Genomic DNA, 57,671 nt, shown 5'->3' with positions numbered 1-57,671 from the left:
CGGCATCGTCTAAGGGGCCGATCGGTATCGGGTCTCGTACTCCGCACGTTCCTTGTCGAGCCGAGACTGCTTGTGTTTGTCGAGGAGCTGCGGATCGAGGCCGTGGCTGACGAGGCGGTGACGCAGGTAGATGTTCTTCAGGGCGAACAGGAAGTAGACGAACGGCAGGAACAGCAGCAGGACCATGCTGATCCGGATGAGCCACGGTCCGGGGATGAACAACAGGGCCGCGAGAATGGGGACGAGGGGAACCAGGCAGCGGATCGCGTACCGGCGGGTGGCGCCGGGCCCCGTGATGTCGTTGACGACCCAGCCGTGGAGGCTTGATGGCAGGGTTCGGCCGACGAGGTAGCCGAGACGCTGGCGTGTCGTCGGTGTGGTGGTGGGTTGGGTCTCTGGCATCGGTCAGTCCTCTGTGCTGGTGGAGGCGTAGCGGCTTTCGGGCAGGACGAGCGTTCGGGCATGGCTGATCGCTCGCGGGGTGGTGTCGAATACGTGCCGGTCCTCGCTGTCCTTGGTGGTGAACACACCGAGGACCTCGAGCGGGCGCAGATGCTCTGGTTTGGCGCCTGAGATCAGCACAGCGATGTGGCGGTGTTCGAGTTTGGTGATGGCGTCCTTGAGGACGATGGCGCCGGTCGCGTCAAGGGCGGTGACCCGTGACATGCGCAGGATCACGACCTTCACGTCCGAGACCTCGGCGAGCTCGAGGAGGAAGCGGTGCGCGGCGGCGAAGAACAATGCGCCCTCGATGCGGTAGGCGACGATGTGTTCGCGGAGGAGTTCGTGTTCCTCGGCTAGGTGATCGTCGTGCTCGAGGGGGACCTGTTCGATCCGCGCGGACTTGGCGACCGCCCGCAGGGCGAGGATCGCGGCGAACCCGACGCCGACGGCGACCGCGGTGACCAGGTCGAACACGACGGTGACGAGGAACGTTGCGACCATCACGACGGTGTCGGCGCGGGTGGCGCGGGCGATGGCGAGGATGGAGGCGGTCTCGACCATCCGGACGGTGGTGGCCAGCAATACTCCCGCGAGCGCGGCGAGGGGGATCTCGGCAACCAGCCCGGCGGCCAGGTACACGATCGCGGCGAGGATGAGCGCGTGGGTCAGGGCCGCGAGTCGGGTGCGGGCGCCGGAGCGGACATTGACGGCGGTCCGGGCAATCGCGCCGGTGGCGGGGACTCCTCCGAACAGGGGTGCGGCGATGTTCGCCAGGCCTTGCCCGAACAGTTCCCGGTCGGGATTGTGGCGCGTGCCGACGCCCATCGAATCGGCGGCCGTCGCCGACAGGAGCGATTCGAGTGCCGCCAACGCTGCGACAGCGAGGGCCGGCGCGATCAGGGAGGTGAGATCACCAAGGTGGAGAAAGCTCAGCGTCGGCGCGGAGAACCCGGACGGAATGGCGCCGATTCGCGCAATGTCCAAGCCGAACAGCTGCGCAACGGCGGTTGCTCCGGCGACCGCGACGAGGGAGAACGGGACCCTCGGGAAGTAGCGTCCGCCGATGAGGATCGCCACGGCCACCACCAGCGCGATCGACGGTGTCAGGATCGACGGGTCCGCCACGAATTTGCGAGCCGCGTCGAACGCGGACTGCCACACCTTCTCGCCTTCCGCGCCGGAGATCCCCAGTGCGGCCGGGATCTGCTGGAGGGCAATGACGACGGCGATGCCGGCGGTGAACCCCTCGATCACCGGGGCGGGCATGTACCGCACGGCCCGGCCGACGCCCGCGAACGCCAGCCCGACCAGGACCACTCCCGCGACCAACCCGACCGCCAGGACCCCGGTCGGCCCGTACTGGGCGACAATCGGCACCAGGACCACCGTCATCGCCCCGGTCGGGCCCGACACCTGGAAGCGGGAACCGCCGAACACCGCCGCGACCGCTCCGGCGATGACCGCAGTCGTCAGGCCCGCGGCGGCGCCGAGGCCGGTGCTCACTCCGAAGCCCAAGGCCAAGGGCAGCGCCACCAGCGCGACGATCAGGCCGGCGAGCAGATCCGCACCGGGTGCCCGGAGTGCGGGTTTCCACTCGCTCCATCTGGGCAGGAGTTCGGCGACCGACCGTAAGGCCCCGGCCATACGGGCTCCGGCGGGGCCGGTCGTTTTCGCGGGCCCGGTCGGGACTTCGAGTTCAGACATGTGCAGTTCCTCAGTGTGCCGTGAATCTCTCAAGCAATTCACTTCCACAGGCAGGGCCTGCTGAGGGGGAATCAGGCCCTGCCGGCGGAAGCGGCGACCCGGCGCGAGGAGGGCGATCCCTCTCCTCGCGCCGGGTCCGGGGAGGCACGGAACGCGGGTGGATCGACGTGATGCGCTCCATGCCTGGATCGTGTGCCGCGGCCGTCAGGCCTTGCCGCGGCGGGTGCGGACACGCACGCGGCGGAAGTCGGCGTCTCGTGTTGTGGCAGGTTTGCCAGGAAGCGGATCGGCGAGAGAAGGCGCACTCAGTCGGAGTTTGAGGGCGCCGAGTTCTTCGCGCAGGACATCGGGCAGGGTGTTGCCGCCGATGGTGGCGTACCACTCGTCGATCAGCCGTGTTTCGGCGATCCACTCGACCGGGTCGACCTTCAGTGCGGCAGCGATCTTGGTGCGGTCGAACTTCATTCCCGCCAGGTCGAGTGCATCGAGAGTTGGCACGTAGCCGATTGGCGTCGCGTCGGCCACGCCTTCGCCGTCGATCCGCGACAGTGCCCATTTGAGGATCCGGGAGTTCTCCCCGAATCCTGGCCACAGGAACTGGTCGTTGTCGCCGCGTCGGAACCAGTTGACGTAGAAGATCTTCGGCAACTTGGCCGGATCCGCCTTCGCTCCGATCTCGAGCCAGTGCGCGAAATAGTCGCCGACGTGATATCCCAGGAACGGCAGCATCGCCATCGGATCTCGTCGTACGACGCCGACCTGACCGGTCGCGGCGGCCGTCGTCTCGGAGGACAGGGTCGAGGCAAGGAAGACCCCGTGCTGCCAGCTCAGCGATTCGGCAACCAGAGGGACGGTGGTGGCGCGGCGGCCGCCGAAGAAGATCGCCGAGATCGGCACCCCGGCCGGGTCGTTCCATTCGGGGGCCACGGTGGGACACTGCGCGATCGGGGTGCAGTACCGCGAGTTCGGGTGCGCTGCACGCTCACCCGAGTTCGGGGTCCAGTCTCGGCGTTTCCAGTCGGTCAGGTGGGCCGGCGGCCGATCTGTCATACCTTCCCACCAGACGTCGCCGTCGTCGGTCAGCGCGACATTGGTGAAGATCGAGTTGCCCCGCTCGATGGTTGCCATGGCATGCGGGTTCGTGTGGATGCCGGTGCCGGGGGCGACGCCGAAGAACCCCGCTTCGGGGTTGACCGCGTAGAGCCGGCCGTCGTCACCGAAGCGCATCCAGGCGATGTCGTCACCGACGGTTTCCGCGGTCCATCCGTCGAGGGTGGGCTCGAGCATCGCGAGGTTGGTCTTGCCGCACGAGGACGGGAAGGCCGCCGCGATGTAGTGCGTCTTCTTCTCTGGAGAAGTGAGCTTGAGGATGAGCATGTGCTCGGCCAGCCAGCCCTCGTCCTTGGCCATCTTCGAGGCGATGCGCAGCGAGTAGCACTTCTTGCCGAGCAGGGCATTGCCGCCATAGCCGGATCCGTAGCTCCAGATCGTCCGCTCCTCCGGGAAGTGGGAGATGTACTTGGTGCCATCGCACGGCCAGGCGGAGTCGGCCTGGCCCGGGTAGAGCGGGGCGCCGACTGAGTGCAAGCACCTGACGAAGTCGACTCCGGTGGTGAGCTTGTCCCACACCGCGGCTCCGGAGCGGGTCATGATCTGCATGGACACGGCGACGTACTCCGAGTCGGTGACCTGGACGCCGAACTTCGGTTCGGCCGCGTCGATGGGGCCCATGCAGAACGCGATGACGTACATCGTGCGACCGGACATCGCACCGCGGTAGTGCTCGGTCATCACCGTCTTCATGTCGACGGGGTCCATCCAGTTGTTCGTCGGCCCGGCATCGGCCTCGAAGCGGGAGCAGATGAACGTACGATCTTCGACGCGCGCGACGTCTTCGGGGTCCGAGGCGCACCAGAAGGAGTTCGGCTTGCCCTCGAGGCGGACGAAGGTTCCCTTGTCGACCAGTTGTGTCGTCAGGCGATCCCATTCGCCGGCAGATCCGTCGCACCACACCACGGCGTCGGGCCCGGTGAGGTCGGCGACCTCCGCGACCCAGGACACGATCTCATCGTGCATTGTCGGAGCGGCCCCGATGCCGGTTGCGGGTGTGGTCACGGTGTTCTCCTCGCGAAAGTCGTCGAATGTGGTGCGGATGAAGCTGTGTGCACTGCTATTGGTGCCGGCTGCGGTCGGTGAGATGGGCGAAGATGCGCCCGACCTGGCGAGTGATCGCGCGGATGACCAGACCGTCGTCCGGCGCGGGCAGCGCCTGCCCGGCCGGCGTGGTCAGTGCCAGTGCCCGCGCGGTGGCGGCGAGCACCTCCGAGGTCACCTCCCTCGCGTCGTGCCCGCACATGGCGCTGATCAGACCCGGCACAACCAGCTGCCCCACCGAGTACGGGTCCGTCGGGTACGGCACGGTGCGGCCCGGTGCGTCGGTGTCCGCGGCTGTTCCGGCGAGGTCGATCAGAACGTCGTTTCGCTCCATCAATCGACGCAGCGGGAAGGCGTGCGCGTCGCCGCCGTGCCAGTTGGCAATCTGCCCGATCCCGGACTTCATCAAGGTGGGGCCTAGCAGGGGTGCGCACTCGGGACCATTGACCACCACCCTCCCCGAACGAGGCGCGGCGCCGCGTCGACGAAGGAGGGAGATCGTGGTCGCCGCAAGCCCGGCGGTGACCACGTCGAGTTCGGTGATGATCAAGGGCCCTCCGCGCGCCGCCACTTCACCCTTGACCTGCGAGGACTCCCGGGCGGCGAGGCCGGTCACGAACGCAACCGACACGGGTGGTGCGAGTGCGCCAATCTGCGCTGCGATGACCCTCGCGTCGCCCGTGGTCATGGGCAGCCGCAACACGCGAATCGGTGTGTGCGTACGGATCAGGCCCGCGTACTGCTCCATCGATGTCCACGGCGAGCGCGGCGGGACGGCCCGAGAACGACGGTTCTGAGCCTCTGCAACTGTCACCACGGCAACGTTGAGCCCCAATAGCTGCAGGTCCGCGTGGCCGGAGCGTCCACGCGTGTCGTCGTCCTCGTCAGTCACCCTCGTTGTCCGTTCGTGCAAGGTATGCATTTAAGAAATTCTGCAATTAGAGGTTGGCACGGATCCACGTCCAAGCTTGCTTGTCAGCTGGCGGAGTCGCTGGCCAATGCGGCCGACTCTGGTAGGTCCTCCAACAGCTCAGCCTGGCCTGCAACGACACCGGTGAGGATCCCTCTGGCGATCGCCAACAGATCCGCGACTTTCGGTGAGGTCAGCGCATAGGTGACCGACAGGCCTTCACGCCTGGCGGTGACGAGTCCGGCGCGTCGCAAAATCGACAGCTGCTGCGACAGATTCGCGGGCTCGATCCCGACCTCGGGCAGCATCTCCGAGACGGCGTGATCGCGCTCGCTCAACAATTCCAGAACCCGGATGCGCGCCGGGTGACCCAGTGTCTTGAAGAAGTCCGCTTTCATCTGATAGAGCGGTTGGCGCGAGTTTGCGACCATGGCGCCTCCTGCTGTTATCCGTTGGGCGGTGAGCCCACGACATCGTGCCTCGCCGGCATCATTCCACAATCCGAACGCTACTTGCGAATCTTAGCAATTTAGCGAGGTCGACTGATATGAAGAACAAGTTCTAGTTTGGGTTCTTCTTTGAGAGGTAGTTCACCGTGGGCACACCAGTAATCGTCGAGGCAGTCCGTACCCCGATCGGCAAGCGAGGGGGTTGGCTGTCCGGCCTGCACGCGGCGGAGACCCTGGGCTCGGTTCAGGTCGGACTGCTCGAGCGGGCGGGCATCGACCCCCTCCTCGTCGAGCAGGCCATCGGCGGCTGCGTCACCCAGGCCGGTGCACAGTCCAACAACGTCACCCGGGTCGCCTGGCTGGCCGCGGGTCTGCCGTGGCAGACCGGCGCCACCACCATCGACTGCCAGTGCGGCTCCGCACAGCAGGCCAACCACCTGATCGCCGGGCTGATCGCCACCGGCGCCATCGACATCGGCGTCGCCTGCGGCGTCGAGCAGATGAGCCAGGTCCCGCTCGGCGCCAACGTCGGCACCGAGGCAGGCCCGCGCCGGCCGGCGTCCTGGGACATCGACATGCCCAACCAGTTCGAGGCCGCCGAGCGGATCGCCAAGCGTCGCGGCATCACCCGCGCGGACATCGAGGCGCTCGGCGTCCGCTCGCAGGCCCTGGCCAAGCAGGCCTGGGCCGAGGGACGCTTCGACCGCGAGGTGCTGCCCGTGACCGCCCCCGTCATCGGCGAAGACAAGCTGCCGACCGCCGAGACCACAGTGGTTTCCCGGGACCAGGGCCTGCGCGACACCACGCTCGAGTCGCTCGCCAAGCTCAAGCCGGTCATCGAGGGCGGCATCCACACCGCCGGCACCGCCTCGCAGATCTCCGACGGCGCCGCCGCAGTGCTGCTGATGGACTCCGACCGCGCCCTCGCCCTCGGCCTCAAGCCCCGCGCCCGGATCGTCTCCCAGGTGCTCGTCGGCGCCGAGCCCGAATTCCACCTCGACGGCCCCGTCCAGGCCACCGCCAAGGTCCTCGAGAAGGCAGGCATGAAGATCGGCGACCTCGACCTGTTCGAGGTCAACGAGGCCTTCGCGTCCGTCGCACTGTCCTGGGCTCGGGTGCACGGCCCCGACATGGACAAGGTCAACGTCAACGGCGGCGCCCTCGCCCTCGGCCACCCCGTCGGCAGCACCGGATCCCGCCTCATCACCACCGCACTGCACGAACTCGAGCGGACGGACAAGTCCACCGCACTGATCACCATGTGCGCCGGCGGCGCGCTGGCCACCGGCACCATCATCGAGCGGATCTGACCTCGTGGTGTCGGCCGTCGGATGGGTCCGCCGGCCGACACCAGGTCACAATGTGGACCGCCTCGTCGACTGTCGGGCGGCGCACGATTCGGCCTGAGTTCATTCGCGTGGTCGGTCGCCGATCCGGGCGTGTTCCAGCAGGATTCGGCGCTCGGCCATGCCGACCGTGCGGCGGGTCTGCTCGACGGTGTCCGGTGTGACCGACACCGAGTTGATGCCCCTCCGGACGAGGTGCTCGGCCAGTGCGGGCGCGCTCGACACCGCTTGACCGCAGAGCGACGTCGTCATCCCCACCGCTCGGGCGCGATCCAGGATGAGATCGATCGTCGCCAGGACCGCCGGATCCATCGTGTCGAACAGGTCTTCGCAGATGTCCGAGTCCCGGTCGACGCCGAGGACCAACTGGGTGAGGTCGTTGGTTCCGATCGACAGGCCGTCGATCCCGAGACGGGCATACTCGTCCAGCCAGTACGCGACCGAGGGAACCTCGGCCATGATCCAGCGGAGCATGCTCCGGTCTCGCCCCAGCGGGTGAGCGTCGACCAGTTCGAGGCACCGGGCGAGCTCCCACCGAGTGCGGACGAACGGGATCATCAGGTGCACGTTGTCGAACCGCTGGCGTACCCGGTGCAGCACGTCGAGATCGAGGGCGAACAGTTCCGGCTCACGGACATACCGGAAACAACCCCGGTACCCGATCATCGGGTTCTCCTCGACCGGCTCGCATTCGCCGCCGTCGAGATTGGCGAACTCGTTGCTCCGCAGATCGATCGCGCGGTAGATGACGGGCCGAGGCGAGAAGGCCTCCGCGATCCGGCCCACGCCCTCGGCCATGGACTCGACGTAGTCATCCCTGTGCCCCTCCTCCATCAACTTGCTCGGGTGCTTCCCGCCCAGCGCCTCGGTGATCATGAATTCGGCTCTGAGCAGGCCCACTCCGTCAACGGCAAGTGCGGCCGCGGCTTCCGCGGTGTCGGGGGACGCGAGGTTGACATATATCGCGGTGGCGGTCTGTCCCGCTCGGCTGCCACCTGTTCTGGTGGAGGGCGTCGCAGGCGCCGCAACGGCGCGGTCGTGGACGTCGGCTCCGGCAACCACGACGCCCTTGCTGCCGTCGACCGTGACGACCTGCCCATCGGTCAGGACCGTCGTCGCATTGTGCGCACCTACCACGACCGGCAGGCCGAGTTCTCGGCCCACGATTGCGGCGTGGCACGTGATGCCCCCTCGATCGGTGACGATCGCGGCCGCGCGCCGCAGAATCGGAATCCAATCCGGTCTCGTCATCGGGGCCACCAAGACGTCGCCGGAGCGGAGACGATCGCCGTCCTTCGGAGACGTCAGCACACAGACCCGGCCGCTCGCGGACCCTGGTCCTGCCCCGAGGCCGCTCGCCAGGACGTCGACGGGGGCCGCCTCGCTGGGCTGTGTCGGTTGGACCGATGTCTCCAATGTCGTTATCGGCCTGGTCTGCACCACCCACAGGTCATCACCGGCAATGGCGAACTCGAGATCCTGCGGTGCGCCGTAACTCTTCTCGATGGTCGTGGCCAGCTCGGCGATCCGGCTCAGCATCCCCTCGTCTAGCACCCGATGCCGCTGTGCCGCCGGCGCGATCTCTTCCTGACTCTCGCCGGCGGAATCGCCTCGGATCTGAAACGTTTGGGTGCCCAGATGCATCTCGACGAGCGTGCCGGAGTCCTTGTCCATCGTGTAGGTATCCGGTTCGACCTGTCCACCGACCACCACCTCGCCGAGACCGCGCGCGGCTTCGATGACGATCCGCTCGCGCGAGCCGGTCCGGGGATCCGCCGTGAAGACGACCCCGGAACGGTCCGAGGACACCATCGTCTGCACCACGACGGCGACCGACGGCTCCTCACCGTAGCCGCGTGCGGCCCGGTAGCTCAGGGCCCGTTCGGACCACAGCGACGCCCAACACCGCCGCACCGCATCGAGCACCGCATCGTCGCCGCTGACATTGGTGAAGCTGTCGTGGATTCCCGCGAACGACGTGTCCGCCGCATCTTCGGCGGGGGCAGACGACCGAACCGCGACCCGAATGCCGTCGCCGAGGCGGTGATACGCACCCGCGATCCCGTCTCGCACATCATCCGGTATCGGCGCGGCCAGAACGATTCCCCGCAGCCGCTCGGCCTGGTCGCTCAACGGCCCAGCCCCGGCGTCCGGAACCCGGTGTGCGTACAGCTCAGACCGGACACCGCCCTGCCCCATTGTCTCGAGGTAGGCGTCGGTGGTGACTACGAATCCGGTCGGCACCGCCAGCCTCAACCGGGTCAGCTCACCGAGGTTGGCGGCCTTCCCGCCCACTGTTGCGGCGTCGGTGAGTCCGACCTCGTCGAGTCCGAGTACGTACTTCGATGTCGTCGCACCTTGGTCAGGCATGGCTCGCCTCCTAGTGGCCGCTGACACTCAGCAAACGCCAGTGCAGGGGCCGAATCCAGGGCATTTAGTCCCTGAATGGCAAATCGACGTCGGCGTGGCGCGCGGGTGCGGGAAGGAGAGACTCGACCGCGCGCTCGATTGCCCGGGCCAGGTCGCCGAGGTCGGCAGTGGTGTCGTAGTCGCCGGTGAGTCCGAAGGCGAGGCGGTCGTGGTAGCTGAGAATCGCGATGCCGATACGCAGGCGCACCGCGATGGGCACGTAGGGGAAGACGTCGAGGATCCTCCGTCCCAACACATGTCGTTCGTCGCGTGGTCCGGGAATGTTCGTGGCTACGGCCACGACACTGCGCTGCGGGTAGCGAAGGGCCAGTCGAACGGCCCAGGCCATCGGCATGAACGGCCCGAACTGCGCCAGGGACGTGAACGCTTTACCCCCTTCCGCCTCGCCCTGGTTCTTGTGCGCCGCGAGCCGTTCGTGCACCGCGACAAGGCGTTCGACGTCGTCCTCGATGTCGACGGGAAGGAACGGCAGCATCAGCGAGACCTGGTTGTGCGTCGAGTCACGGTCGCGTCCTGAGCGCACCGACACGGGTACGAGTGTTCGCGCCGCGTGGGCGTCGGGCTGCTCGCCTCGTTGCAGAAGGACTGTGCGTAGCCCGCTCGCGATTGCCGACAGGGCGACGTCGTTGACGGTGACGTCGTAGGCGTCGCAGATCTCGCGGACATCCGCCAGCCTGGCTCGGGCCCCGCAGTACCGACGCTGCCGGCCGATCGGCCCGCTCAGAGAGGTAGCGGACGAGGTGGTCACCATTCCCGTCAGTAGCCGTGCGAGTCCTTCGACAGCTCCGGCGGCCACCGCTGCCATTCGCTGTGGAGCGGTCACGACGGTGGACAGAAGCCGAAGCTGACGGCGCGGAGACATCAGGGACTCCACGAGTCCCGCAGCCCGCACCCGCGGCGGCGCCGGTCCGGGCTCCGGGGTGACTCGCGGGTCCGGCTCGTCACACATGGCATCGAACAGCTTCGTCCCGGTGATGCCGTCTGCCAGACAGTGATGCAGCTTGGCGAGGATTGCCCACCTGCCGTCGGCGAGGCCCTCGACAACCCAGCACTCCCAGAGTGGATGGTCGCGGTCCAACCGGTGTGCCATCACCCGTCCGACGAAGCCGAACAGTTCGTCGTCCCCTCCGGGCTCGGGGAGCGCGACGCGTCGCAGGTGTCGGTCGAGGTCGAAGCTCGGGTCGTCTGCCCACGACGGGGCGCCCACATCCATGGGGGCGGTGTGCAGTTTCTGCTCCGCGTGCGGAAGGTTCAGCAGACGGACGGCGACGGCCTCGCGGAACTCGTCCTGGTCGGGAGCCGGGCCTTCGATGATCGAGAGTGCCCCGATGTTGAGGCTCGCGTGTCGATCGGAATCCTCTGTCTCGAGAAAGCCCGCGTCGAGGAAGCTGAGGTTGTCGGATGCCATCTGTCTCACCTCGGCTTCGGGCGGTCGTCATCCTGAAACATCAGGTGGTCGGGGCCGGTGACCGACCACCAGGGCTGGTTGTTGTGTATCGACGGTGCCCTACAGGCGAGTGCGACGGCCGATTCGACTGTCCGTCGGTTCGGGATCGTCGGGATCGTCAAGTGTCCCATCGCGGCGGTCTCATTCCCGATCACGATGCCTCCGGACTGTGTCCGGCACCGGTGGCTCCTCGTAGAGGGCGGCACCGGCAGTCACACCCGCCCCCGCCGCGACGATCAGCGTGCGGGTGCCGGCCGCCATGCGGTGACGGCCGTGGTCGAGCGCGCCCACCAACGCGGCCGTGTGCATGCGAACGTCTTCGGCCACGCTGATCCGGGTCTCGGGAACACCCAGTCGGGTCGCGAGCGCTGCTCGGTAGCCAGGGCGGGCCGGTGCGGCCACGATCGTGTCGACTTCGTCGAGGCCGCGGGAGGCGCGCGCCAGGCACGAGGTCACGGCCGCAGCGGACGCGGACGCATAGCGTTCGTCCAGGGAATCGGACTGGCTGATGTGGAGGACGTTCCGGTTGTCACCTTGAGCGACCGTGGCTCGGAACGACTCGCCGTCGTCGGGCTCGTTCACCCAGGTCACCGAACCCAGCCCGTAGCCACCGCCACGCCAGCTGCACAACATCGCTCCCCCGGTGGCGGAGAACGGAAAGTGTTCGCTCATGCCATGACCGGGATCGGCGTCACTGGCCACGACGAGCGCGCATCGGATCGCATGCGAGCGCAGGAATCCATCGACGATCTGCAGGCCTGTCAGCATTCCGCAGGTGCCGTTCGCGACGTCGAACGAGAACGTGCCGTGGGAATCGGTGTGCGGGTCCTCGGGGTGCGCGCCGATGTCTTCCTGGATCATCGCGGCGAGTGCGGGCTCACCGAGGTTCCGATCCCGGTACAAGCCCGTGTTGACGAGCAGATCGAGATCGTTCGCACTGCGCCCGGCACCCTCCAGGCAGGACTTCGCCGCGGCCACGGCAAGATGCAGGGCGCTGTGCCGTGATCGCCACCGACCGTGCACGATCTCCAGTCGATCAATGACGGTGCCCATAACCTGCCACCAACTCCTCGTCGATTTCCACCAGGACGATTCCGATCTCCAGGCCGGACGCGAGGGCGATCAGTGCAACCGTCTCCCCCGGTCGGATTCGGCCAGCCTCGAGCTCTTCTACCAGTGCGACGGTGTGGCTCGTGGAGGCCGTGTTCCCGTATTTGTCGACGGTGATGACGGCGTCGTGCCGGGGTGAGTCGCCGAACGATGCCATCACTTCGGCCATCCCCTTACGGATCGCTCGAGCAGAAGTCTGATGTGTGATCACGTGGTCGATGTCGTGAATGGACAGGCCGAGGGTGTCGAGGACCTCGTGCAGCAGAAGGGGGGTGTCTGCGATGGCAGCCTTCTGGATCCCCCGCGAGTTGGTGAACATGCGGGCGCCGGGATCGTCACCCTTCGGGTACGCGAGGCACAGCCGGCTGTAGTCGGCCACCGTCGTGAACCCGGCCAGCCGGATCCCGGCAGACCCGGCAGGGGCACGCTCGAGAAGCAGAGCAGCGCCTGCGTCGCCCAGGGTCAGCGACGCCAACTCCTTGCTCATGATGTTGTGGATGTGTTGGGCCGCGTTCTGGCCGAGCTGGGAGATGTACTCCCCACTGACGATCAGGGCCCGTTCGATCAGTCCCTGCCGAATCCAGTTGTTCGCCACGGTGACACCGGTCAACATCCCGGCGCAGGCGTTCGCGAGGTCGAAAGTCATCGCTGTCACGGCGCCGAGGGCACGGGCGACGGCGCTGCTCATGGTCGGTTCGAGCCACTGGGTCAATCCGTCACGGAACTTGGTGATACTGCAGCTGATCACGACGTCGATCGATTCCGCGGTCCGCCCGGAATGCCGCAGCGCATCCTGCGCAGCAGTTGTCGCGAGTGTGTAGGAGTCTTCGTCTCCGACCGAGATCCGGCGTTCGTGGATGCCGGTCAGTCGTTCGAGGTCGATGTGCGTCGTATGGCGGGTGGCCGCCATCAGGTCGTCGGTTGTCAGCCGCGTCGCCGGCAGATGCCGTCCGGCACCGGCCACCCGGGTGTGGAAGGGCAACCGACCATCTGGGTTCTCGGTCTCCATCACGAGCCAATGCTTGACCATCGAACTGCCACCTCCGCCCATCTACGATCTCGCAGCGCTGGCGTGCGGACCAGAGTATTTCGGCCTCTCTTCGGGTTTCTCACAGCCGTGCCCGGCAGCGACGCCGGTTTGTCTGTCGATGCCTCAGCGGGAATCCCCCGGGGGTATCTCAGCGTTGTATAGACAGATAGGGGACGTGTGAGGGCGGCCCCCGAACAGCGAGAAGCGGACGCCATGAGGCACGCACACGAAAGGTCGGACGACAACGAATCCGGACGCCCGGACTCGCGTGGCGGGCTGCATACGCCGACAGCGATGGCGGTGGCCCCGACCTTCGCGCCGTTGGCGGACCAGTTCTTCGGGCTGTTCAACCGGACGTCGGACGGTGGTGGCGCACTGGCGGTGTACCTGCACGGCGAACCGGTCGTCGATATCTGGTCTGGCTGGTCCACCCCCACCACGCGCTGGCGGTCCAGCACCGTCTCTGTGTCGTTCTCGACAGGGAAAGGCGTCGCGAGCACCGTCCTTCACCGCCTCGCCGACCGCGGGCTGATCGGCTACGACGCCGCAGTCGCCGAGTACTGGCCTGAATTCGCGAGCGCGGGAAAGGACTCCATCACGGTGCGCGAACTACTGAGCCACCGCGCCGGACTCCATCGTGTGCGTGGCCTGGTACCGGGACGCTTGGCGCTCCTGGATCACGACGGGGTGGTGACCGCGCTGGCAGCGGCAGTCCCCGACCGACGGCGCGGTGTCATGCCCGGCTATCACGCGGTGACCTTTGGATCGCTCGTCGCCGAACTGGCCACCCGGGTCACCGGAATGTCGTTCACCGACTTGGTCCGAACCGAGATCGCCGACCCCCTCGGCATCCCCGAGTTCTGGTTCCAGGTGCCAGATGAAGAGCGCCGACGCATCGCGAAAACCTTTCCGCGAATCACTCCATTCGGGATCCCCTGGGATGTGGCGTCCCTCCTCCTGTCGCGGACCCCGGGGCTGCACAACCTCGCCGCCGCAGGCATGCCGGAAGGGTTCGACGAACTCGTCAGGAACCCGGCAATCCACGACCACGTCATGCCCGGCTGGAACGGGGTCTTCAGCGCCCGTGGCCTGGCTCGCATGTACGGGGCGATCGCTAACCAAGGCATGGTGGACGGCACCCGATTCCTGAGCGAGGACGGCCTCGGTCAGATCGGCGAGGTGCAGACAACGGCCAGGGACTACGTGCTCGGAATCCGGATGAACTGGCGGCTCGGTTATCACGCCGCGTTCGTCGCGAGCCGAACACAGTCGCCCTACGCCTTCGGTCACTACGGCCTCGGCGGCTCTGGGGCCTTCGCCGACCCGGACACGGGTCTGTCGGTGGCGTTCGTGACCAACCGGATGGGCAACACCCTCACCCCCCTCGCCGACCTGCGGTTGGCGAAACTGGGTGCGGAGGCCGAGTCGATCGCGCGGCGACTGTAGGCAGGACTCCTGGTCGCGCTTCACATCCGGTGCGGTGTCGGGCGATCGCCTGCTCGAGTTCGGCAACGCGGCGCTGTTCGTGACGGCGATCGGGGCCTCGGCGTGACCTGGCCCGATCCGAGTCCGCTGACCAACTGGTGGGCGCGCGTCTTGTTCGGCGACTGTCGACGTCCGTCGTGATTGCCCCGTGCCGTGCGAGCCGATCGACGAGAGAAGTTCGGCCACAGGGCTTTGTGCTTTGCTGGGGCTGTGTCGTTGAAGGCGTGTGTCCGTGACAGGGTGCCCCGCGATCCGTTGCGGGACCTCGGTCCCGACGTCATCGAGGCCGCCATGACAGCCGTGCTTTCCTGTGGTCCGCGTGGACTTGCGGCGACGACGTTTACCGACAGGCCTGAATCCCCTGTACCTCGACTGCGACGCGCACCCAGCGGCGCTTGCCCCACGGACTGAACGATGGAGATTGCCCTGCTCCTGGCGATCGCGACGACATTCGCGTTCGACCTCACCAACGGCTTCCACGACTCGGCAAACTCGATCGCCGCGCTCGTCGCCACCCGGGCCGCCCGCCCCGGACACGCACTGATGCTCGCCGCGGCCGGGAACTTCGCGGGACCGCTGCTCGTCGGAACGGCCGTAGCCGACACAGTCGGCGGGGTCGTCGAGTTGCCCGCAGATACAACGATCACGGCGGTCGGCGCCGCGGTCACGGCGGCGATCGCGTGGAACCTGCTGACGTGGCGGCTGGGGCTGCCGTCGAGTTCGTCGCACGCTCTCGTCGGTGGACTGGTCGGCGCGTCTCTGGTCGCCGCGGGCACAAGCGGTGTCCACTGGGGCGGGTTCACCGACGGGCACCCCACGGGCATCGTGGGGATTCTCGTCGGCCTTGCAATCTCCCCCGCCTTGGGTGCGCTCGCGTGTGCACTTCTCGGGGCGCTCGCGTGGAGGCTCATGCGACGGGCCCGGCATCGCACACTCGACCCGGTTCGCAAGGGAGAATGGGTCACGGCCGCCACCCTCGCGTTCAGCCACGGAGCCAACGACGCGCAGAAGTCCATGGGCGTGATCACACTCCTTCTGGTCGCGGGCGGGCAGCTCACAGAATTCACGGTGCCGTTGTGGGTCAAGCTTGCCGCCGCGACGAGCCTGACCGCCGGTACCGCATTCGGAGGCTGGCGGATCGTACGGACCGTGGGCCGCGGCGTGTACCGGATGACTCCGCTCGATGGACTGGTCAGTCAGGGCGGCGCCAGCAGTGTGATCCTCGGGGCGGCGCTGGTCGGCGCACCGGTGAGCACCACGCACGTCGTCGCGGCCGGCGTGGTAGGTGTGGGGGCACAGCATCGCAAGCAGCACGTCCACTGGAAGGTGGTCAAGGAGATGGGCTCGGCATGGATCGTCACGCTACCGGTGACCGCACTGCTCGGGGCGGCGCTCTTCCCGGTGTGGGAGGCGATCTGATGCGCTGGCCCCGCCTACCGACATCCTGGTTCCTGCCACGTTCGTTCGACGTGCTGAGCAAGTTGCATGCGCAGCTCGCGATCGTGGAGCAGGGCATGCAGGTCCTCCAACGGTGGGGACACGGGGAGGCCGCGACCCGCGATGCCGTCACGGAGCTCCGGGTCATCGCCGCGGCCGAGCATGCCGCACGTCGCGATCTCAACATCGCGGTCCGCGACAGTTTCAGTACTCCGCTCGAGGCGGAAGACCTGTTCGAACTAGGGGAACGTCTCGGCGAGGTCACCGAGGCCGGGTATGCGCTGATCCGGGAGTCGGAGTTGTCGTGCTCAGGGCCGACATGCACCGAACCGGACCCGTGCCTGGTCGCGCTACTCGACACACTCGCCGCGGCGGCTGTCCCCCTTGCGGAGGGACTTCGAGCACTGCCGGGTGGCGCCGCAGCGATTTACGCAGATCGCGCGATTGAGGCATTGTCGCCCGCAGAGCACGCGTACCGCGCCGCGATCGCCGACCTCGAGCATGAGCCCGACCTCCGGACGGAGGCGCGCCGGCGGGAGCTGTATCGCCGGGCCGAACACTTGCATGACGCGATCCTTCGGGTGTCGCGGCGCACCTGGTACGCGGTGTACAAAGCTCAGTGAGGAAAGCCGCTCCGCTCCCAAGGACGAGGCCATCGCTCATGCGGGACCGGAGATCGTCGCGCCTGCCGGGAGGGTGTGGACCGTGTCGTGGATCGCGACCCGGACCGGTGCTGCGGCACTCTGATTCGTGGAGACCGTCACGGCGGTGTGGTCGCACCGTATGTGCATCCAGTGGTCGCGGTAATGGATGTCGAATGCGAGGGCACGCAACTCGGTCGGCAGCTGGGGGTGTAGCCACAGCACGCCCTCCCGTACGTCGATGCCGGAATAGCAGCGCTGCAGGATGTCGATGCTGCCCGCCATCGCGCCAAGGTGTATCCCCTTTCGCGTGCTCGCGACCGGCCGCTCACCGAGATCGCAGGCGAGCGCCTCGCCCAGCATCTGCCATGACTGTCGGCGGTTCCTCCGCGACAGCACCCAGGAGTGCACGATTCTGCTCAGCGTCGATCCGTGCGTCGTGCGTTGGAGGTAGTAGTCGACTGTCGCGGGAATCACCGCGGGATCGAAGGCGTAGCCGAGTGTTTCGATCAGCGATGTGAGCTCCTCGGCACTGAACAGATAGAGCAGCATGAGGACGTCGGCCTGTTTGGACACCTGGTATCGACTCGTCGAATCTCCCTCCGCTTCGAGGATCAGGTCGAGCCTTCCGATATCCCGGTACCGCCTGCGGTAGTCGTCCAGCGGCAGCTCCGTGAGCCGGCCATATCCCTCGAACTGACTCAGCACGCCAGTGTCGAGGAACTCGAGACGCAGCCGCCGCGCCATGTGGTCCCAGAGCCGGAGCTCGTCGCCATCGACACCCAGCTTGTCCCAAGTGCGACGGTCGGCGTCCGGACCCAGGATCCGATGGGCGTCGAGAGCGCGGGCGAGCGACCACGCCAGCATCACATTGATGTAGGCGCTGTTGTCGATGCCGCTACCCGGACTGTCCGGATATCCGTCGTGGAACTCGTCCGGGCCCATCACCCCGCGTACGTCGTAGCGGTCGGCCTCGGCATCGTATGTCGCGAGGCTCGCCCAGAATCGCGCGTTCTCCACGAGGAGCTCCGCGCCGAAGGCGGTGAGGAAGCCGAGATCGCCCGTGGTCTCCCAGTAGTGCCACACGTTGTAGACGATCGCGAGGTTGATGTGGAACTGCCGTCGCGAGTTGTCGGGCACCCATCGGCCGGAGATCGGGTTCAGCAGTGCCAACGGCGTCTCCTCGCGGCCGTCGCTGCCACTCTGCCAGGGGAAAAGTGCACCCGCATATCCGAGTGCCCTGGCGTGTTGCCGAGCGACCGGTAGTCGCCGGAAGCGGTAGAGCAGCAGTGCGCGCGTGAGTTCGGGAAGTCGCAGTGTGAGGAATGGAAAAACGAACAGTTCGTCCCAGAAGATGTGGCCACGGTAGGCCTCGCCGTGCAACCCTCTCGCCGGAACGCCCACATCCAGGTCTGCCGTGTGTGGCGACAGGGTCTGCAGAACGTGAAACACGTCGACATTTGCCGCCTGCTTGGTCCCGTGATCCGCGTCCGGCGTCATCTCACATCGTGCCCAGAGGTTGCTCCAGGCGGCAGCGCTGGCGGTGAGCAGTTCGTCGAAGGAACCGGCCGAGGCAACCGCCTGCACCGCGGCCGCGAGCGGTTCCGAGATCGCCCTGTCCTTCGACGTGTAGACGGCTACTGCCTTGTACACGGTGACTTTCGCCGCGCGACCCGCGGCGAAGGACTGCTCGAGATGGATCCCGTGGTGCGAGGCATCGATTCGTTGGTTCTCCGTGCCGGAGTTCTCGTCGTTCATCGACGACGTGGTTCTGCACGCTACTACCACCCGCACACGCGACTGTGAGGTGTGAGCGCTGAGCCACATGATGTTCGGGGGTTCGACGCCCGACTCGACCGACTCCAGGTGGCGGCCGTTGAGGGGGCGGTACTCCGCGACATTGGTGTTCTCGATATCGCCGTCGAGGCCCGACCGCACCGTGAGTCTTCCGGACCAGTTCTCGGCCACGATGGTCGTTTCCAATGCCGCGAGGTGGGGCGTCGCCATGGATACGAGGCGCCGCTGCCGTATCCGGGTTCGTCTGCCGTCCGGATCCCGATACACCGTCTCGCGCATGAGCAGTCCCCGCCGCAGATCGAGACCGATGTGGTGATGGTCCATTGCGGTGTGCTCCGGCGTCAGCCAGGGGCCGTCGTCGATTCGGAAGGCCACCGGTAGCCAGTTGGGAACGTTGACGATGCTCTCGTCCTCGCGTTCGATGCGCCCGATCCTCGACGTCACGCGGTTGTAGCATCCGGCAACGTATGTGCCCGGGTAGTGCACCGCATCGGCCCTCGCCTCGGGCAATGCTCCCCTGGTCGCGAGAAATCCGTTGCCCAGTGCGAAAAGTGACTCTCGTGCACCCTGAACGGCCGGTTCGAAACCGACGTGCTCGAGAAACCACGCCGGCGAGGTGGTGTGCGCGCACAGTTCGCACGACGAGTCGGGGGACGAGCCCGCACGCACCGTTCCTCCTATGCTCCAGTCGAGTTCGTCGAGTCCTTCCACGACAATCTGCGCACCACTGCCCGCCAAGGCCGAGGCCCTTTCCGGTGGAGCGATTCCGATGACCAATCCGAAGCCACCTTTGTGGGCGGCGGTGACACCGGACTCGGCGTCCTCGATCACGACCGTTCGGTTGGGGTCCGTCTCCAACCTCCTCGCGGCTTCCAGGAACAGTGCGGGATCGGGCTTCCCGGGCAACTGCAGACGTGCGGCATCGATTCCGTCGACCCGGACGTCCACCTCGTCGAGCAGGCCTGCCCGGGACAGAACCTGCGCGGCGTTTCGACTGGCGCTGACAACGGCGACGCCGACACCCACGCTGTGGAGGCTGTGCAGGAGTTCGACTGCCGGTGCGAAGGTGCGCACGCCCTCGGTCCGGAGCAGGTCGTGGAACAACTGGTCCTTGCGCTCGGCCAGGGACCGTACGCACAGCGGGTTGGCCGCGTCGGGATCCGGTTCGTCGGGGAGGGAGATCGACCGGGCGGCGAGGAATGAACGGACACCGTCGGAGCGGCCCTTTCCGTCGACGTACGCCCGATAGTCCGCGGCCTCGAACGGCGGTTGTGCTGGGTGATTCCGTGCGAGGAACTCGTCGAAGGCCGATTTCCACGCCCGTTGGTGGAGGGTTGCGGTGTCGGTGAGGACCCCGTCGAGGTCGAACAACACCGCCCGATAGGTGTGCCCGGCGATGAGCACGCCCGAATCGGGTTCGGTTCGCCACTCAGATGTCATACCTCCACCTGGGGGTCGGCAGGCTACTCGGGCGCGCGGACGATCATGAGCGGGCAGTCGACCAGGTGCAGCAGGGCCCTGCTGGTCGATCCCAGCAGCATCCCCTTGAACCCGCCCCGCCCGCGACTGCCGACCACCAACAGTTGCGCGTCGTTTGAGATGGCAGCCAGTTCCCGGACGGGTTTGTCCTGCACGACGACTCGGCGAATGCCCACCTCGGGAAACTGTTCCTTCCAGCCTGCCATCCGTTCGGCGAGCGCCACGTGTTCCTGGGCTTCGACGGCGGACCAGTTGACCGGGAGGCAAGTCTCCCGGTCGCCGAAGGTGGTCGACGACAGGTCTACGTCGGTCCAGGCGTGGACTGCGGTGACGTCGGCCTGCCGCAAAGACGCCTCCTCCATCGCGGCCGCGATCGCGGGCTCGCTCGTTGGTGTTCCGTCGACACCAACGATCACCGGTCCATCCAGCACCGGCTTTCCTGGCTCCGGAAGACCTTTGACGACGACAACTGGACACGGGGCGTGGGCCGCAACCGCCGAACTGACTGATCCCACGATTCCGCCGGTGAGTTCCCCGAGCCCACGCGAGCCGACGACGAGCATCCGTGCGTCCTGCGCAAGGTCGAGCAGCAGGGGTGCCGGGCGGCCGCCGAGCAGTGCGGTCTGTACCGTCACCTCACCGAGGCGCTCGCTCTCGGAGTGCGCGATGTCCGTGGCATCGCGAAGAAGTCGTCCCCCCGCGACCTCCTGCTCCCCGATGTAGATTTCCGCCGAGGACGCCGATCTGAAGACGTCGAACGGCTTCGCATAGATGGCAACGAGCCACAGTGGGCTGTGCCGTAGCGCCGCGTCCACTGCGGCCCACCGCACCGCGTTGTAAGACCCGGCCGAACCATCGACCCCGACCAGGATGGGTGTTGCCGTGGTCATCGAGCGACCTCCTCCATTGTGCGCGCCGGTCTACCTCGGATCTCAGGCCCGCACGATCAACAGGGGACACGAGACCGAGTGCAGTAGCGCCCGACTGGTCGAGCCCAGGAGCATGCTTGCGAAGCCGCCGCGTCCCCGGCTGCCCACGACGACGAGCTGAGCGCGCCGGGAGTATTCGAGCAACGACTTGACCGGCTCCTGCCTGACGACGATCGAGTGCACATGCACGTCTGGATAGTCATCGGCATATCCGGCAAGGCTTTCCGACAGGGCCGCGGCCTCACGGGACTGGATCGGCTCCCAGTCCAGTCCATCGTCAGAGAACCGTGGCGGCAGGGTGAGGTCCGACCAGGCGTGGACAGCAATGAGGTCGGCCTTGCGCAGAGACGCCTCGAGGTAGGCCTCTGCGATTGCGGGTTCGCTGTTGCGGGTGCCGTCCACACCGACGACGACCGGTCGGCGCGTGACCCCTTCCGGCTCCGCCAGCGCCTTGACCACCGCTACCGGACACCGGGCGTGCCCGACGACGGCGGAGCTGACCGAGCCGAGGAGTCCACCGGTGAACTCGCCGAGACCTCGAGATCCTACGACCAGCATGCTCGCGGTCTCGGACTGCGAGAGGAGCGTGGCGGTGGCGGGCCCGGTAAACAGTTCGGTGTCGATGCTCAGGCCCTCCCCGGCGGCGAGCCTGGCGTGCGCGGCCGCGGCGCTCAGTCTCTCCTTCGCCGCCGTTTCCTGTTCGTTGTAGAACTCGGGCGGCATTCCGATCGGCACCGCGTAGGAGCCCGGGACGTACATCGTCGTGACGATCTTCAGTGGTGCACCACGTGCGACGGCGCACTCGGCCGCCCACCACGCCGCGTCGGTGGCTGACTGCGAGCCGTCGACTCCGACCACGACAGGTGAATGGGCTTTCATGTCCCCTCCTCGGGTTCGCATGCGACGCACTGCGTGGCGCTCTCCCTCATCGTTCTCGCCTGGCGCGGCGCTCGACAAGGGTCTTTGGTCATTGCCGGTCACGGCGCGCTCGTTGTCCGTGACCGGCGCCGGGATTGATGACCATCGGCCCTACGGACACCACGGGACCCTGACGAGACTCGTACTCAGAAGGCATCGCCGACACATCTCGCCCACCTCGACCGGCACGGAGGCAACAGTGAACACGACCGTTCCTGACGCGAACGTGATCCAGATTGCCGTCGACCTGGCCTGTCGCGCGCCATCTCTGCACAACAGCCAGCCTTGGCGCTGGCACTATTCGAGCGGTCGATTGGACCTCTTCGGCGACCGCTCGCGCCTGCTCGGTGAAGCCGACCCCTCGGGCCGTCAGCTCGCGATCAGTTGTGGCGCCGCCCTACATCACCTCGAGATCGCGATGACCTCGCTACGGTGGCGAAGTGAGGTGACGATACTCCCCCGGCGGGAGCCGCCCGGGCCCCTCGCGTCGCTTCTGTTTCACCGTGACGCGCACCCGCAATCCCACGATTTCGACCTGCTCACGGCCATCCGGCGCCGGCGCAGCGACCGACGGCCCTTCGCTCCTCCCCCGCCTGCATTCCTCGGCCAGTTGGATCGCTACCAGGATCTCGCGGCGCAGTACGGCGTAGACCTCGACGCGCTCGGACCACAGGAAAGGAGCGCCCTGGCAGCGGCGACCCAGGCAAGTGCCGCGGCCAGGCGGTACGAAGCCGGATACCAAGCCGAACTCCACTGGTGGGCGGGGCACGATCGGCCGGACGAGGGAATTCCGTCGGGCGCCCTGGCCACCGCCTCCGAGAGCGCCGATGTCGCGGCCGGACGCCCCTTCCCGACGCCGATGAGGAGCGAATCGACGCAGTCACGAGGGTCCGATGAGTCGAGCGTGCTTCTGCTCAGCACACACTCCGACACGAAAGCCGAATGGCTTGCCAGCGGAAGGGCATTCTCCGCCATTGTTCTCGATGCCACCGTGCGTCAGCTGGCGACCTGCCCCCTGACCCACCTCACCGAGGTGAGGCAGAGCCGCGAACTCATCCGGGGCCTGGTGTCGGGAGTGGGTACGCCTCAGATCCTGATCCGCGTCGGCACGGGGGGCGCACCCGCTTCCGTCCCAGAAACCCCACGTCGCCCCCTGATCGAAGTTCTCAGCATCGATTGATCGACGTATCCGATGCAATCAGGTCGATGCACCGTACTCGGGGGGCCTGATCTCGATGTGTACTGCCGACCCTTCCCGCCGTCGAGTTGTCGGCAACCCGGACTCCGCGATCACACGGAGCATCGTCTGGTTCACCGCGAGTACCTCGGCGATGAATGTTCGGACGCCGTTTCGCTCCGCGAGGCACGTCAGCCGTGCCAGCAGTTCGGATCCCACACCGTGCTGCTGATGGCCGTGTTCGACCGCCATGGCGAGTTCGGCTGTCGAGGGATCATCCAGGATCACATAGTTCGCCGCGCCGATCAGCACGCCGGACTCGAACGCACCGAGACCGCAGTGGGCCGGATCGTGCCGCGTTGCCTGCTCGGCCACCGAGTTCAGTCGTCCGGGCCGAGTGGTGAAGAACCGTAGATACGAGTCGTGGTCGTCCAGCGATTCGTACAGTGCCTGGACCTCGGACGCATCGTGCGGCCCCAACTCCCTGATCGTGACCGAGGACGCACACCGCGCAGGCGATGGACTGGGGCGCGGGTCCGGCATGGTGACTCCCTCACGGTTCGAAGATCAGACTAGTTCGCTGTCCGTTCGGGGAAAGAGACCTTTGTCGTCGGATTCGGTGACCTTTCGACCGGTCCGCGCACCATCCGTTGTCGTACGGTGGAGGAACGTCGCCGCTGGCGGGAGGTACCGCATGATCACCGTGTTTCTGGTGGACGACCATGAGGTCGTGCGCAAGGGGTTGTGCGACCTCTTGGAGGTGGACCCCGACCTGAAGGTGGTGGGTGAGGCCGCCACCTACGCGCAGGCACACAGCTTGATTCCCACGGTCCGCCCCGACGTCGCTGTGCTCGACGTGCGCCTGCCCGATGGCAATGGAATCGAGCTGTGCCGGGAGCTCATGTGCTTGATGCCCGAGTTGCGCTGCCTGATCCTCACCTCGTACACGGATGAGGAGGCGATGCTGGACGCGGTGCTGGCGGGCGCGCATGGGTATGTCATCAAGGACATCAGGGGAATGGAACTGGCGAAGGCCGTTCACGACGTCGGAACGGGCCGGTCGCTGCTCGACACGCGCGCAGCCGAGGCGTTGATGTCGAGGCTGCGGTCGATGCACGAGGACCCCAATCCCCTGCCGAGCCTGACCGATCAGGAACAGGTGTTGTTGTCCTTGATCGGCGAGGGTTTGACCAATCGGCAGATCGCCGCGCGCATGTTCCTCGCCGAGAAGACCGTGAAGAACTACGTCTCCCGATTGCTGACCAAACTGGGCATCGAACGGCGTACCCAAGCCGCCGTACTGGCCGCGAAGATGACGCCTCGGCACGGGTGATCGGGCTGAGTACGCCTATTCGCCCCGGTCAAGTGGAAGAATCGGCCAGGTGACGCCTGGCGAACCCGGCACCGGCGACGGACAGGGCCCTCCGAGGCTGTCCGCCCTCTCCCAACTGCGGCTGCGAGAACTTCTGACCGAAGTTCAGGACCGCATCGAGCAGATCGTCGATGCGCGGGATCACATCGATGCACTGATGAATGCCATGCTCGCTGTCGCGTCGGGGCTGGACCTCGAGGAAACCCTCCGTTCCATCGTGCATGCGGCGATCGGCCTCGTGGATGCCGGCTACGGCGCCCTCGGTGTCCGCGGATCGGACGATGACCTCGTCGCCTTCATCTACGAAGGCATCGACGAGGCGACCCACACACTCATCGGTGACCTACCCCGCGGGCGCGGAGTGCTGGGGTTGCTGGTCCAGGAGCCCAAACCCATTCGGCTCGACGACCTCACGGCTCACCCCAGCTCCGTTGGCTTCCCGGAGCACCACCCGCCCATGAGGACCTTCCTTGGCGTGCCGATTCAGATCAGGGGGGAAGTATTCGGCAATCTGTACCTCACCGAAAAGTCGGGCGGGCAGGTCTTCACCGCGGACGACGAGGTCATCGTCGAAGCACTCGCCGCGGCAGCGGGAATCGCGATCGACAATGCGCGTCTGTACCAGGAATCGCGAATCAAACAGTCCTGGCTCGAGGCCACCAGGGAGATCGCAACCCAGCTGCTCGCCGGCGGCGCGCCCGTAGACGTTCTCCAGACGGTTGCGGATCGAGCACGAACGCTCACCGCCTCCGACAGCGTCCTCCTGGCGGTTCCCGACGATCCGGACCTGCCCGCCGACGAGGTCGATAGGCTCGTGGTCAGTGTCTCCAACGGCGCGCTCTCCGATGCAGTCGTCGGTACGAAGATCCCACTCAAGGGATCGAGTTCTGGTGAGGCATTCAGGACTCGTCAGCCGTTCCTGGTCGACAGACTCGCCTTCGACCCGGGGTTCGAGGACTCCGAGCAGGTCGGACCGGCAATGGTGCTTCCCCTGCGCGCGCAGGATTCGGTCGCCGGGGTGCTCGTCGTCCTGCGCGCCGAGGGGCGGGAGCAGTTTGATCCCGAGCAACTCTCGTTGATGGCCGCGTACGCAGACCAGGCGGCGGTCGCACTCCAGCTGGCGAACACGCAGCGGCGGATGCGCGAGCTCGATGTCGTTGCCGACCGGGATCGAATCGCCCGCGACTTGCACGACCATGTCATACAACGCCTCTTCGCGGTCGGACTGTCCCTGCAGAGCACTCACCAACGGGCCAAGTCGACGGAGGTACAGCGGCGACTGTCGAACTCCATCGACGACCTCCAGGAGATCGTGCAGGACATCCGGACGGCCATCTTCGATCTGCATTCTGGAGACGAGGGGGCGGGCAGGCTCCGACGACGACTGCACGAGGTGATCGCCGAGACGACCGCAGATGCCGGACTGCGCATCACGATTCATATGTCCGGGCCTTTGTCGGTGGTCGACCCGAACCTTGCCGATCATGCGGAGGCCGTCCTACGGGAAGCCCTGAGCAATGTGGTCAGGCACGCCTCCGCGACCGCGGTCACCATCTCGGTGAGCGTCCTCGACGATCTCACCATCGAGGTGACGGACGACGGGATCGGTATCTCGGCCGACGCTCGCCGCAGCGGCCTCAACAATCTGGCGTCTCGGGCGATCGACAGCAACGGATCGATCACCGTCGAGAGGGGGGGGTCCGGAGGGACGACTCTGCTGTGGTCGGCGCCGCTCCCGAATCTCTGACCAACGCCCCTGGGGACAACAGCGGAACGTCTTTCCCCGGGAACAGTGTGTCGACCACTGCGCGAGCGACGATCGGTGCGGCACGCGCGACGTCGGGTGACAAACCCGGGCCGTGTGCCATGTCAGCGACCTCCACGCCGATGATCACCAACCTGTCCGGCATACGACCGATCGCATGTCCCAGTGCGATCGCTGCGCCCAGATCGAATCCGTGGGTGCCAGTGGCGGCGGTGGTGTCAAGATCAGCCGGATCCAGGACGTGGACCCGACCGGGCTGCGGAAACTCCATCCTCACCGCGTCGAGCACCACGGCGACAGCGGCGCCGCTCCACGACTCGATCAACTCAACCGGATCGCCCTGTGAGATCAGGACCTGAGCGGGGAGCCCGCCACTGCGGAGCGCACGTGCCACTGCCGGGCCAACACCGTCGTCGCGGCGGAACTCGTCGCCCAGAGCGATGAGTACCGCCGTCATCGTCGGGCGATCGTGAGATCGAGGAAATGTGTTGCGCAGGAGATGCACGGGTCGTGGTTGCGGATAATCCGCTCGCACAGGGATGTCAGTTCAGCATCGTCGAGATCGAGGTGCCGCTCGATGACGCCGGCGAGCTCGTGTTCGATCGCGGATTGATTCTGCGAGGTGGGCGGGACGATCACCGCACGTTGAATCACGCCGCTGTCGTCGAGATCGTACCGGTGGTACAGCAGGCCGCGTGGGGCCTCACTGACCCCGTGGCCTGCCGCTGCCCGCGGACGCATGTCACGGGCCGGCTGTGTCGGCCGCTCGTAGGAATCGATCAGCCGGAGTGCCTCGTCGACGGCATAGACGACCTCGACGGCTCGGACGACGATGCTGCGGAATGGATTTCGGCACTGATCACCCAGTCCCGCCGCGGCGGCGGCCTGGCGTGCGGTTACCGACAAATGCGCGTTGTTGAGTGAATACCGTGCGAGTGGTCCGGCCAGAAAGCGCTGTCCGTCCAGCCGCGCGTGCAGCGCAGTGGAGTGGGGTACCTGATGTTCGATGACGTGGTCGGGGAAATCGGTGGCAGGGAACTCGGTGCCGGTCGAGGTGTGCACGGTGCCGGACTCGATGGCGTAGCGGTCGGGCTGATTCAAGGCGATCATCTCGTACGGGAGTTCGTGGTCGGGGAAACCGAATCGGCCGACCCACGCGACCGTGTCCAATGCGTCGTCGAGTGCGTATCGCAGTTGTTCTCGCAGGGGTGTGAGCTCATCGCGGGTGGGCGTTCGGTAGAAGCCGCCGACCCGCACGTTGACCGGGTGGATCGGACGACCGCCGAGCAGCTCGAGGATCGCGTTACCGGCCTTCTTCAGGGCCAATCCCCGCTCCAGATGTGCGCGCTCGGTGCGTGCGAGCGCGATCGAGTCGGCGACGCCGAGGAAGTCCGGGGCATGCAGGAAGAAGATGTGCAGCACGTGGCTGGCGATCCACTCCCCGCAGTAGAGCAGTCGGCGCAGCCGGACAACTGCGTCGTCGGGTGGGGCGTTGCAAGCGTCTTCGATGGCGTTGCACGCACTGACTTGATATGCGACCGGACAGATTCCGCATACCCGTGAGGTGATGTCCGGCGGCTCTCGAAAGTCGCGGCCGCGCAGGAAGGACTCGAAGAATCGGGGTGGTTCGTAGATGCTCAGCTCGGCGCGTTCGACGCGGCCGTCTCGGACCGAGATGCGTAGCCTGCCCTCGCCTTCGACGCGAGCCAGGGCACGTACGATCAGGCGTCTGTCCTCGTCACCCATGAACCGTCCCCTGCTCGTCGGTGTCGCGGTGGGTGAAGGATATGAACTCGGGTGCGGCGACGTTGAACGTGGCCAGCACCCTGTGGATGGCCGCGTCGTCCATGCCGCAGATGCGCAGCCAGGTGGCCATCGAGGCGAGATTCGGCCCTTTCATCGGTCCGAAGCACCCGTAGCAGCCGCGGTTGTGCGCCGGGCACAGCGCGCCACAGCCGGCGTGGGTGACGGGGCCAAGGCACGGTGTCCCGTCCGCCACCATGACGCAGGTCAGGCCGCGCCGTTTACATTCGTTGCAGACGCTGGTGTTGGGAGTGTCGGGTCGTCGACCTGCGAGAAATGCGGTGAGCACCTCGAGTAGCTGGCGCCGGTCTATGGGGCAGCCGCGTAGCTCGTGGTCGACCTGCACATGAGCAGCGATCGGAGTGGACGTCGCGAGGGTGTCGATGTACTCGGGTGAGGCGTAGACACTTTCCGTGAACTCCTTGATGTCGGCGAAATTGCGCAGCGCCTGGATCCCACCGGCCGTCGCGCACGCCCCGATCGTCACCAGAAACCTCGACTGTTCCCGGATTCGATGGATGCGTTCGATGTCCTCAGCGGTAGTGATCGAACCCTCGACGAGTGAGAGGTCATAGGGTCCGTCCACGGTCGCGCTCGAGAACTCGAGGAAGTAACCGATGGTCATCTTTTCGGACAGTGCGAGGAGTTCGTCCTCGCAATCGAGCAGTGAGAGCTGACATCCGTCACACGAGGCGAACTTCCATACCGCCAGAATCGGTTTCGTCATCACAGCTCCCGAACATGGAGTAATGGCCCTGCGGTCGCGTAGTCGACGACGGGGCCGTCGCGGCAGAGGAGGAGTTCCCCGAGTTGGCAGTGACCGCACAACGCGATGCCGCACTGCATGTTCCGCTCGAGCGATACGCGGACATCCTCAGCGGCGACCCCGTTGCCGATCAGTACCCGTGCTGCGAATCGCATCATCGGTTCCGGCCCACACAAAAGGGCGGTTGTCCGTCCCGGGTCGAGAGAGAGCCGTCCGACCGGTTCGGTCACGAACCCGACCGAACCGTCCCAGTCGCCGGTCGGCTGGTCGACGGTGATCTCCAGATCGATGGCCCCCGAAGCGCCCCACGCGTCCAGTTCTCTGCGAAAGAGGAACTCATCGGGACTACGCGCACCGACCACCAGGACCACCCGGCGATATGCCTCACGTCCAGCAAGGATTGCCAGCAGAGCGGATCGCACCGCCGCCAACCCGACGCCCCCGGCCACGATCACCACGTCGCGGCCCGCGCACGAACCGAGATCCCATCCGGTGCCGAATGGCCCGCGAACGCCGAGCGCCGACCCCACGGGTGCGTCGTGAATTGCGCGACTGACGGCGCCGACGGCACGGACGGTGTGCTGCAGTTCGGGGGCCGCCGGGTCTCCGCTGATGGAGATCGCGACCTCACCGACTCCCGGGACGGCCAGCATCATGAACTGCCCCGGATCGAAGGTGGGCAGTGCCGCTCTGACCGGAACGAGAGTGAGAGTCACGGAGTCGTGGGTCTCGGTCGTTCTGTCGCCCACCCGATACCGGGTGGGCACCATCGGATCCGACGCGGGGGCCATGTCGTCACCGCGCCGCTGGGTTCGTTTGTCGCGGTATAGAATCCGGCTCGCCGTACAGGTCCAGCAGTCGCGCCCGGGTGGCCTGCAGGCGATCGACGAGGGCGCCGGACAACGCGCGTACAACGGCGTAGCCGAACGCCGGATCGGCGGAACTCGACTCGTGGAGAATCGCGGCATCGATCTCACGTGCCCGCGCCTCCGACAGCGCGGTAGCGGTGAAATGCCACCGGTGCGGTGCGGTCAGCCATGACCAGCCCAGCACGTCGCCGGCGCCGAGCGTTTGTATCGGAACGTCACCGCGTCCGGGGACGTAAGTGTGGAGCATGACCCTGCCGTCCTGCACCAGCCAGAGGCGACGAGCGAGGTCACCCTCACGGAACACGTGCTCGCCTGCGGCGAACTGGACAAGCCGTGACAACCCCAGCAGGGTCTGCAGGTGTTCCGGATCCAGCCCGGCAAGTCGCGGGTTCGGTTCAGATGCGGGATGATTCATCCCGATCCTTCGGTAGGGTCCGGGCCGATTGTCGGGAGGGCGCCGGTGAGACGTGCGGCCTCTTCGGTGATGTCGATGCCGACCGGACACCAGTCGATGCACCGTCCGCATCCCACACACCCGGACGAGCCGAACTGGTCGTACCAGGTGCCGAGTTTATGGGAGATCCACTGCCGGTAGCGGCTTTGTCCGGACTCCCGGACGTCGCCGCCGTGCAGGTGCGAGTACTCCGGTTCGAAGCACGAGGCCCAGCGCTGCCAGCGTTCGGCATGCGTTCCGGACAGGTCCGTGACGTCCTCGACAGTGGTGCAGAAGCACGTGGGGCACACCATCGTGCAATTGCCACATGTCAGGCATCGGGAAGCCACGTCGTCCCACACCTCGGCATCACGGGCGGTGCGCAACAGCTCCCGCAGGTCGACGTCCGGCATGTGCCGGCCCATGTGCTCTGCTGCTGCGCAGACGGCCTGCGCGGCGCGCTCGACTTCCTCAGATGCGGCGGTACCGTGCGGTACCCGGGCCAGCACGTCGGCTCCACGACTGGTCCCAACATCGACCAGATAGCGTGGCCCGCCGTCGCCGAGGCGTTCGGTCAACCGCAGGTCATACTCGCCGTGGGCGCCGGGCCCGGTACCCATGGATGCGCAGAAGCACACCCCGCCCGGCTCGGTGCAGTCGACAGCAACAATGAACAACCGCGAGAACAATGCGGCGGTGCGGCCGTCGGCGGGGGTTCCCTCGCACAGCACTTTCCGGAGGACGCGGATCGCGGCGAGGTCGCAGCCCCGAACGCCGAGGAACGCGTATGCCACCTCCTCGTCCGGAGGGGTTTCGAAATCACCGTCGCCATCGGTCGACCACAGTTGGCGACGCGGAGGATGCAGGTACTGCTTCCAGGACTGCGGTCCTGACGAATGCCCGAAGACGGCTGCGTCATCCCGCCGGTGCACGCGGTACAGCCCGGGCGCGGTAGTCACTCCCCACCCGTCCGGTAGACGATCGCCGGACTCGAGTTCGCGCAGGACGATGGCGTTGTCGTCAAGGGTCGGCCCTATTACCCGGTAGCCGTCGTGGCGCAGCACCGCGATCAGGCGGTCGAGACCGCGGCGCTCGAGTACTGCTTCGCCCTCCGCGGGGTCGGACCCTGGTGTCTCGGGATGTGCGATGTCTTCCACAGGCCCCTCCTCGCGCTCTGAGCGGGGACGCGTGGTACATCACTCGATCTCCGCCGTTGGTCGGGCTCGCCGGTGTGTTTTCCCAGTATCGATGGTCGGTGGACGACGGTCAATCGCCTGGTTGGCCCGAGCCGGGCGAGTCCCGCGACAGGTCCCGAGCGATCTCCCCTGCCCAGCCGTCGATCTCAGCCCAGTCCCGAAAGTCGCCTGCGGGGAGCAGTCGGCGCCCGGCGGGGAGCCGCCGGATGGTCCGTTCGACGACGGTCAGTCGTCCAGGGTCCAGGACACCTTTGAAGGCGCGATGGTCGCGTGCGTGCGCCGTCTTGCGAAGGTCCTCCACCTCGGCGAACTCGGCCTCATCGACCTTCTCGTGGCCATCCGGTTCAGTGGTCTCGGTGCCGAGCGGGCCGCTGCTGAACAGCCACACGGGGCGGGTGGCGAGTTCCTCGGAGTGGTTCCGCACGAAGCTGGTCAGCGGCTTGAGCCAGTGTCCGTAATACAGGGCGGAACCGAGGACGAACGCCTCGTAGCCGGTGAGATCACCGACGGCGTCGACCGGGTGGGTTTCGGCGGCCCGGCCGGAGGCCGACAGAGTCGACGCGACACGTTCGGCGATCTCGGCCGTTGCGCCGTGCTTGCTGGCATAGACGACCAGAACTGTCATGACGATTCCCCGTCGTAGTGTGCGAATGCGTTGACCACGTCACCATCACACCTCGTTGGGTCCAGCCCGCGATAGTGACCAAGGTCCACTATGTCGTGGGCTGGTCATGGGAAGTCGACGACCTTCTTCGCTCACGACCGGACGATCATGAGCGGGCAGTCCGCGGTGTGCAGCAGCACTGTGCTGGTCGAGCCGATCAGCATGCCCGCGAAGCCGCCCCGGCCGTGGCTGCCGACCACCAGCAGTTCCGCGCCTGCCGCCCGGTCCCGCAGTTCCGCGGCCGATCTCCCGCGCACGACGGTCCGCGTCACCGAGGTCGCCGGGTAGCGCTCTGACCAAACCGGCGAGGCTCTCGGCGAGAGCCGCCTGTTCGGCCGCCTCGACCTCGTCCCACGGCAGGTCGAGCTGGTCGTCGAACGCCCTGGACAAGGTGAACGGCGACCAGGTGTGGACCGCGTCCAGGCCGGTCGCGCGCAGTGAGGCCTCCTCGAACGCCGTCTCGAGAGCCGGCAGGCTGTTCTCGGTTCCGTCCACCCCGACGACGACATCGCCGGTCCCGGAGGTCTGCCCTGAATGGCCACGGATGATGACAACGGGGCTGTGGGCGTGTGCGGCGAGCGCGACGGCGACCGACCCCGCGAGCGCCGCGGTGATCTGGCCCAATCCGCGGCTTCCGACGACGACCATCCGGGCGGACTTCGACGCTTCGAGCAGGGCCGGTCGCGCCGGCCCATCGAGCACGCTGGTGGTGATCTCGGTCGTGGACGTCGCGGTGCGTGTGGTGCGGGCGATCGCGGCGGCCTCGTCGAGGTGGGCGTGGACCGCGCGATCCCGGTCGGCGAAATAGCTCGGTGGTGGACGGATCCCATCCCCGTATGGGCTGGAGTCGCCGAGAGCGGAGACGATGTGCAGCGCGCACCCGTGGAGTTGGGCTTCCCTGGCGGCCCAGCTGACGGCCGCGTATGCGCCAGTGGATCCGTCGATTCCGACGACGACCGGGGCGTTCAGTTCGACAGCGTCCACAGTAGGACCTCCACAACCGCGAGTTCCCCCATCATCGCCCCGACAGACGAAGCCGAGTAGGGCCGGAGGTCCTCGCCCCTTGTTCTGGCGGGCACGACGGCAACGGACCCAAGTACGTGGCCTTTGCGCCTCAAATGAGCTCTCTGGTGGTCAGGTGTGACCTCCGAGGCGGGCGGCGAGCGCGGGACCGATCACGGACAACGACGATGGTTCGATCATCTCGTTGTGCCCGCAGTCCACGGGGCACTCGTCGATGCCACCGGTGACGAGCGGCTGCCACTCCTGCGCCGAGCGATCGGTGCCCCCACCCTGCCCGCGCTGCGCCGGGAACACCAGGAGGTCACCGTCGAACACACCGGGCACGAAGCGGTGCACCAGCAGCCGCGAGTTCGCGTATCCGTCGTTGATCCGCTCGAGGTGCGCCGCCGTGATCCCCGAACTGCCGAGGAACTCGCCCAGCATGCGCGCAGCGGAGTCGTAGGTCAGATCCCGATGCCGCTCGGGCGCACCGACGTCCAGCCCGAGACCACGCAGCAGGTCCGCGACCTCGAGCCGTCCGAGCAGGGGGTCCGAGCCGTCGTCGGGGTAACTGTCCATGACCGCCAGGGTCGAGACGGACTCACCCCGACTCTGCAGTTCGACAGCCATCGCGTGCGCGAGGACGCCGCCGAGGGACCAACCGAGCAGGTCGTACGGCCCCTCGGGGGCGATCGCGCGCATCTCGTCGACGTACCGCCGTGCGAGCTCCTCGATCGATCCGTACCCCGGACCGCCGGTGATCGCGGGCAGTTGCAGTCCGAACACGGGTCGATCGGCGGGCAGGTATCGGACCAGCCCGGCGTATCCCCACGACAACCCGATTCCGGGATGGACGCAGAACAGCGGGCGGCCGGTTCCGCTGCCGCGCAGCGGGATCACGACCCGGAGGGCGTCCTCGACGCTCACGCCCTGGAGAGCGTCCTCGGCACCGATCCGGCCTGCCATCCCGGCCGGTGTCGGATCCAGGAAGAGCATCTGCAACGAGACCTCCCGTCCGAGCCGCTCACGGAGCTCGGCGACCACGCGGGTCGCCAACAGCGAGTTGCCACCGTGGTCGAAGAAGCTGTCGTCGGCGCCGATCCGTTCCACCCCCAGTACCGACGCGAATGCGTCTGCGGCCGCCGACTCCACCGGACCGGCAGGTTCTCGGAACGCGGCCGAGGTGAACGTCGGCATCGGCAGCGCGTCCCGGTCGAGTTTGCCCGTCGGGGTGGACGGGATCCGGTCGAGCACCATGACCGAGGCCGGCACCATGTGGCTCGGAAGTCGCTGCGCCGCGGCGCGGCGGAGCTCGTCGGGCACGAGATGCGAGTCCCCGGTCGCGCGTACATACGAGCACAGCAGCGTGTCGCCCGCCGGTCCGGTGCGCGCGATCGTCACCGCGAACCCGACGCCCGGCTGCGCGGTGAGCACGGCGTCGATCTCGGCGGGTTCGATGCGGAAGCCGCGGACCTTGATCTGGAAGTCGCTGCGGCCGATGTACTCGAGCGTGCCGTCGGTCCGTCGACGGACCAGGTCGCCGGTGCGGTAGATCCTCTCACCGGGCCGGCCGAACGGGTCGGCGACGAAGCGGTCGGCGGTCAACGCGGGCCGACGGTGGTAGCCGCGGGCGAGGGCCGACCCCGCGACGTACAGCTCCCCCACCACACCGGGTGCCACCGGGTGCAGGCGCTTGTCGAGCACCAGCTCGGACACGCCGCGGATCGGTCCACCGAATGTGATCGGGGCACCTGCGGCCATCGGGTCGCTGATGTTCGACATGATCGTGGTCTCGGTGGGGCCGTATGCGTTGAGCATCGTGCGGTCCGGAGCCCACCGCGCCACCAGTTCCTGGGCGCATGGTTCACCGGCGACGACGAGGACCCGGAGCGCGTCGAGCCCGCCGGAATCCACCGACTCCAGCGCGGTCGGGGTGACGAATCCGTGTGTGACGCGACCTATCTCGAGGGCCGCGGCCAGCTCCGCGCCCCCGCGCACGTGCGGTGGGACGATCACCATGGTCGCGCCCGCGCTCAGCGCCATCACGATCTCGAACACCGATGCGTCGAAGCTCGGGGACGCGAAGTGCAGGGTGCGGGCATCCGGAGTGACATCGAGGCGGGTGCGCTCCTCGGCGGCGAGGTTCGCCAGACCCCGGTGGGTGAGCACGACGCCCTTCGGGACGCCGGTCGACCCGGAGGTGTAGATCAGGTACGCGGGGTGGTCGACGCGTACGGTGCCGATCCGCTCGGCATCGACGATCGCCGCGTCCGGCATGACCGCGACCACCTCCGTGGTGTCGGGATCGTCGAGCACCACCCAGTCGACCTCGTCAGGCAGGCGATTCCGCGTCTCGTCGACGGTCACCCCCAGCGCCGCACCGGAATCACCGAGCATGTGCGCGATCCGCCCGGCCGGGTGGCCCGGGTCGACCGGCAGGAACGCCGCCCCCGTCTTCGCGACCGCCCACACCGCGAGCACCGACTCGAGCGAGCGCGACAAGGCGAGCGCGACGTAGCGCTCCGAACCGGCACCGCGGCCGATCAGCATCCGCGCCAGCCGGTTCGACCGCCGATCCAGCTCCCCATAGGAGACCTCGACGCCGTCGCAGGCGACCGCGATCGCATCGGGATCGTGCCCGGCCTCGGCCAGCAGCTCGGGGAACAACAGCTCCTGGGCGTCGGGGTCGCCGTGCGCCGCGGTGAGGTCGCGGAGTTCGTCGTCGCGCAGGATCCCGATGTCGCCGACAGCGCCGTGCGGATCGGCGAGCGCGGATTCGAGGAGCAGGAGGAATCGTTCGGCGACATCGCGCACCGTCACGGCGTCGAACAGGTCCGTCGCGTACTCGATGCTCCCGGCGATACCGGCCGGTGCGCCCGAGTCGTCGAACTGCTCGGCGAGCACGAACTCGAGATCCTCCTTCACCACACCGGAGTTCGGGGCGAGGCCCTCGACGGTCAGGCCCGGCAGATCGAGGCGGGCCCGCGTGTCGTTCTGGAACTCCAATGCCACCTGGAATATCGGCGAGTACGCCGTCGAGCGCGGCGGGTCGAGCGCCTCGACCACCCGCTCGAACGGGAGGTCGGCATGTGCAAAGGCGCCGAGGTCCACCTCCCGCACGGCGGCCAGCAGATCCGCGAACGACTGCGCGGGATCGATCCGGGTGCGCAGCGCCAGCGTTCCGACGAACATGCCGACCAGGTCATCGAGCGCCGGTTCTCCCCTGCCCGCGACCGGCGTGCCGATCACGATGTCATCGGTGTCGCCGAGGCGGCTCAGCAGCACCGCGAGCGCGGCGTGCACGGTCATGAACACGCTCGTCCCGTGCCGCCGGGCGAACTCCTCGAGCCTGCGGTGCAGCTGCGGATCGATCGCGAAGCCCGTGCGCGCGCCGCGGAACGACTGCTGCGACGGGCGCGGTCGATCCGTCGGCAGGCCAAGCAGATCCGGTGCCCCCGCCAGGGTCGACGTCCAGTGGTCGAGCTGCCGCGCGGCCAGCGACCCCGGGTCGTCGGCGTCGCCGAGCAGCCGGTGCTGCCACAGCGTGTAGTCGACATACTGGACCGCTAGCGGTGACCACTCGGGTGCGCGCCCCGACGCCCGCGCCGCGTATGCGCGGACCAGGTCCCGGGACAGCGGTCCCATCGACAGCCCGTCGACCGAGATGTGGTGCGCCACCAGCACCAGGACGTGCTCGTCGGCACCGAGCTCGAACAGCGCGCCGCGGATCGGTACGCGCGCGGTGACGTCGAACCCCGCGGACACCTCGGCGTGGATCCGCCGGGCGAGCTCCTCCTCCCTGACGACCGGCACCGGCCGCAGGACGGGCGCCGCCTCGGCCGCCGGGCGAACCTCCTGCACCGGGCCGTCTCGTCCGGTCGGGAAGACGGTCCGCAACGACTCGTGCCGGTCGACCACGTCGGCCAGTGCGGCGTCGAGGGCCGGGGCGTCAAGGGCACCCGACAGGCGCACCACCAGCGGGACGTTGTAGGCGGGCGACGCCGGGTCGAACTGGTTGATGAACCACATCCGCTGCTGCGCCGCGGACAGCGGGATAACGTCCGGTCGTTCGAGCGCCTCGAGCGCGGGGCGACCGGACGCTCCCGTTTCCGCATGCTCGATGCGCTCTGCCAGTGCCGCCGCGGTCGGCGCGGCGAAGAGCGCGCGGACGCCCAGCTCGACGCCGAGGGTCTCCCGGAGCCGGGCGACCACGCGCGTTGCGGACAGTGAATTGCCGCCGAGTTCGAAGAAGTCGTCGCCGATCCCCACGCGGTCCACCCCGAGCGTGGTCGCGAACACCTCGGTCACCGCCTCCTCCACCGGGTTGGTCGGCGCCAGGAACACCATCGGGGTGTGGCCGAATTGGGGATCGGGCAGTGCGCGGCGATCGAGCTTCCCGGTGGGACCGAGCGGGATCTCGTCGAGCACGACGATCGATGCCGGCACCATGAAGTCGGGGACCTGGGCGGACAACCGGGTTCGGAGGTCGTCGACGGCGATGTCCCGGCCGGCGACCGGAGCCACATAGGAGACCAACACGGTGTCGCCGCCCGGCCCGGGGCGGTCGAGGGTGGCCGCGAACCGGACGTCGGGATGCGCGGAGAGTGCGGCGTCGATTTCGCCGAGTTCGATGCGGAAGCCCCGCACCTTCACCTGGAAGTCGCTGCGCCCGCGGTACTCGAGCTTCCCGTCCGGGGTCCACGCCCCGACGTCGCCGGAGCGGTACATCCGCTCGCCGGGCGCGCCGAAGGGGTCGGCAACGAATCGTCCGGCGGTCGTGCCTGCCCGCCGGTGGTAGCCGCGGGCCAGACCGGGACCGGCGATGTAGATCTCCCCCTCGACACCCACCGGCACCGGCTGCAGTCGCGCGTCGAGCACGATCTCGGCGACGCCGCGGATCGGCCGGCCCAGGGTGAAGGGCACGACCTCCGGCACGCAGTCCTCGATGTTCACCACGATCGTGGTCTCCGTCGGCCCGTACCCGTTGAGCATGCGCCGCTGCGGCATCCAGTTCGCGATCAGTTCCGGTGGCCACGCCTCGCCGCCGACCATCACGGACTGCAGGTCGTCGAGCCCCGCCGGGTCGATCGAGGCGAGGGCGGCAGGCGTGATGAAGGCGTGCGTGACGCGCTGGTTCTTCAGCAACGCGGCCAGATCCGCGCCGCCGTAGACGCCACGGGGCACGATCACCATGGTCGCGCCTGCGGCGAAGCACAGCAGGTACTCGAGCACAGAGACGTCGAAACTGGGTGACGAGAAGTGCAGCGTCCGGGAGTCCGCGGTCACCGCGCACCGATCCCGTTGCTCGTCGGCGTAGTTCCCCAGGCCCCGATGGGTCAGGGTGACCGCCTTGGGCAGGCCGGTGGAGCCGGATGTGTAGATCAGGTACGCCGGATGGTCGATCCGCACGGGCGCCGTGCGCTCGGCGTCGGTCACCGGCTCCGCCGGTCGGGACGCACAGTCCGCGGCGAATCCGGGGTCGTCGAGCGTCAACCACGGCACCGTGTCGGGCAGCCGGTGCCGGTGCGCCGCGACGGTCAGCCCGACGCCTGCACCGGAGTCGGCGAGCATGTGCTCGACCCGCTCCGCGGGATAGTCCGGGTCCACCGGGACGAACGCGGCCCCGGTCTTGGCCACCGCCCACATTGCGAGCACCGACTCGACGGAACGCGGTATACCGAGCGCCACAGAGGTTTCCGGCCCCGCTCCACGGTCGATCAGTGCGCGCGCCAGGCGATTGGACCGGGCGTCGAGGTCCGCGTAGGTGACCTCGTGTCCGCCGGCGACCAGCGCGACCGCCTCCGGATCGTGGGCGGCCGCCTCCACCAGGATCTCCGGGAGCGTCCGGGCGGCGCTGCGAGGTCCGCCCCGCACCGGAACCAGCATCCGGCGTTCGTCGGCGGTCAGCAGTCCGAGTCCGGCCAGGCGTCGCCGGGGATCGTCACCGATCGCGCGCAGGACGTGCAGCAGCCTGCGGGCGGCAGCGTCGACCGCCGTCCCGTCGAGGAGGTCGGGGTGGAACTTCATCGTCAGGCGCAGACGGTCGGTCGCGGACGCGACCACGCTCAGCGGGTAGTGAGCGGCGTCGCGAACCTCGACGCCCTGCAGTCGCAGCCCCGCGATGTCGGCGTCCGCGGATAGCGTGCTGCGCACGGGATAGGACTCGAACACGGTGAGCGTGTCGAAGGCTGCGGCCGGTCCCGCGGCGCGCCGGACATCGGTGAGCCCGACGTGGTGATGATCGAGCAGCGCCACCTGCTCCGCCTGTACCCGATCCAGCAACGCACCAAGGGTTTCCGCGGCATCGAGTCGGACCCGGAACGGCACGGTGTTGATGAACAGTCCGATCATCGATTCGATGCCGGGCACGTGCGGCGGTCGCCCGGACACGGTGGCGCCGAACACCACGTCGTCGCGACGGGTGAGGAGGCCGAGGACGATCGCCCACCCGACCGAGACGACGGTGTTGAGCGTCAGTCCGCGTTCGTGCGCGAGGGCACGCAGTCGCTCGGTCGCCGGGCCGTCCAACTCGTACCGCATGTCCCGCGACGGCGCGGACTGCGCTGTCGTGGCGGACCCGTCGCGGACCAGCAGGGTGGGCTCGTCCGCCCCGACGAAGGCATCGGCCCACGCACGCAGCGCCGCCTGCCGGTCCTGCGCCGCGAGCCATTCGAGATAGTCGCGGTGGGGGCGGACCCGTGGCAGCGCGGAGGTGTCACCGTCGGTCGCATAGAGGACGACGAGTTCCTCGAGCAGCAGCGGCGTCGACCACCCGTCGAGCAGGATGTGGTGGTTGGTCAGGATCAGCCGGTTCGTGCCATCGGGCATGCGCACCAGGCCGATCCGCAGCAGTGGCGGCGATGCCATGTCGAACGGGTGGGTGCGGTCCTCGGCCAGGATCTCACCGAACCGCTCCGATGCCGCCGGTTCGGTGAGCGCGCGCAGGTCGGTCTCGGTCCACGGCGCGGCCACATCGCCGGTGACGATCCGTACGGCCTCCCCTTCCGGTGTGCGCACGAACGCCGTGCGCAGATTCGCGTGCCGGTCGAGCAGGCTCCGGACCGCCCGATGCAGACGCAGTGAGTCCACCTCGCCGCCCAGCGTGAGGATCAGCTGCACCAGGTACGCGTCCACCGAGGCGCCGGCGAGCTCGGCATGGAAGAACATGCCGCGCTCGATCGGTGTCAGCGGCCACACATCGGACAGCGAAGGGAACCGGGCCTCGAACCGCTCGACGGCCGCCTGGTCCAGGTGCACCAGACCCAGATCCGACGGGGTCCGCCCGCCCGCACCAGGCGTGCTCGCCCGCTCGACCACCCCGCGCGCGGCAGCGATCCAGCCCTGCGCGAGCCGTTCCACGTCCGCGGCATCGAGCACGCGGCGCGGGAAGGCCCACGTCGCCCTGATCCGCGGGCCGTCCGGACCGGGCACCGTCACCGCGTTGACGTCGATCGCGAACGCCACCGGCATGTCCGCCGCGACCGCATCGTGCAGCCCGGATTCCGTGACCGGAAGCCAGATTCCGTCACCGCGAGGTTCGGTGCCGCCGTCCAGCCGACCGAGGTAGTTGAAGCTGATCTCCGGCTCGGGCAACCCGCGCAGCTCGGCACCGGTTTCGTCGCCGAGGTACCGGAGCAGGCCGTACCCGATCCCGTGGTCGGGCACGGCGCGCAACTGCTCCTTGACCGACTTCACCGCCGCACCCGCGGCGGCTCCCCCGCCGCGGGCCTGGTCGATGTCGATGCCGGACAGATCGAGCCGCACCGGGTAGATCGAGGTGAACCACCCCACCGTGCGGGACAGGTCGGCGCCCGGTACCACCTGGGGCTCGCGGCCGTGTCCCTCGAGCGCCACCACGACGTCGTCGGTGTCGACGCCGCGGCCGCGCCGCCAGTGCACGAGCGCGAGGGCCAGCGCGGCGAGCAGTCCGTCCTCGACGACGCCGTGGAACACCCGCGGCACCGTGGTCGTCAGGCCCAGGGTCACGTCGGCAGGCAACTCCACCTCGACGCGCTCGAGGGTGCCCGCGATGTCGACCGACGGATCGAGTTCTCCCGCAGCGCGTCCCACGGATGCTCGGGAGACCGTCGACTGCCACAGGTCCAGCTCGCCTGCGCGGTCCCGCGCCGCCCGCACGAGCCCGTCCGCCCATGTCCGCATCGAGGTGCCGATCGGCGGTAGGTCCGGCTGCGCGCCGTCCGCGGCCTGCGCGCAGGCGAGCGCGAGGTCGGGGATCAGGATCCGCCACGAGACCCCGTCGATCACGAGGTGGTGGGCGACGACGAGCAACCGGGCCGCGTCTCCCCCGACGAGGTGCACGAACTGGATCATGATGCCGGACTCCGGATCCAGCAGGTCGGCGGCCGCCTCCACCGCACCCTGGGTCGCATGGTCCGCTCCGGCGACGCCGTCGATCGGGACCTCTCGCACGATCGTGTCGGCGGGCACCGCCCCCGGTGGGCGTACCTCGAGCCGCCACCCGGACTCGGAGCGGGCGTCCGGGCGCAGCCGGGCCCGCAGCATGTCGTGCCGGTCCAGGACCGCGCCGACCGCCCGGGTGAGGGATTCGCGGTCGATTTCGGCGGGCACCGCGAGCAGGACCGACTGCGAGTAGCGGCGGAAGTCGCCACCGCGCCGCGTGCCCGAGCGCTCGACCAGCCACCGCATGATCGGGGTGAGTGGCACGTCGCCGACGCCGCCGCCAGGAAGTTCCGGCAGCACGACGACGTCGTCTGTGCCGGTGAGGTCGGCGACCTCGGCGAGGCCTGCGACGGTGCGGCGCTCGAACACGTCGCGCGGCGTGAACGTCAGCCCCGCGGCCTTCGCCCGCGACACCAGCTGGATGGACATGATCGAGTCGCCGCCGAGCCCGAAGAACGATTCGTCGGTACCGACCGTCTCGACACCGAGAAGCTCCGCGAACAGCCTCGCCAGCAGGCGTTCGGTCCCGGTGCCGGGTGCTCTCCCACTCACGGTCCCCGGTCGCGGTTCGGGGAGTGCGGCGCGATCGAGCTTGCCGTGTGCGGTGATCGGGAACTCCGCGAGGACCGTCGTCACGGACGGCACGAGGTATCCGGGCAAACGACGGCCGACGGCCTCGGTCACCGAGGCCGGATCGAGGGCGGCGCCGGACTCGGGGACCACGTAGGCCACCAGGCGTGCGGCGCCGTCGGTCGGCCCGGGTCGCGCCAGCACCACGGCGGATCCGACGCCCGGAACCGCGGTCAGCGCCGACTCGACCTCCCCCGGCTCCACCCGGAAGCCCCGGATCTGGACCTGGGAGTCGCTGCGTCCCAGGAACGCGAGCTCGCCGTCCGAGGTCCACCGGGCCCGATCCCCTGTGCGGTACATCCGCCCCGCGGGACCGAACGGGTCGGCGACGAAGCGTCCCGCGGTCAGCCCGGGCCGTCCCCGGTATCCCCGTGCCACCTGCGCGCCCGACACGTACAGCTCGCCCGCCACCCCGAGCGGCGCGGGGCGCAGCCGCTCGTCGAGCACCCACACCCGCACACCCGGTAGTCCGAGACCGATCACCGATCCGGTGGAACGCGGCCCGGTGACCGCCGCGAGGTCGATCATCCGCCACGTCACGTGCACGCAGGTCTCGGTGATACCGAACATGTTCACCAGAGCAGGCGCGGTGACGCCGTGCCGTTCGACCCATCCCGCCAGGCGGGCCATGTCCAGCGCCTCGCCCCCGAACACCACCCAGCGGAGCGCGAGGGTGGCGTCGTCGGCCGCGGCATCGGCCTGTACGAACTGGTAGAACGACGACGGCGTCTGGCTCAGCATCGTCACCGACTCGGAGACCAGCAGGCGGCGCAGCTCGTCCGGGGAACGCGCGGTGTCGTGCCCGACGACAACCAACCGGCCGCCGAACCCCAAGGCGCCCCACAGTTCCCACACCGCGAAGTCGAACGCGAACGAATGGAACATAGTCCACACGTCGCCCGCACCGAAGCCGAGCACGGCGCGGGCGCCGGTCAGCAGCGTCACCGCGTTCCGATGCGTCACCGCGACACCCTTGGGTCTCCCGGTCGAACCCGACGTGTAGATCACGTAGGCAACGGAATCCGCGTGCAGCGGGCCCGTGCGATCGACGTCGGTGACCGGTGTGGCCCTCAGGGAGTCGAGCTGTGTGCGCATGTCCGGGTCGTCGAGACGCACCACGGGTGCGCCGGCGACCAGGTCCCCCGGCACGCTCGCGTCGACCAGCACGCAGGCCGGTGCCGCATCGCCCAGCAGGAACTCGATGCGCGCCGCCGGGTACGACGGGTCCACCGGCAGGTAGGCCGCACCCGACCGCGCGACCCCGACGAGCGCGGCCACCAGGTCGGCCGATCGTTCCATCATCACGGCGACCAGCGACTCCGGACCGATGCCGCGGTCGATCAGCCAGCGCGCCAGCCGGTTCGACCGCGCGTCGAGTTCGCGGTAGGCCATCCGCGAGTCCGCGGCGACCACGGCGATCGTGTCGGGATCGGCCGCGACGGTCGCGGCGAACAGGTCCGGCAGGGTCTCGTACGTCGGCACCGCCGACAGCGTCCCGTCCGCCGACAGCGTCCCGTCCGCCGACACCGGGCCGGACGCGCGCTCTGCGGCCTCCTCGCGCGCCAGCGCCCCCGCGACGTCGATGTCCCCGACCAGGACGGACGGATCGGCCGCGACGGCGGCGAGCACGCGGCCGAACATGTCCGCGAGCGCCGTCGCGGTGGACTCGTCGAACACGTCGGATGCGAACAGCAGCTCGCCCGACAGTCCCGCCGGGGCCCCGGCTTCGAACCGCTCGCCGATCCCGAACTGGAGGTCGAACTTCGCCTCGCCCATCTCGACGTCGAGAACCTCGGCCGTCAGTCCAGGCAGCCGGACGTGGGGACGCTCGACGTTGCGGAACTCGAGCATCACCTGGAACAGCGGGGTGTGCGAGGTGGATCGCGCCGACGCCGACCGCTCCACGAGCTGCTCGAACGGCACGTCGGCGTGTGCGAAGGCGTCCAGGTCCGCGTCCCGCGTCCCGGAGAGCACCGCGGCGAAGGAGTCCGCCGGTTCGACCGCGGTGCGCAGCACAAGGGTGTTCACGAACATGCCGACCACATCGTCCAGCTCGGCCTCGCCGCGCCCGGCGACCGGGGTTCCGACCACGACGTCACGGCCGGCTCCCACGCGGGACAGCAGCACCGCGAGCGCGGCGTGCACCACCATGAACACCGTCGAATCGTGTCTGCGGGCGAGTTCGACGAGCCCGCGGTGGACGCCGGGATCCACCGAGAGTGCCGCCCGCCCACCGCGCGTCGAGCGCCGGACCTCGCGCGGGCGGTCCAGCGGCAACCCGGTCACCGGCGGCGCCGCCGCCAGTCGGTCCTCCCACCAGGCGAGTTCGCGGGCGATCCGTGAGTCCCGGTCATCCCGCGAGCCCAGCATCGAGTGCTGCCACACGGCGAAGTCCGCGAACTGGACCGGCAGCGGCGCCCAGTTCGGTGCACCACCGCTGACCCGCGCCGCATACGCCGTCGCTACGTCCCGGGCCAGGGGTCCGATCGAGAATCCGTCGGCCACGATGTGATGGACCACCAGCACGAGGAGGTGGTCGTCCGCCGCGATCCGCAGCAGCCGCACCCGCACCGGAACCTCCTGTGCCACATCGAATCCCTCGTGCACGATCTCGGCGATGCGGGCGGGTACCCGGTCCGCGGCAACCTGTTCCGGCGTCAGGTCGCCGACCACACCGGGCGCGGGCACCGTCACCTGGGAGGGGCCGGCAGCAGGCTGGGACGGGCCGGCGGCCGGCGATGGGAACACCGTCCGCAGCGATTCCTGTCGCTCCACCACGTCGACCAGCGCGCGCCGCAGGGCCGGAGCGTCGAGGCCGCCCGAGAGCCGCAACACCATCGGCACGTTGTACGCCGCCGATGCCGGATCGAACTGGTTGACGAACCACATGCGTTCCTGGGCCGATGACAGCGGGATGCGGGTGGGCCGGGTGCCCGTGCGCAACTCGTCCCCGTGCGGCGCGGTGACGCGCACACACCGGGGCGCGAGCGCCGCCGCCGTCCGGCACTCGAAGAGGTCACGCACCCCGATCCTGCTGCCGCGCGCGCGGTTGATGCGGGCCACGGCCCGCGTCGCACTGAGGGAGTTGCCACCCAGCGTGAAGAAGTCGTCGTCGACTCCCACCCGGTCGACGCCGGTCACCTCGGCGAACACGGTGACCAGACCGGCCTCGGTGGAGTTGCGCGGTTCCCGGAATCGCGGTGTCAGCGAGTCGAAGTCCGGTTCGGGCAGCGCGGCGCGGTCCAGCTTTCCCACCGGGGTCAGCGGTATCGCGTCGAGCATCATCACCGTGGTCGGCACCATGTGCACCGGCAGGAGCCGGAGCGCGTGGTCGGTCAGGTCGGCGACATCGACGCCGTCCGCGGAGTTCGGCATGACATACGTCACCAGCATCGGGTCGCCGGCTTCCCGTGGCCGCGCGACCGTGACGGCGAACCCGACCGCCGGGTGTGCGGCGTAGACCGCGTCGATCTCCCCGAGTTCGATGCGCAGTCCCCGCACCTTCACCTGGAAGTCGCTGCGGCCCAGGTAGTCGAGCGTGCCGTCCGGCCACCACCGGACGACGTCACCGGTGCGGTACATCCGGTCGCCGGGCGCGCCGCCGGGGGCGGGCACGAATCGCGCCGCGGTCAACGCGGCCCGGCGATGGTATCCGCGGGCCAGCCCCGCTCCCGCGATGTACAGCTCTCCTGGCACGCCTGCCGGGACCGGGCGCAGGAAGCCGTCGAGGACGAACACGTCGGTGCCGCGCACCGGGCCCCCGATCGGCACCCTCGCCCCGGGCACCAGGGGTGCACTGATCGTCGTCAGGACGGTCGACTCGGTCGGCCCGTAGCCGTTGAGCATCGTCCGTCCGGGCGCCCAGTCGGCCACCAGTTCCGGACCGACGGCGTCGCCCGCGACGACCAGCACCTCGAGGTCGTCGAGGCGCTCGGTATCGACTGTGGCGATTGCGGCAGGTGTGATGCAGACGTGGGTTATCCGCTCGCGGCGCAGGAGTCGGCCCAGATCGGCACCGCCGTACACGTGCGGCGGCGCGATCACCAGGCACGCGCCCGCAGTGGCGGCCTGCAGCAGTTCGAGGACCGAGACGTCGAAACTCGGTGAGCACACGTGCAGGCAGCGCGCCGTCGACGGAACAACATAGCGGTCCCGCTGCGCGGCGAGCAGGCTCGACAGGCCGCGGTGGGTGACACTCACGCCTTTTGGCAGGCCCGTCGATCCCGACGTGTAGAGCAGGTACGCCGCGTCGTCGACGCGCAGGGTGCCCGGCCGTTCTACCTCGGCGATGGCGTCCGCCGGAAGAGCGGCGAGGTCCGCCGCGCATCCCGGATCGTCGAGTACGAGCCAATGCACGGAGTCCGGCAGATTGCCGCGATCGGAGGCGAGTGCCAGTCCCACGGCGGCGTCCGAGTCGGTGAGCATGTGCTGGACGCGGGCACGCGGGTAGGTCGGATCCACCGGTACGAACGCCGCACCGGTCTTCGCCACCGCCCACACGGCCGTCACCGACCGCACCGAACGCGGCAGGGCGATCACCACCGCCGTGCCCGGCCGTGCCCCCGCACCGATCAGGTACCGCGCCAATCGATTCGACTCCTCGTCGAGGTCCCGGTACGACAGCCGAGCGTCCTCCGAGTCCACCGCGACACCGTCGGGCTCGATCGCGGCCCCGGCGACGAGGATCTCCGGCAGCAGCCGTGGCGGGTTCGCCGGGCCGCCCCGAATCGGCGCGGCCGCCTCGCGCTCGGACAGCAGGTCGACCCGGGCGACGGGGCGCGCCCTGTCGTGCGTGACGGTCGCGAGCGCGCGCCGCAGCCGGTCGGCGATCGAGTCCACCTCGGCCGGGTCGAGCCGGTCCGGCCGGTACTTCAGGTGCAGCCGCAGGCGGTCGTCCACGCGCGCCAGCACGGTCAGTGGGTAGTGGGTGGCGTCGAAACCCTCGACACCGACCACCCGTAGGCCGGCGATGTCGGTGCCGCGCGCGAGCGCCGAGCGGTCGACGGGGTACGACTCGAAGACCGTCAGGGTGTCGAACGTCGCCGCCGGACCCGCCTCCCGTTGGATCTCGGCGAGCCCGATGTGGTGGTGGTCGAGCATCGCCGCCTGCTCCGACTGCACACGACTGAGCAGCTCGCCGACGCTTTCGCGGGGATCGAACGCGATCCGGACCGGCACGGTGTTGATGAACAGTCCGATCATCGCCTCGATCCCGGGCACCTGCGGGGGACGGCCCGACACCGTCGCACCGAACACCACATCGGTGCGGCCGGTCAGTGCACCGAGCACCAGCGCCCAGGCGACCTGTACGACGGTGTTGACCGTGACCCCGTGCTCCCGGGCCACCGCCACCAGCGCCGTGGTCTCCTCGGCGGGTACGGTCAGGGTCGCCTCTCCTGGTTCGGCCGGAATCACGACTCCGTCGAGCGGAGCCTGCGGAGCGAGCACAGACCCGTCCCCGGGTACCAGCAGCGTCGGCCCGTCGGCGCCGGCGAGGGCCCGACGCCACTCCGCGACACCGGATACGTGATCCTGCGCGGCCAGCCACGTCAGGTAGTCGTGGTAGTCGCCCGCCGGTGCCGACGTCGGCTCCCGGTCGGCGGCGTACAGGGCGAGCAACTCCTCGAGCAGCAGCGGCGTCGACCAGCCGTCCAGCAGGATGTGGTGGTGGGTGAGCAGCAGCCGGCGCTCTTCCGCTCCCGTCCGGACCAGTGTGAAGCGCAGCAGCGGTGCGCGGTCCATCACGAACGGCGTCGAACGTTCCTCCGCGAGCAGCTGCCGCCAGCGTTCCCGGCCAGCCGACCCCTCGAGGCCGGACAGGTCGATCTCACTCCACGGCAACGACACACGACCCTCGACGACCTGGTTCACCTCGCCCGCATCGTCTTCGACGAAGCACACCCGCAGGTTCGGGTGGCGATCGAGCAGAGTCCGCGCGGCCCGGCGCATCCGCTCCGGCGACGGCCGGCCGTGCAGCTCGACGACGAGCTGGACCATGTACGCGTCGACCGATCGCTCCGCGAGACGGGCGTGGAACAGCAGTCCCGACTGCAGCGGGGTCAGCGGCCACACGTCCGTCAGCCCGGGTCGCCGTGCCTCGAGGGCGTCGATCGCCGCCTGGTCGAGCGGGACGAGATCGAGGTCCGATGGGGTGAGCCCGCCCGCGCCTTCGGTGTGGGCGTAGGCGGCGAGCGCCCCAAGTGCCCGGTGCCACAGGTCCGCGAGCCGGTGCACATCTGCGGCATCCAGAACTCCGGTCGGGAACGTCCAGGACGACTGCAGGACAGCGCCTCCCGGCCGCGGCACGAACCCCGCCGCGATGTCGACGACGGCCGTCACGGGCATCTGCGGATCGTGGGCGTTGCCGAGCCCGTGACGCGGGGTGGGCAGCCACGCCTGCGGATCGTCGCCGGCCCCCGCGGTGATCCTGCCAACGCCGGCGGTGCCGGCTATCCGGCCCAAGTAGTTGAAGACGATCTGGGGCTCGCGCCACCCGCGGACCCGCGCCCCCGACTCCCCGCCAAGCCCACGGAGCAGCCCGTAGCCGATCCCCCGATCCGGGATCGCCCGTAGCTCTTCCTTCACGAGCTTGACCGCCGCTCCCGCCGCCGCTCCCCCGGCGAACGCCTCGCCGAGGTCGATCGACGACAGATCGGGGCGCACCGGCGAGAGCGTCGTGAACCATCCGACCGTGCGGGTCAGGTCCGCACCGGGCGCCGCCGCCTCCTCCCGCCCGTGCCCCTCGACGCCGAGCAGGACGTCGGACCGTTCGACGCCTCGCTCGGCGCGCCAGCGGACCACCGCCATCGCGAGGGCCGTCAGCAGCCCGTCGAGCACGTCGGCACGGAGCGACGCAGGCAGCGCGGCGAGCACGGCCTCGGTGACCTCGGGGGACGCCTCGCTGGTCAGCACCTCGCTCGTGGCAATGACATCGCGCGCGGAATCCAGCGGTCGCGATCCAATGGCCGGGTCGTCGCCGTCCAGGATCCGCTCCCACATCGGCAGTTCGCCGACCCGCTGCGGGGCAGCATCTTCCAGAGCGTGCGCCCACCGGCGCATCGACGTGCCCACCGGCGCCAACTCGGGAAGCCGCCCCTCCGACGCCTGCGCCCAGGCCGACGCCAGGTCCGGCACCAGCACGCGCCACGACACGCCGTCCACGACGGCGTGGTGGACGACCAGCAGCAGCCGTCCGGTGCCGGACGGTCCGTCGAACCACACGATCTGCACCATCGTGCCTGCGGCCGGATCCAGCCGGTCGGCCGCGGCATCCGCCTCCGCGGCGGCGCGGACGTCGAACGCCGCGTCGTCCACCGAATCCACCTCGACACGCGTCAGCACGTCCCTGGCGGTGACACTGCCGATGCCGGAAACCGTCATCCTCCAGTCACCGGGGCGAGCGGAGCGACGGGGTGTGTCACCGTCGGCTTCGCCGTCGGGTGCGAGCCGGGCCCTGAGCATGTCGTGCTCGTCCAATACGGCCTGCACCGCGACCTCGAGCGCGATCCGGTCGACTCCATAGGGCAGCGTCAGCATCACCGACTGGGAGAACCTGTCGATCCGGCCGGCGCTGCGGCGGAGCACCCACTCGAGGATCGGGGTGAGCGGCATCTGCCCGATACCGCCGCCGGGCAACTCTTCGAGTGTCGCCGGCCGGGTTGCGGTGCGCGAGTCCGCCACCGCGGCGAGCCCGGCGACGGTCGGGTGATCGAACACGTCACGCGGCGTGAGGGAAAGCCCCGCCGCCTTCGCCCGCGCCACCAGCTGGATCGACATGATGCTGTCGCCGCCAAGGGCGAAGAACGAGTCGTCCATCCCGACCATGTCCAGGCCGAGAACCTCCGCGAACAGCAGGCCCAGGTTCTCCTCGGCTGTGCCGGACGGCGCCCGGCCCACCGACACCTCCGCCCCGAGATCGGGCGTCGGCAGTGCCGCCCGGTCGAGCTTGCCGTGCACGGTCATCGGCATCTCGGACATCACCACGATGTGCGCGGGAACCATGTACCCGGGCAGCCGTGCCGCGAGGGCCTCGTGCAGACGCGCCGTGTCCACCACCGCCCCGGCCGCGGCCACCACGTACGCGATCACCAGGTCTCCCCGGTGCCCGACGGCGCGCACGTCCGCCACCGCCTGACCGACGGATCCGGCTGCCGTCAGGCACGATTCGACCTCGCCGAGCTCGATCCGATTGCCGCGCACCTTGACCTGCCGATCGTCGCGACCCAGACAGACCAACTGACCGTCTGTGGTCCACCGCACGAGATCCCCCGTGCGGTACATCCGCTCGCCGGGAGCCCCGCCGGATTCGGCGACGAACCGGCCGGCCGTCAGCCCCGGACGCCGGTGATAGCCGCGGGCCAACGCCGGGCCCGCAAGGTACAGCTCTCCGAGCACCCCGACCGGCACCGGCTGCAGCCTGCGATCGAGCACTCGCACGCGGAATCCCGGTGCCGGGTCTCCAATCGTGATGGGCTCGCCCGGGGTCAACGGATAGCTGATGCTCGCCGCGATGGTCGCCTCCGTCGGGCCGTACCCGTTGTGCATCCGCCGTCCGGGGGCCCAGCGGGCCACCACGTCGGGCGGGCAGGCCTCGCCGCCCGACACCAAGCACACCAGGTCGTCGAGTCCGGCGGGGTCCATCGTGGCGAGCGCCGTCGGGGTGAGGAAGCAGTGGGTCACGCGTTCGGCCAGGAGCAGCTCCCTCAGCTCGTCACCGCCGTACACGGTGGGGGGCGCGATCACGAGGGTCCCCCCCGCACCGAACGCGAGGATGAAATCGAGGATCGAGGCGTCGAAGCTGGGCGACGTGAAGTGCAGTGCGCGGGAGTGGGGCGTCGTCCGACAGCGCTTGTGCACGTGGTCGGCGAACGCCGCGAGACCACGGTGAGTTACCGTGACACCCTTCGGGATTCCCGTCGAGCCGGAGGTGTAGATCAGGTAAGCGGCCTGGTCGAGCCGCAGTCGGGTGGTCCGGTCGGTGTCACGGACCGGCGAGACGGCGGTGTGGTCGTGCATGAGACGGGCGGCGTCGAGCGTCCACCACCGCAGCCCATCGGGGAGTACGTCCCGGGACTGGGCGACGGTCAGCCCGAGGACCGCACCCGAATCGTCGAGCATGAAGGCGATCCGATCCTCCGGGTGCGCCGGGTCGATCGGGACGAAGGCGGCCCCGGTCTTCGCGACGGCCCACAGACTGATGATGTACTCGACGCTGCGGGGCATGCCGAGCGCCACCACAGAACCGGGTCCGACACCCACGTCGATCAGGCTGCGGGCGAGCATGGTCGATGCGCGGTCGAGGTCGAGGTACAAGATCTCGTTGCCGTCGTACCGGATCGCAGGCGCGTGCGGATCGATCGCTGCCCCGGCCGCGAGCACGGCGGCCAGCGTGTGCGGTGGTGCGCCGGGTTCACCCCGCACCTCCGTGAGCGCGGCGCGCTCCGCACCGTCGAGGATGTCGATGTCCGCGACCGGCATGCCCGGGGACTGGGCCACCGCCTCCAGGATCCGCACGAATCTGTCGGCGAAGGTCCGCGCGGTGGCCTCGTCGAACATGTCGGTGGCGAACACCAGACCGGCGGCCATCCCGGCTGCGGCGCCCGTGGCGTCGAACTCCTCGGCCACGGTGAGCTGCAGGTCGAAGTTGGCGGCCACGTCGCCGGAGTCGAGCGCCTCCACCCGCAGGCCCGGCAGCGCGAGATCCGGCCGCGCGATGGTCCGGAACTCGAGCATCACCTGGAACAACGGCGTATGTGCGTGCGAGCGGGGCGGATCCAGCGCCTCCACAACCCGTTCGAACGGGATGTCCGCGTGCGTGAACGCGCCGAGGTCGGTCTCCCGGACCCGGCGAAGCAGTTCACCGAACGAGCACGCCCCGCCGACATCGCACCGCAGCACGAGGGTGCCGACGAACATCCCGACCATGTCGTCGAGAGCCGCGGCCCCGCGCCCGGCGATCGGGGTGCCGATCGCGATGTCGTCGGTGCCGGCAAGCCGGGACAGCAGGGTGGCCAGCGCCGCATGCACCACCATGAACACGCTCGCATCGTGGCTGTGGGCGAGCGCGATCAGGCCCCGGTGCAGGCCCTCGTCGACTGTGAACGCGACGCGCCCGCCGGACTGCGAGCGGACCGCAGGCCGGGGCCTGTCGCTCGGCAGATCCAGTACCTCGTCCAGGCCCGAAAGCGTGGTGGTCCAGTAGTCGAGCTGACGTGCGAGCGGGGACGATGCGTCGTCCTCATTGCCCAGCCATTCGAGCTGCCACAGTGTGTAGTCCGCGTACTGCGCGGTCAACGGCGGCCACTGCGGCGCGCCGTGGCACATCCGCGCGGCATACGCGGCGGCCACGTCCCGTGCCAGCGGGTTCAGTGAGAAGCCGTCCGCGAGAATGTGGTGCAGCACCACGGTGAGCACGTGGTTGGTCTCGTCGGCCCGGAACAGGATCGCCCGCAGCGGAATCTGCTCCGCGACGTCGAAGCCGCGTGCCATCGCCGCCCACATCCGGGCGTGCAGGTCGTCCGCATCACGTACCTGGATGACCTCGAGTCCGGGCTCGGCCGACTCGGCGGGCAGGATCTCCTGGCACGGCCCGTCGTCGGTGAGCGGGTAGACCGTGCGCAAGGATTCGTGTCGGGCGATGACGTCGCCGAGCGCGGCCCGCAGCGCCGGGGCGTCGAGGTCGCCCGACAATCGCAGCGAGAACGAGATGTTGTAGGCCGGGGACTGCGGGTCGTACTGGTTGACGAACCACATCCGCAGTTGCGCAGGGGACAACGGGATCCGGGCAGGCCGGGGCTGCGGGATCAGCGGCGATCGGCGCACCCCGCTGCCCTCCCCGCCGACCCTCCTGGCGAGCTCGGCGACGGTGGGGCCGTCGAAGACGTCCCGGATGCCGAGCGAGGCGCCGGTCGCGTCGTTGATCCGGGCCACCAGCTGCGCCGACACCAGCGAATTGCCGCCGAGGACGAAGAACCCGTCGTCCGCACCCACCCGGTCGACACCGAGCAGATCGGTGATCACGCCCGCCACGATCTCCTCGACCGGGTCCCGAGGCGCGACGTGGGAGCCCTCGGGAGCACCGGGGACCGGCAGGCTCGCGCGGTCGAGTTTGCCGTGCGCGGTCACAGGGATTCGGTCCAGGATCATCACGGTCGACGGCACCATGTAGCCCGGAAGGAACTGGGCGACGGACGCTCTCACCTCGTCCGGATCGAGAACCACACCGGCGTCCGGCACCGCGTACCCCATCAGCCGGATCCCGACGGGTCCCTCGTCCGCGACCACCACCGCGGACGCCACACCCGACACGGCCGCGAGTGCCGCCTCCACCTCGCCCAGCTCCACCCGGTAGCCGCGCACCTGCACCTGATGGTCCCTGCGGCCGGCGTACTCGAGCGTGCCGTCCACCCGCCACCGGCCCAGATCGCCGGTGCGGTACATCCGGGTGCCTGCCCCGGACGGGTCGGCGACGAATCGCGCCGCGGTCTCCCCCGCGAGACGCGGATAGCCCCGCGCCAGCTGAGCGCCGGACACGTACAGCTCGCCCACCACACCCGGCGGGACCACGTGGAGCCGTTCGTCGAGCACGCGCACCCGCAGCCCGGGCAGCGCGTAGCCGATAAACCCTCGACGACGAGCCCCCGGCGCCCCGGACAACGGGCCGTGGGTCACGTGCACGCACGTCTCGGTGATCCCGTACATGTTCACCAACTGCGGTGCCGAGTCCCCTCGGCGAGAGAACCATTCGGTGAGCCGCCCGGGATCCAGCGCCTCCCCACCGAAGATCACATACCGCAGGCGCAGCAACGCGGCGTCCCCGGCGTCGGCGCGGGTCCGCTCGGCGTCGGCCAACTGGTGGAAGGCACTCGGGGTCTGGCACAGGACCGTGACAGCCTCGTCCTGCAACAGCTGCAGCAGATCGTGTGGCGTGCGGGCCGTGGCGTGGTCGACCAGCACCGCCGTGCCGCCGTGGATGAGCGCACCCCACAACTCCCACACGGCGAAATCGAAGGCGTGCGAATGGAACATCGTCCACACGTCGTCGCCGCCGAATCGGAACAACTCCGCCGCGTTGGCGAACAGCGTGGTCACACTGCGGTGCGAGACCGCCACTCCCTTGGGCCGACCGGTCGACCCGGACGTGTAGATCACGTACGCGAGCGAGTCCGGGTACAACGGCGCGGTCCGGTCGGCATCGGTCACCGGCGCAGGCGACAGCGTGCCGATCGTGGTCGTCACCCCTGGATCGCCGATGTCGACGACCGGAATGTCGGTGCGACGCAGAGCCGAACCGCTCGCGCCGCCGTCGACCAGGACACACACCGGTGCGGCGTCGGCGAGCATGTAGGCGATGCGGTCCTCCGGATAGTCGACGTCCACGGGGACATACGCGGCACCGGCGGTGAGGACCGCGAGAAGAGCGACCGGTAGGTCGTCCGAACGCGTCAGCGCGACCGCCACCAGTGACGCCGGCCCCACTCCGTGGCCGATCAGCAAGCGGGCCAACCGGTTCGCACGCGCCGCCAGGTCCGAATACCGGATGCGGGCGGTGCCCGCGACGACCGCGCACGCGCCCGGGCTGCGCGCCGCGGCGCTCGTGAACAGCTCCGGCAGTGTGGTCGGCGGCACCGCGCGGCCGGGCCGCTCCCGCGCGACGAGTGACCTCTCCTGCTCGTCGGTGATCTCGATGTCGCCCACCACGGCGGCCGGATCGGCGGCCGCCGCGGCGAGGATCCGCACCAGGCGGTCGCCGATCTCGGCCACCGTGGTTCGGTCGAACAGGTCGGTCGCGAACCGCAGTGTCGCGGACAGGCCGGCGGCGCGACCCCAGATGTCGAACCGTTCCCGTACCCCCAGCTGCAGGTCGAACTTGGCGACACCCGTGTCCACCTCGGCCGCCTCCGCGGACAGTCCCGGCATGGCCACCGTCGTGGGCTCGCCGTGCTGGAACTCGAGCAGCACCTGCACCAGCGGCGCGTGGATGGGAGACCGGTCCGAGGCGAACTCGTCGACCAGCCGCTCGAACGGCAGATCGGCGTGGGCGAACGCTCCGAGGTCGGTCTCGCACACGTGCGTGAGCAGGTCGGAGAAGGTGGTCTCGGGTCGGACCGTGCTGCGCAGGACGAGGGTGTTGACGAACATGCCGACGAGGTCGTCCAGTTCGGGTTCGCCGCGGCCGGCGACCGGTGTGCCCACGGCGACGTCGGGCCCGGCGCCGAGCCGGGCGAGCAGAACTGCGAGCGCGGCGTGTAAGACCATGAACAGCGTGCAGCCGTGCTCGCGAGCGATCCGGACCAGGCCACGGTGGATCCCGGCCTCGACATCGAACTCGATCCGGCCGCCGGAGGCGGTCGTCCGCGGCGACCGGGGACGGTCGTGCGGCAGCGAGATCGCCGCCGGGAGATCGGCCAGCCGGTCACCCCAGTAGGCGAGTTGCCGGGCGGCGAGCGACTGCGGATCGTCCTCCGCCCCGAGCAGTTCGCGCTGCCACAGGGCATAGTCGGCGTAGTGCAGCGGCAGTGGATCCCACTCGGGCGCGCGCCCGGCCGCCCGCGCGGCGTACGCCGCCGCCACGTCTCGGGCCAGCAGCTCGACGGACTGCCCGTCCGCCGATATGTGGTGCAGCACCACGGCCAGGACGTGTCGACGCGACCCGGTCTGGAACAGGGCGATTCTCAGCGGAATCTGCTCGCGGACATCGAAACCGGAGGCGGCCGCCGCCGCGACCGACTCCTCCACCCGCTCCGGGTCCACGACGACGGGTGTCAGGTCCACCGCCGCGTCCGGCGCCGGCAGGATCACCTGGTAGGGGCCCCGCACATCGGCCGGGAACACCGTCCGCAGTGCCTCGTGCCTGTCGATCACGTCACCCAACGCGGTCTGCAGCGCCGCACGGTCGAGCTCGCCCGTGAACGTCACGGCGAACGGAATGTTGTACGCCGGCGAAGCGATGTCGAACTGGTTCACCAGCCACATCCGCTGCTGCGCCGGGGACAGTGGGAGCCGGTCCGGGCGATTCCGCGCAACGAGCGCGGGCCGGTCTCGCGTCGGCCGACCGGGATCGGCGTTCTCGAGAATCCGGTCGATGTGGTGCGTCAGTCCCGAGACGGTCGGTTCCGCGAACAGGTCCCGCACGCTCAGCCGCACCGGCAGCGCCGCATTCACCCGTCCGATCACTCTCGTGGCGATCAGGGAGTCGCCGCCGAGATCGAAGAAGCTGTCGTCGGCACCGACCCGGGCCTGCCCGAGCAGTTCCGCGAACACCGCGGCGACCGTCTTCTCCGTCGGGGTGTGCGGCGCCCGGTACTCGGCGGTGGTCCCGCGCCGGCGAGGTTCAGGCAACGCCTTCCGGTCCAGCTTGCCCGCCGGGGTCAGCGGCACGCGGTCGAGGACGACGATCGTCGCGGGCACCATGTGCGCGGGCAGCGACGCGGCGGCATGAGCGAGGAGTTCGGCCTCGTCGATCTGGGCGTCGGCCTGGGGCAACACGTAGCCGACCAGCACGACGTCGCCGGAGGGACGGGTGTGCCCGGTGGTCGCCGCGAACGCGACACTCGGATGAGCCACGAGCACACTGTCGATCTCGCCGAGCTCGATCCGGAAGCCGCGGATCTTGATCTGGAAGTCGCTGCGGCCGAGGTACTCGAGTTCGAGCGCTGCCGCGCTCGGCCTCCCGTCGCGCGTTCGAGCAATCCACCGCACCAGGTCGCCGGTCCGGTACATCCGTCCGCCGCCCGCGCTGTACGGGTCCGCTACGAAGCGTTCCGCGGTCTGCCCCGGCCGGTGCCGGTAGCCACGGGCCAGCCCGTCGCCCGTCACGTACAGCTCACCGACCGCGCCCACCGGCACCGGCTGCAGCCGCCGGTCCAGAACCATCTCACCGCACCCGCGAGACGGTCCGCCGACCGTGACCGGGGCGCCGGGCCGTAATGCGGCGCTGATCCCGGCGACCACGGTGACCTCCGTGGGGCCGTACGCGTTGAACATCCGTCGGGCTGCTCCGCGGGAGCTCTGGGATGTCGGTGCAGCCCACTGCCGGACCAGCGCGGGCGGGCACACGTCACCACCGGTGACCACGCACTCGAGATGATCTAGCCCGGCGGGGTCGACGGACGCCAGTGCCGCGGGGGTGACGAACGCGTGCGTGACCCGCTCACGGCGTAGGACGTCCGCCAGTTCCACGCCTCCGTACACGTCCGGCGGGGCCACGACCATCGTCGCGCCGGACCCCACCGCCATCAGCAGTTCGAGCACGGACGCGTCGAAGCTGGGCGAGGAGAAGGACAGGGTGCGGGAGTCCGCGGTGATCGCGAACCGTTCGCGTTCCTCCGCAGCGAGGTTCGCCAGCCCGCGATGTGTCACCACCACTCCCTTGGGCAGGCCCGTCGATCCGGAGGTGTAGATCAGGTAGGCCGCGTCGTCGAGGCGGACCGGACGGGTTGCCGCGGCAACGGAAGCCGTGGGGCCAGGCGCCTCGATCGGGTCGTCGAGGACCAACCACGTGATGGTCTCGGGCAGCCGCCCGCTGTGCGCCCGGACGGTCAGACCGAGCGCGGCGCCGGAGTCGGAGAGCATGTGCTCGATCCGGTCCACTGGGTAGTTCGGGTCGACGGGCAGGAACGCGGCCCCGATGCGAGCCACCGCCCAGACCGCGGTCACCGCCTCGACTGAACGCGCGATCGCCAGGGCCACAACGGAATCCGGACCCAGACCGTGATCGAGCAGACGCCTCGACAGCCTGTCGGCGAGTTCGTCGAGTTCACGGTAGGAAAGCCTGCGTCCGTCGGCGACGATTGCCTCGTGGTCCGGATCGGCGGCCACCGCGTCGGCGAGGATCCGGGCGAGTGTCCGCGGGGCGACGTCGG

29 protein-coding genes and 1 pseudogene (1 of these 30 running past the window's edge) are annotated in these 57,671 nt (G+C 68.9%); 7 read left to right on the top strand and 23 right to left on the bottom strand.

The window, feature by feature from the left end:
- Nucleotides 1-9: 9 nt before the first annotated feature.
- The 5 genes from JOE46_RS05120 to JOE46_RS05100 all read right to left on the bottom strand — a co-directional run bounded on the left by JOE46_RS05120 (nucleotide 10) and on the right by JOE46_RS05100 (nucleotide 5,643).
- Nucleotides 10-402: a DUF5313 family protein gene (locus JOE46_RS05120; protein ID WP_097213286.1), complete on the bottom strand. Its 393-nt coding sequence runs from the start codon at nucleotides 400-402 to the stop codon at nucleotides 10-12.
- 3 nt (nucleotides 403-405) lie between these two features.
- Complete coding sequence (locus JOE46_RS05115; RefSeq protein ID WP_373560284.1) at nucleotides 406-2,088, bottom strand: SulP family inorganic anion transporter; 1,683 nt, start codon at nucleotides 2,086-2,088, stop codon at nucleotides 406-408.
- 264 nt (nucleotides 2,089-2,352) lie between these two features.
- On the bottom strand, nucleotides 2,353-4,224 hold the full coding sequence (locus JOE46_RS05110) for a phosphoenolpyruvate carboxykinase (GTP) (protein ID WP_097213284.1): 1,872 nt from the start codon (nucleotides 4,222-4,224) through the stop codon (nucleotides 2,353-2,355).
- Nucleotides 4,225-4,318: 94 nt separating this feature from the next.
- On the bottom strand, nucleotides 4,319-5,194 hold the full coding sequence (locus tag JOE46_RS05105) for a hypothetical protein (protein ID WP_257017672.1): 876 nt from the start codon (nucleotides 5,192-5,194) through the stop codon (nucleotides 4,319-4,321).
- A gap of 83 nt (nucleotides 5,195-5,277) precedes the next feature.
- Entirely contained in the window at nucleotides 5,278-5,643 is a 366-nt protein-coding gene (locus JOE46_RS05100; RefSeq protein WP_097213283.1) for a helix-turn-helix transcriptional regulator, read from the bottom strand.
- Nucleotides 5,644-5,807: 164 nt separating this feature from the next.
- Here JOE46_RS05100 and JOE46_RS05095 point away from each other — a divergent pair, with 164 nt between their 5' ends.
- Entirely contained in the window at nucleotides 5,808-6,971 is a 1,164-nt protein-coding gene (locus JOE46_RS05095; RefSeq protein WP_097214452.1) for a steroid 3-ketoacyl-CoA thiolase, read from the top strand.
- Nucleotides 6,972-7,070: 99 nt separating this feature from the next.
- On the opposite strand, the gene ppsA is transcribed toward JOE46_RS05095, so the two are convergent.
- From ppsA to JOE46_RS05075, 4 genes are all read right to left on the bottom strand, one after another.
- Entirely contained in the window at nucleotides 7,071-9,377 is a 2,307-nt protein-coding gene (gene ppsA / locus JOE46_RS05090) for a phosphoenolpyruvate synthase (protein WP_097209666.1), read from the bottom strand.
- Between the two features lie 64 nt (nucleotides 9,378-9,441).
- Nucleotides 9,442-10,845 carry a wax ester/triacylglycerol synthase family O-acyltransferase gene (locus JOE46_RS05085; protein ID WP_097209667.1) on the bottom strand — a complete coding sequence of 468 codons (1,404 nt, stop codon included), beginning with the start codon at nucleotides 10,843-10,845 and terminating at the stop codon, nucleotides 9,442-9,444.
- Nucleotides 10,846-11,025: 180 nt separating this feature from the next.
- Nucleotides 11,026-11,937, bottom strand: a complete 912-nt coding sequence (locus tag JOE46_RS05080; protein ID WP_097209669.1) for a 3-oxoacyl-ACP synthase — start codon at nucleotides 11,935-11,937, stop codon at nucleotides 11,026-11,028.
- Complete coding sequence (locus tag JOE46_RS05075; protein WP_097209670.1) at nucleotides 11,921-13,024, bottom strand: 3-oxoacyl-ACP synthase III family protein; 1,104 nt, start codon at nucleotides 13,022-13,024, stop codon at nucleotides 11,921-11,923. Before JOE46_RS05075 ends, JOE46_RS05080 begins: the two co-directional genes overlap by 17 nt.
- Before the next feature lie 213 nt (nucleotides 13,025-13,237).
- Here JOE46_RS05075 and JOE46_RS05070 point away from each other — a divergent pair, with 213 nt between their 5' ends.
- The 3 genes from JOE46_RS05070 (at nucleotide 13,238) to JOE46_RS05060 (ending at nucleotide 16,569) form a co-directional block, all read left to right on the top strand.
- Entirely contained in the window at nucleotides 13,238-14,470 is a 1,233-nt protein-coding gene (locus JOE46_RS05070) for a serine hydrolase domain-containing protein (protein ID WP_097209671.1), read from the top strand.
- A 453-nt stretch (nucleotides 14,471-14,923) separates the two neighbouring features.
- Entirely contained in the window at nucleotides 14,924-15,928 is a 1,005-nt protein-coding gene (locus JOE46_RS05065) for an inorganic phosphate transporter (protein ID WP_097209672.1), read from the top strand.
- Nucleotides 15,928-16,569: a hypothetical protein gene (locus JOE46_RS05060; RefSeq protein ID WP_097209673.1), complete on the top strand. Its 642-nt coding sequence runs from the start codon at nucleotides 15,928-15,930 to the stop codon at nucleotides 16,567-16,569. The genes JOE46_RS05065 and JOE46_RS05060 overlap by 1 nt, the downstream gene beginning before the upstream one ends.
- 36 nt (nucleotides 16,570-16,605) lie before the next feature.
- Here the strand turns inward: JOE46_RS05060 and JOE46_RS05055 are convergent, their stop codons facing one another.
- The 3 genes from JOE46_RS05055 to JOE46_RS05045 are packed head-to-tail and all read right to left on the bottom strand — an operon-like array spanning nucleotide 16,606 to nucleotide 21,671.
- On the bottom strand, nucleotides 16,606-19,824 hold the full coding sequence (locus JOE46_RS05055; protein WP_097209674.1) for a beta-phosphoglucomutase family hydrolase: 3,219 nt from the start codon (nucleotides 19,822-19,824) through the stop codon (nucleotides 16,606-16,608).
- Between the two features lie 23 nt (nucleotides 19,825-19,847).
- Nucleotides 19,848-20,753 carry a universal stress protein gene (locus JOE46_RS05050; RefSeq protein ID WP_097209675.1) on the bottom strand — a complete coding sequence of 302 codons (906 nt, stop codon included), beginning with the start codon at nucleotides 20,751-20,753 and terminating at the stop codon, nucleotides 19,848-19,850.
- Nucleotides 20,754-20,795: 42 nt separating this feature from the next.
- Entirely contained in the window at nucleotides 20,796-21,671 is an 876-nt protein-coding gene (locus JOE46_RS05045) for a universal stress protein (RefSeq protein WP_097209676.1), read from the bottom strand.
- Between the two features lie 238 nt (nucleotides 21,672-21,909).
- Here JOE46_RS05045 and JOE46_RS05040 point away from each other — a divergent pair, with 238 nt between their 5' ends.
- Nucleotides 21,910-22,890, top strand: coding sequence for a hypothetical protein (locus tag JOE46_RS05040; protein WP_097209677.1), 981 nt, complete (start codon nucleotides 21,910-21,912; stop codon nucleotides 22,888-22,890).
- Nucleotides 22,891-22,908: 18 nt separating this feature from the next.
- Here JOE46_RS05040 and JOE46_RS05035 read toward each other — a convergent pair whose 3' ends face one another.
- Nucleotides 22,909-23,430, bottom strand: coding sequence for a GNAT family N-acetyltransferase (locus tag JOE46_RS05035; RefSeq protein ID WP_097209678.1), 522 nt, complete (start codon nucleotides 23,428-23,430; stop codon nucleotides 22,909-22,911).
- 151 nt (nucleotides 23,431-23,581) lie between these two features.
- Between JOE46_RS05035 and JOE46_RS05030 the strand changes: the two genes are divergently transcribed.
- Both JOE46_RS05030 and JOE46_RS05025 read left to right on the top strand, forming a co-directional pair.
- The gene (locus JOE46_RS05030) at nucleotides 23,582-24,220 is read left to right on the top strand and encodes a response regulator transcription factor (protein ID WP_097209679.1); all 639 of its coding nucleotides are present in this window, start codon (nucleotides 23,582-23,584) and stop codon (nucleotides 24,218-24,220) included.
- A 49-nt stretch (nucleotides 24,221-24,269) separates the two neighbouring features.
- On the top strand, nucleotides 24,270-26,006 hold the full coding sequence (locus tag JOE46_RS05025) for a GAF domain-containing sensor histidine kinase (protein WP_257016935.1): 1,737 nt from the start codon (nucleotides 24,270-24,272) through the stop codon (nucleotides 26,004-26,006).
- Here JOE46_RS05025 and JOE46_RS27070 read toward each other — a convergent pair.
- From JOE46_RS27070 to JOE46_RS04980, 10 genes and pseudogenes are all read right to left on the bottom strand, one after another.
- On the bottom strand, nucleotides 25,939-26,481 hold the full coding sequence (locus JOE46_RS27070; RefSeq protein ID WP_097209681.1) for a hydrogenase maturation protease: 543 nt from the start codon (nucleotides 26,479-26,481) through the stop codon (nucleotides 25,939-25,941). The two genes, JOE46_RS05025 and JOE46_RS27070, sit on opposite strands and share 68 nt — an antisense overlap.
- Entirely contained in the window at nucleotides 26,478-27,770 is a 1,293-nt protein-coding gene (locus JOE46_RS05015) for a Ni/Fe hydrogenase subunit alpha (RefSeq protein WP_097209682.1), read from the bottom strand. Before JOE46_RS05015 ends, JOE46_RS27070 begins: the two co-directional genes overlap by 4 nt.
- Complete coding sequence (locus JOE46_RS05010) at nucleotides 27,763-28,554, bottom strand: oxidoreductase (protein ID WP_097209683.1); 792 nt, start codon at nucleotides 28,552-28,554, stop codon at nucleotides 27,763-27,765. The genes JOE46_RS05015 and JOE46_RS05010 overlap by 8 nt, the downstream gene beginning before the upstream one ends.
- Entirely contained in the window at nucleotides 28,554-29,384 is an 831-nt protein-coding gene (locus JOE46_RS05005) for an FAD/NAD(P)-binding protein (protein WP_097209684.1), read from the bottom strand. The genes JOE46_RS05010 and JOE46_RS05005 overlap by 1 nt, the downstream gene beginning before the upstream one ends.
- 4 nt (nucleotides 29,385-29,388) lie before the next feature.
- Nucleotides 29,389-29,877: a Crp/Fnr family transcriptional regulator gene (locus JOE46_RS05000; protein ID WP_097209685.1), complete on the bottom strand. Its 489-nt coding sequence runs from the start codon at nucleotides 29,875-29,877 to the stop codon at nucleotides 29,389-29,391.
- Nucleotides 29,874-31,052, bottom strand: a complete 1,179-nt coding sequence (locus tag JOE46_RS04995) for a 4Fe-4S dicluster domain-containing protein (RefSeq protein ID WP_373560211.1) — start codon at nucleotides 31,050-31,052, stop codon at nucleotides 29,874-29,876. Before JOE46_RS04995 ends, JOE46_RS05000 begins: the two co-directional genes overlap by 4 nt.
- A 109-nt stretch (nucleotides 31,053-31,161) precedes the next feature.
- The gene (locus JOE46_RS04990; protein WP_097209686.1) at nucleotides 31,162-31,716 is read right to left on the bottom strand and encodes a flavodoxin domain-containing protein; all 555 of its coding nucleotides are present in this window, start codon (nucleotides 31,714-31,716) and stop codon (nucleotides 31,162-31,164) included.
- A 131-nt stretch (nucleotides 31,717-31,847) separates the two neighbouring features.
- Nucleotides 31,848-32,012 (bottom strand): universal stress protein, encoded by a 165-nt coding sequence (locus JOE46_RS27065; protein ID WP_374102915.1) that lies wholly within the window; start codon nucleotides 32,010-32,012, stop codon nucleotides 31,848-31,850.
- A 64-nt stretch (nucleotides 32,013-32,076) separates the two neighbouring features.
- Nucleotides 32,077-32,739: pseudogene (locus JOE46_RS04985) on the bottom strand (universal stress protein); the annotation flags it as partial.
- 150 nt (nucleotides 32,740-32,889) lie between these two features.
- Nucleotides 32,890-57,671: the 3' portion of a non-ribosomal peptide synthase/polyketide synthase gene (locus tag JOE46_RS04980; protein WP_209926478.1), read on the bottom strand. 2,143 nt of this gene lie beyond the right edge of the window; only the last 24,782 of its 26,925 coding nucleotides appear in the window; the start codon falls outside the window, past its right edge; its stop codon occupies nucleotides 32,890-32,892.

It is taken from the genome of Rhodococcus sp. PvR099 (genome assembly GCF_017833315.1).
In the GTDB taxonomy this organism is placed as follows: domain Bacteria; phylum Actinomycetota; class Actinomycetes; order Mycobacteriales; family Mycobacteriaceae; genus Rhodococcus_G; species Rhodococcus_G oryzae.
Note: the sequence above shows the minus strand (reverse complement) of the source record. Positions and strands in the feature narration are given on the sequence as shown.

What these genes read in the sequence shown, in the direction of transcription:
- JOE46_RS05065 (WP_097209672.1), top strand. Translation starts at nt 14,924, where the DNA reads ATGGAGATTGCCCTGCTCCTGGCGATCGCGACGACATTCGCGTTCGAC.
- JOE46_RS05085 (WP_097209667.1), bottom strand. Translation starts at nt 10,845, where the DNA reads ATGGCATCCGACAACCTCAGCTTCCTCGACGCGGGCTTTCTCGAGACA.
- JOE46_RS05035 (WP_097209678.1), bottom strand. Translation starts at nt 23,430, where the DNA reads ATGCCGGACCCGCGCCCCAGTCCATCGCCTGCGCGGTGTGCGTCCTCG.
- JOE46_RS05000 (WP_097209685.1), bottom strand. Translation starts at nt 29,877, where the DNA reads ATGAATCATCCCGCATCTGAACCGAACCCGCGACTTGCCGGGCTGGAT.
- JOE46_RS05055 (WP_097209674.1), bottom strand. Translation starts at nt 19,824, where the DNA reads ATGACATCTGAGTGGCGAACCGAACCCGATTCGGGCGTGCTCATCGCC.
- ppsA (WP_097209666.1), bottom strand. Translation starts at nt 9,377, where the DNA reads ATGCCTGACCAAGGTGCGACGACATCGAAGTACGTACTCGGACTCGAC.
- JOE46_RS27070 (WP_097209681.1), bottom strand. Translation starts at nt 26,481, where the DNA reads ATGACGGCGGTACTCATCGCTCTGGGCGACGAGTTCCGCCGCGACGAC.
- JOE46_RS05050 (WP_097209675.1), bottom strand. Translation starts at nt 20,753, where the DNA reads ATGACCACGGCAACACCCATCCTGGTCGGGGTCGATGGTTCGGCCGGG.
- JOE46_RS05120 (WP_097213286.1), bottom strand. Translation starts at nt 402, where the DNA reads ATGCCAGAGACCCAACCCACCACCACACCGACGACACGCCAGCGTCTC.
- JOE46_RS04990 (WP_097209686.1), bottom strand. Translation starts at nt 31,716, where the DNA reads ATGACAGTTCTGGTCGTCTATGCCAGCAAGCACGGCGCAACGGCCGAG.
- JOE46_RS05015 (WP_097209682.1), bottom strand. Translation starts at nt 27,770, where the DNA reads ATGGGTGACGAGGACAGACGCCTGATCGTACGTGCCCTGGCTCGCGTC.
- JOE46_RS05045 (WP_097209676.1), bottom strand. Translation starts at nt 21,671, where the DNA reads ATGAAAGCCCATTCACCTGTCGTGGTCGGAGTCGACGGCTCGCAGTCA.
- JOE46_RS05060 (WP_097209673.1), top strand. Translation starts at nt 15,928, where the DNA reads ATGCGCTGGCCCCGCCTACCGACATCCTGGTTCCTGCCACGTTCGTTC.
- JOE46_RS05115 (WP_373560284.1), bottom strand. Translation starts at nt 2,088, where the DNA reads ATGGCCGGGGCCTTACGGTCGGTCGCCGAACTCCTGCCCAGATGGAGC.
- JOE46_RS05010 (WP_097209683.1), bottom strand. Translation starts at nt 28,554, where the DNA reads ATGACGAAACCGATTCTGGCGGTATGGAAGTTCGCCTCGTGTGACGGA.
- JOE46_RS05070 (WP_097209671.1), top strand. Translation starts at nt 13,238, where the DNA reads ATGAGGCACGCACACGAAAGGTCGGACGACAACGAATCCGGACGCCCG.
- JOE46_RS05110 (WP_097213284.1), bottom strand. Translation starts at nt 4,224, where the DNA reads ATGCACGATGAGATCGTGTCCTGGGTCGCGGAGGTCGCCGACCTCACC.
- JOE46_RS05080 (WP_097209669.1), bottom strand. Translation starts at nt 11,937, where the DNA reads ATGGGCACCGTCATTGATCGACTGGAGATCGTGCACGGTCGGTGGCGA.
- JOE46_RS05100 (WP_097213283.1), bottom strand. Translation starts at nt 5,643, where the DNA reads ATGGTCGCAAACTCGCGCCAACCGCTCTATCAGATGAAAGCGGACTTC.
- JOE46_RS05075 (WP_097209670.1), bottom strand. Translation starts at nt 13,024, where the DNA reads ATGGTCAAGCATTGGCTCGTGATGGAGACCGAGAACCCAGATGGTCGG.
- JOE46_RS05005 (WP_097209684.1), bottom strand. Translation starts at nt 29,384, where the DNA reads ATGGCCCCCGCGTCGGATCCGATGGTGCCCACCCGGTATCGGGTGGGC.
- JOE46_RS05030 (WP_097209679.1), top strand. Translation starts at nt 23,582, where the DNA reads ATGATCACCGTGTTTCTGGTGGACGACCATGAGGTCGTGCGCAAGGGG.